Genomic DNA, 55981 nt, shown 5'->3' on the forward strand with positions numbered 1-55981 from the left:
GCTCGTTCTTTTCCAGCACTTTCTGAAAGTCCGGCGTTTCGTGGATTTTCAGACGCACGTACAAACCGACGATGACCAGGAGCGCGCTGGCCAGGAACGGGATGCGCCAGCCGTAGGCAAAGAATTCGGCATCGGTCTGCACCTCGGTGAGCAGCAGGAAAATGCCGCCCGACAGGAAGAAGCCGATCGGCGCGCCCAGTTGCGGGAACATGCCGTACCAGGCGCGCTTGCCAGGCGGCGCGTTTTCGGTGGCCAGCAGCACCGCGCCGCCCCACTCGCCGCCCAGGCCCAGGCCCTGGCCAAAGCGGCACAGCGCCAGCAGGGCCGGAGCCCAGGTGCCGATGGTGGCATACGTGGGCAGCAGGCCGATCACCACCGTCGAGAGCCCCATGGTCAGCAACGCCGCCACCAGCGTGGCCTTGCGGCCCACGCGGTCGCCGAAGTGGCCGAACACTGCCGAGCCGATCGGCCGCGCAAAGAAGGCGATGGCAAACGTCGCCAGCGACTGCAAGGTGGCGGCGGCGGGGTCGGCGGCGGGGAAGAACAGCTTGGGGAACACCAGCACGGCAGCGGTGGCGTAGATATAGAAATCGAAGAATTCGATGGTGGTGCCGATCAGGCTGGCGAACAGCACGGTGGCCGGCTTGTTGGTCTGGGCCGGTTTGGACGGACTCATGCGTAAGGCTCCTGCAAATAAACGGTGCGGCCCATCATACACACGCCATTGGCAGGATGCCAAGCAAAGACAGCGGCAGCAGGTAGTACTGCTTAGAGAAACCTCACGCCTTGGGATCGATCTGTTGCAAACCGTCCGCGATCGCGGCCGCTTCCAGCGGGCGCACCACGCGCGCCACTTCCACGCCATCCTTGAGGAAAATCAGGGTGGGCCACAGCTTGACGCGGAACGAACGGCCCAGCGCACGGCCAGGGCCGTCTTCGACCTTGTAGTGAGTCAACTGCTCATGACCGGCAAATGCCTGCGCCAGCGGCGCCTGGGCGGCCTGGCAGTGGCCGCACCAGTTGGCGCCGAACTCGAGCAGGACTGCGCCCGGCAGGGCATCGATCTCGGCGCGCTGCGGCGCCTCGGCTTGGTAGTGTGTTTTCATTTTTTCCTGAATTTGGCGCAGGGATCGGGACGTTCCTGCGTGCTCAGCGCATAGGTTTGATCATAACGGCCGGCATGGTCGCCCGGCTCCACGTAGCCTTCGGCGCGCACCGTCAGTATAGGCTCGATCAGGTTAAGCCAGCGCGCGACGCCGATATCCTTGCGCACGTGGCCGTTGCCGGCGATCAGCACCACGTCGCGCGGACGCTGGTCGCGGATGATCTTGGCCATCCACAGATCGCGCGCCAGCTGGGCGTTGACCATGCCATCGACCATCATGGCCGGCAACATGCCGCAGTGGCCGGCTTCGATCTCATGCTGCTGGGCGGCGCGCAGGTCGGCCGGGATCGCCTGGTCCAGGCGGTAGTTCCTGATGCTTTGCGGGTCGAACGTGGCTTGTATGCCGTCGCGCACCACGCGCGAAGCGTCGGCGCGCGACAGGTTGCCCGCCACCAGCGGCAAGTGGTACGTGAGCGCCAGCTGGATCACCGGGTAGTACAACTGCCAGTCCCAGCGCGGGCCGTGGACGAGCTGGATCACGCACTGGGCGTCGAGGCAGCCCTTTTGCGCCTGGTCCAGCACATCCTGGTTTTCGCGGTCGAACTGCTCCATCACGATGGCCGGGCGCCAGCCCGCTTCCACGCGCTGGCGCAGCAACTCGTAGCGCAAACGGTGGCCTTGCCGGTTGTCATGCACTTCGCCCAGCAGCAGTACCTGGGGATTCGGACCTTGCGGCGCCGACGTTGCATCCGCTGCAGGAGCGGCAGCGGTGGCAGCGGGCCTGGCCCCGCCCGCGCAGCCGCTCAACAGTGCGAGGGTGGCCAGTGCGCTGGCGCCACACATGAATCGGAGTCTGTACATCATGGGATATCGTCCCCTTGCATGCTAATTGGTTGATTTGATGGATCTAATTTATGGCGCACTGCGCGCAGCGTTTGACAGTGTTGGTGCAGTGCAATAATAAATTTCTGCTGAATAAACTAAAATAGCAATATGTTATGAATTGTGGTTAAATACCAGTTCGGTCAGTTGTCCACCCGATCTGGCGCAAAAATTATACGGATAACGCATTAAATTGTTGTTAAGCCGGGCGCCCAGTACAGTTTCAGGAGTGTCATGTGAAAATTTTATCGTTGTTGAGCACCACCATCTTCGCGTTGGGCCTGTGTGGCGCTGCCGCCGCAGCCACCGCCACGCCTGACGCACTCGCAGCATCGGCCTTCCACGAATGTACGGCAGATGCCCCGTGCGACAAGCTTGCACAGCAAGAAGGCCAACCGGCCGCGCAGGACCGGCAACCGGTGGCCAAGGTCGACGAAGCACCGCTGCCGGTGCCGGAACTGCAAACCTCGCTGATGTTCATGATGGGGTTGCTGGTCCTGGGTGTGACCTCGCGGCGCCGGTCGTCGGAACGTTTCGACCGCTGAGCGTAGCCTGCTTCACCGACATCCCGCCTGGTGCGGGATTTTTTTATTCCGGCGCGGCCGGCGCCACCGGTGTCACGCACGGCATGCGCAGCGTGAAGCTGGCGCCCTGCCCCAGCACGCTGGCCACCGTGATGGTGCCGCCGAACTGCTTGGCCATCAGGTTGAACACGATGTTCAGGCCCAGGCCGGTGCCGCCCTGGCCGCGCCGGGTGGTGACGAACGGGTCGAAGACCTTGTCGATCATGTCCGGGGCGATGCCCTTGCCGTTGTCGCTCACCTGCATCTCGATCCAGTCGCCCTGGCGCGCCACGCCGATCGTGATGCGCCCTTCCTGTTCCGCCTCGAACGCATGTTCCACGCAATTGAGCGTCAGGTTGGTGAGCACCTGGGCCAGCGCGCCGGGATAGCTGTCGAGCATCAGGTCGGGGGGGCAGGCGATGCTGACCGTGATCCGGGTCTTCTTGAGCTTTGGTTGCAGGCTCGACACCACCTCGTTGATATAGTCGCGCAGCTCGAAGCGGCGCCGCGCCTCGCTTACCTGGTCCACCGCGATCTGCTTGAAGCTGTGGATCAGGTGGGCGGCGCGGTAGGCGTTGTTCATGATCAGGCGCGTGCTTTCGGCAGCTGTTTCCAGGTAGCGGGTGATATCCGATTTCTTGACCGTGCCTTCGGCCACCGCCGCGTGGACCTTCTCGGTCGCCTCCATCAGCACCGAGGCGCTGGTAAGCGCGATGCCGACCGGCGTGTTGATCTCGTGGGCCACGCCGGCCACCAGGCCGCCAAGCGACGCCAGCCGCTCGGCCTGGAGCAACGATTCCTGCGCGCGCCGCAGTTCGTCCAGTGCGCGGGTGGTGGCCAGGGCAGCCTGGCGCGCCTCGTCCTCGGCCTCGCGGATGCGCTGGATATTCGATTTGACCTTGCGCTGGATGGCGTTGAAGCCACGGATCACTTCGCCCAATTCGTCGCGACGGTTGTCGGGCAACTCCTCGACCTCGTCGCTGTCGCGGGTGGCCAGGTCGAACAGGCCGTCACGCAGGCGCTTGAGCGGGTGGAACACGATGCGCAGCGACAAGGCCAGCGCCGCCACCAGGATCAGGTCTAGCAGCAACACTTCAATCACCTTGCGCCGCACCTCGGCCGCCAGCGTGGCCTCGATCTGGGCGCGGCTGAAATTGACCACCACCCGGCCCACGATCACCGGCTTGAGCGCGGCGCCGGCGCCGCCGGAATCGCGGTAGGCCAGGTCGGCCACCACCGGCGTACCACCCACGGCGGCATCGGTTTCGATCGGCACCAGGGTGCCGTCCTCGCGCCGCAGCCGGCCGGAGAACAGCCCGACCGACGTGTCGTACACGCGGATCGAGACCAGTTCGGGCGGCATCATCTCGGCAGCGACGATGTTATCGACCTTGGCCTTGTCCAGGTCCCACAGCGCCGAAGGCAAGCTTGTCTGCAGGCGCGCCAGCACGCCCTGGCGCAGCCGCTGGCTGCCGGCCTCGAGTTCCTGGGACAGGCTGTGCTGGGCGTAGGTACCGGAAATGCCGAGCACGAGGGTAACGATCACCACGAACAGCAGCGTCAGGCGGCCTTGAATGCCAAACATCGAATTTAACCTCCCTTGCGCTGGATTTAACGGCAACAAGCCAATGTAAGGTAAGCAATGCATCTTGGCAAGCAAGGCTTGGCCGCCTCCCCGATGCGTGATAACCGCAACACGGACCGGCATTGCAGACTCAGGACGTTCTCAATGGTAATATCGACCGAAACAGGGATCTTCGGGAGACGGCAATGACGGGTAATTATCATCAACTGGCGCTGGCCGATGTGCGGCCGGGCATGGTCCTGTCGGACGTGCTGCTCGACGTGCAGGGCCAGGTCCTGCTGCCGCAGGGCGCGGTGCTGACCGAGGCCATGCTGGCGCTGATGCCGCGCCACGGCATTGAAATGCTGCCGGTGGAAGCCGGCGAAGCGTCGCCCGAGGAAACCGCAGCGACCCGCCAGCACCACGAGGCGCGCATCGCCCACCTGTTCCGCAAGACCGATGCCGAAGCCGGCGACGACTGGGCCACCAGCCTGCTGCAACGCTTCGTGCGCGATTTCCGCCTGGGCCGCCAGGAGCACGACCATGAGTAATACCGTCAGCTACGACGACGTGGTGCGCAACCTCGACGACTTGCCGTCGCTGCCGGCGGTGGTCATGGAGTTGCTCAACAGCATCGACCAGGAAGACGTCGATATTTCCGTGCTGGCCAAAAAAGTGTCGCACGACCAGGCCCTGACCGCCAAGACGCTGCGTCTGGCCAATTCGTCGCTGTACGGCCTGCAAGTGAAGGTGACGACCATCCAGCAAGCCATCACGTACCTGGGCTTCCAGACCACACGCAATCTGATCACGGCTGCCGCCGTCACCGGCTATTTCGCCCAGGGCCATTGCCCCGGCTTCGACGACAAGGCGTTCTGGCGCCATTCGATCGCGACCGCCGCCTGCGCCAGGGTGCTGGCGCGCCACATGCGCTTCAACCAGGATTACGCGTTTACGGCCGGACTGCTGCACGATATCGGCCGGCTGGTGCTGGTGTCATGCTTTCCGAACCAGTATTCGATGACCATTGCTTACCGCGAAGAACACGACTGTTATTTGCTGGCGGCGGAGCGCCAAGTGCTGGGCGTGGACCACGTGCAGGCGGGCGTGGCGCTGGCCGAACACTGGAATTTCTCGGATACCATGCGCCATGCGATTGCCTGGCACCATGCCCCGGAAGTGCCGGGCGCGGGCTTTTTGGCCACCATCATCCACGTGGCGGACGCGATCGTGCACGCGCTTGACCTGGCGCAGGTGCAGGACGACCTGGTGCCGCAAGTGTCGAACGTGGCGTGGACGGCGCTGGGGTTAGACGAGGAAATTTATTTGCAGATATTCCGCGAGACGGAATTGCAATACGAAGAGATTTCGATGGTGTTGCTGAGCTGAAGCTGTCGTACTAAAGGCCGCGGCTCCCTGCCATGCCGGTCAGAAGACCGGCGCGACAGGTGCGGAGCGTGGGGCGCATTAGTGATGTGCTACGTTTCCGGCCGAAGCCTTGTCGTTGCTGCTGCGGTCTTCAGGCTTGGGACGGCCCTGGGCGTCGGACAGGCGGTACTTGGTGCGGCGGTCGCCCATCAGGTCGCGCAGGTCGCGGATGCTCATGCCGGTCACTTCGTGCATGCGGATCAGCAGCGAAGCGCCGACCGGCAGGCGGTGGTGGCGAATTTTGCTGATGACCGGCGGCGCCACTTCCAGCAGACGCGAGAGCGCGGCGTCGTTTTTCAGTTGCATCTTGCCCAGCAGAATGTCGAGCAGGTGGTTGGGGTTGTAGCTTTCCTGCGATGCGAGTGCGTGGTGTGCCATGATGTGTCCTCGTTGGTTGGGTGAACAGATATTGCTGGTCCGAACTTAAGGAAAACTTAGAGTTTTCAATAATTAACAAATGGACTTTTCAGACTTTTCTGTGAATTGCTTTTAAAGCAATATTATTCTATGCGCAAAAGCCGGGCTGTCCGATAGACCGCTCGAAGCAAGATTGTGCGGCATCAATCGCCATGTAGAAAACATGGCAACCATGCTATTCCAACACAGCGGGCGGCTGCGTGGCGCACGCAAGGGCGGCGGCCGGTCGTTTTACGCTAAACTAGCGGCTACGCGCACCGGCGCCTCCTCTTCCATAAAGCCCAACGCCATTGAAAACCAAGACCCCAGTCCAGCCGCACTACTTCGTCCCCGAGCCGCTCGATAACACGCGCCTGGCCCACCTGTGCGGCCCCCTCGACGAAAACCTGCGCCAGATTTCGGCGGCGCTGGACGTCACCATTTTCCGGCGCGGCGAAAAATTCATCGTCAGCGGCTACAACGCCGAGCGCGCGGTGCAAATCCTCGAAAAGTTCTATGCCATCGCCAACAAGGTGGTGCCGATCGAGGAAGTGCAACTGGCGCTGGTCGAGCAACGCGCCGGCCTCCACGCTGCCGCCGCAGCCGCGTCCGCCGCCACCTCGGATGCGTCCGCGCCGGCGAAGGAAGCTGCGCGCGTCGTGGCTGCCGCGCCGTTCGTCGAGCCCGAGATCAACAGCCCGGTGCTGAAAACCCGCCGCGCCGACCTGCGCGGACGCACGCCGCACCAGATCCGCTACCTGCGCAACATCCTCGAGCACGACATCAGCTTCGGCGTGGGTCCGGCCGGCACCGGCAAGACCTACCTGGCCGTGGCCTGCGCGGTCGATGCGCTCGAACGCGACGCCGTCAAGCGCATCATCCTCACCCGCCCGGCCGTGGAAGCGGGCGAACGCCTGGGCTTCCTGCCCGGCGACCTGACCCAAAAAGTCGATCCGTACCTGCGCCCTCTGTACGACGCGCTGTATGACCTGCTCGGCTTCGACCGCACCCAGAAGATGTTCGAGAAGCAGGTGATCGAGATCGCCCCGCTGGCGTACATGCGCGGGCGCACGCTCAACCACGCATTCGTCATCCTCGACGAGGCGCAGAACACCACGGTCGAACAAATGAAGATGTTCCTCACCCGTATCGGCTTCGGCAGCAAGGCCGTGGTGACCGGCGACGTCACCCAAGTCGACTTGCACAAGAGCCAGAAAAGCGGCCTGGTCGATGCAGTCCAGGTGCTCAAGGACGTGCGCGGCGTGGCCTTCAGCCATTTCACCAGCGAAGACGTGGTGCGCCACCCGCTGGTGGGCCGGATTGTCGATGCCTACGAGACCGCGCAAAACCACGAGGCGGAAATCGCCCCCCTGCTCAAAACCACCGCCCTGAAAAATGTCCGAAAAAAATAGTCCGCAGTCGCTGACGCTGTCGGTGCAATATCCCGATCCGCGCCTGAAAACCCTGGTCACCCGTGCCAAGCTCAGGCGCTGGATCGGCGCCGCGCTGTTCGCGCCGGCCGAGCTGACCATCCGCTTTGTCGATGCCGACGAAGGCCGCACCCTGAACCGCGACTATCGCGGCAAGGACTATGCCACCAACGTGCTCACCTTCGCCTACAACGAAGGCGAAGAATTGCCGGACGATGCGCCCACCGTGGCCGACATCATCCTGTGCACCGACGTGCTGGAGCGGGAAGCCGCCGAACAGAACAAGACGGTGGAAGAACACACGGCGCACCTGATCGTGCACGGCGTGCTGCACGCCCAGGGCTATGACCACGAGGACGACGAGGAAGCGACCGAGATGGAAGCGCTCGAAACGGAACTGCTGGGAATGCTCGGTTTTGCCGATCCCTATGCCCAGGAGAAGACCGGTCAACAGTAGGAACTTCCGCGAACATGACTGGTTTTTTTGACAAAAGCCTCTGATCGACACCATTTGGTGTATCCTATACCCCTTCAAAACAATGGCTCACGCCTACTATGCAAGAGCACTCTAGTGGCGTCAAAACTGACGCCAAACCCCATCGGTCGCTGTTTGAACGCCTGACCGCCTTTATCTCCCCCGAGCCCGAGAACCGCGCGGAACTGCTCGAGGTTCTCCATGACGCCCACGAACGCAACCTGATCGACGCCGACGCCTTGTCGATGATCGAAGGCGTGTTCCAGGTGTCCGACCTGTCCGCCCGCGACATCATGGTGCCGCGTTCGCAAATGGACGTGATCGACATTTCCCGCCCGATCGAAGAATGGATGCCGATCGTGCTGGAAACCGCCCACTCGCGCTTTCCCGCCATCGAGGGCGAGCGCGACAAGGTAATCGGCATCCTGCTGGCCAAAGACCTGCTGCGCTACTACGCCGAAGAATCGTTCGACGTGCGCGCCATGCTGCGCCCGGCCGTGTTCATCCCCGAATCGAAACGCCTCAATGTGCTGTTGCGCGACTTCCGCGCCACCCACAACCACATGGCGATCGTGGTCGATGAATACAGCGGCGTTGCTGGCCTGATCACCATCGAAGACGTGCTCGAGCAAATCGTCGGCGACATCGAAGACGAGTACGACTTCGACGAGGAAGAAGACAACATCCTGTCGATCAAGGAAGGTCCGCGCGGCCCGCGCTGGCGCGTCAAGGCGCTGACCGAGATCGAGCAATTCAACGAAGAGCTCGACACTGAACTGCCGGACGACGATGTCGACACCATTGGCGGCCTGGTCGCCAAGCACCTGTCGCGCATGCCGCACAAGGGCGACGTCTTCAATTACCAGGGCTTGCGCTTCGAAGTCCTGCGTGCCGACGCCCGCCAGATCCACGTGCTGCTGGTGGAAAAACTGCCACCGGCCCCAAGCGACGGCGACGTCCTGTAATGCGCTTTCGCCGCGCCGATCCCAACGCCCCACCCAAGCCACAGCGCAGCACCCATGGCCGCATGCTCGTCACGGCCCTGGCCGGCGCGCTGTGCGTGCTGGGCTTTGCGCCGTTCGGCTGGTGGCCGCTGGAAATCCTGGGCCTGGCCACCCTGTTTTACCAGGTGCTGCGCAGCAGCAGCGTCAAAGCTGCCGGCCTGATTGGCTGGGCGTTCGGCTTCGGCTGGACCGCTGCCGGCGTCCACTGGCTCTACGTTTCCCTGCACGACCACGGCGGCATGGCCGCACCGCTGGCGGCGGTTGCTGTCGCCCTGCTGGCCTGGGCCATGGGCTTTTACGTGGCGCTGGCCATGGGCATGGCTGCCTGGCTGCGCAAAAAATGGGCGCTGCCGCTGCCGGCCGCCAACTTGCTGCTGCTGCCGGCCCTGTGGGCGCTATTCGAGTGGCTGCGCGGCTGGCTGTTTACCGGTTTTCCGTGGCTGTCGTCGGGCTATGCCCACAATCACAGCCCCCTTGCAGGTTTCGCGCCCATCGTTGGCGTGTATGGCCTCGGCTGGCTGGCGGCGCTGACCGCTGGCGCCCTGCTGCTGGTATTCCACCGCACCCGCCTGCGCGCGCTGGCCCTGGTGGTGGCGGTGTCGGTGGTTGGCGTGGGCCTGAGCTTTATCGCCTGGACCCACCCGCAAGGCCACCCGATCTCGGTGCGCCTGATCCAGGGCAATGTGCCGCAGGCGGAAAAATTCGACGGTGCGCGCGTGGCGGCCGTGATGCGCCAGTACCAGGACGCGATTACCGCCGCGCCGGCCGACCTGATCGCCACGCCGGAAACGGCCATCGTCATGCTGCCGCAGCAGCTGCCGCCCGACTACCTGCCCGGCCTGGCGCAATTCATGCACCAGACCAATAGCAACCTGATCCTCGGCATCCCGATGGCCGACAGCCGCACCGCGTATTTCAACAGCGTGCTCGGCATCGCCGCCAACCCGGGCGCGGCGCAGGTGGCTGGCGGCTACTACCGCTACGACAAGCACCACCTGGTGCCGTACGGCGAGTTCATCCCGTGGGGCTTTCGCTGGTTCGTCAACCTGATGTCGATCCCGCTTGGCGACCAGACCAGCGGCCCGGACATCCAGCCCGCGTTTGCCATCCGCGACCAACTGGTATTGCCCAATATCTGCTACGAGGACTTGTTTGGCGAGGAAATCGCCGCGCAACTGAATACCCCGGCGCAGGGCCAGCAGCCGGCCACCATGCTGCTCAACGTCTCGAACCTGGCCTGGTTTGGCGACACCATCGCCATCCCCCAGCATTTGCAGATCTCGCAAATGCGCACGCTGGAAACGGGACGTCCGATGCTGCGGGCCACCAATACCGGCGCCACCGCCATTATCGATGGCCGCGGCGTCGTGCGCGAACAGCTGGCGGTAAACACCACCGGCACGCTGGCCGCCAACGTCCAGGGCATGGCGGGCACCACGCCGTACATCGTGCTGGGCAATAAACTGTTCCTGGCGCTGGCGCTGCTGTCATTGGGCGGGGCGTGGCTGTGGGCAAAACGGTCACGGGCGGAGAAAAACGCCGCCGCAGCAGCGTAGGAGCCGATAGTTTGGCGCCAGCCCCCGTAAAACCCGCTAAAATTGCTCCTTTAGTGAAACTGCAACCCGCGCGCCCGCCCACCTGGCGCGCCCTAGACCACACACGATGCTGACATTCCAACAAATTATCCTGACCTTGCAAACCTATTGGGACCAGCAAGGTTGCGCCCTGCTCCAGCCATACGACATGGAAGTCGGCGCCGGCACGTTCCACACCGGCACGTTCCTGCGCGCCATCGGCCCGGAGCCATGGCGCGCCGCCTATGTGCAGCCGTCGCGCCGTCCCAAGGATGGCCGCTACGGCGAAAATCCGAATCGCGGCCAGCACTACTACCAGTACCAGGTGGTGATGAAGCCGGCGCCGGAAAACATCCTCGACCTGTACCTCGGTTCGCTGGCTGCGCTGGGCCTGGACCTGAAGCAGAACGACGTGCGTTTCGTGGAAGACGACTGGGAGTCGCCAACCCTGGGCGCCTGGGGCCTGGGCTGGGAAGTGTGGCTGAACGGCATGGAGGTGACGCAGTTCACGTACTTCCAGCAAGTGGGCGGCCTCGACTGCAAGCCGGTGCTCGGCGAAATCACCTACGGGGTCGAACGCCTGGCGATGTACCTGCAGGGCGTGGAAAACATGTACGACCTGGTGTGGACCACCTGGGAAGAAAACGGCGCGGCCGGCGAACCGGTGACGAAAACGCTGAAATACGGCGACGTGTTCCATCAAAATGAAGTGGAGCAGTCGGCCTACAACTTCGAGCACTCGAACACCGAGCTGCTGTTTGCCCAGTTCAACAACCACGAGTCGGAAGCCAAGCGCCTGATCGAAGCGCAGCTGACCTTGCCAGCCTACGAGCAGATCATGAAGGCGTCGCACAGCTTCAACCTGCTCGACGCCCGCGGCGCCATTTCCGTGACCGAGCGCGCCGCCTACATCGGCCGTGTACGCGCCCTGTCGCGCCTGGTCGCGCAAGCATATTACGAATCGCGCGAACGCCTCGGTTTCCCGCTGGCCCCTGCTGCCGTTGCTGCCACTGCCACTGTGGCCGAATAATCAGAATTGAATAACATGACTCAAACCCTGCTCATCGAACTGCTGACCGAAGAACTGCCACCCAAGGCGCTTGCCAAACTGGGCAAGGCATTTGCCGACGGCATCGTCAACGGCCTGAAATCGCGCGACTACCTGGAAGCCGACAGCGTTGCCACGTCGTACGCCACGCCACGCCGCCTGGCCGTGTCCATCACCCGCGTGCGCGCCACGTCGCCCGATAAATCGATCCGCGAAAAAGTGCTGCCGGTGTCGGTGGCGCTCGATGCGGCCGGCAACCCGACCGCGCCGCTGGCGAAAAAACTGAACGCCCTGGGCTTCCCCAACCTGACCGTGGCCGAACTCGAGCGCGCCCAGGACGGCAAGGCCGAGAGCTTCTTCTACACCTATACCGCCGCCGGCAGCGCGCTGCAAGCAGGCCTGCAAGCGGCTTTGGTGGAGTCGGTCGCCAAGCTGCCGATCCCGAAAGTGATGAGCTACCAGCGCCCGGACGGCGCCACCGTGCAATTCGTGCGCCCGGCGCACCGCCTGGTCGCGCTGCACGGCGCCACCGTGCTGCCCTTGACCCTGCTCGGTTTGACCGCATCGAACGTGACCGAAGGCCACCGCTTCCTGACCGCTCCCGGCCAGCGCGACGTCACCATCAGTGACGCCGACAGCTATGCCGCCACCCTTGCAGCACAAGGAAAGGTTTTGGCCGGCGCGGACCAGCGCAAGGAAAAAATCCGCGCCGAGTTGCTGGCCGCCGCCGGCGCCGACCAGGTGCTGATGCCCGAAGCGCTGCTCGACGAAGTGACCGCCCTGGTCGAATGGCCGGTGGTGTACGCGTGCCATTTCGAGGAAGCGTTCCTGGCCGTGCCGCAGGAATGCCTGATCCTCACCATGCAGACCAACCAGAAATACTTTGCGCTGACCGACGCCGACGGCAAGCTGCGCTCGCGCTTCCTGATCGTCTCCAACATCGCCACCGACACGCCGCAAGCGATTATCGGCGGCAACGAGCGCGTGGTGCGTCCGCGCCTGTCCGACGCCAAGTTCTTCTTCGAGCAGGACAAGAAGAAGACGCTGGAATCGCGCCTGCCGCTGCTCAAGAACGTCGTCTACCACAACAAGCTGGGCACCCAGGCCGAGCGCAGCGAGCGCGTCTCGGGCCTGGCCGGCTTCATCGCCACCCAGATCGGCGGCGACACTGCCATGGCCACCCGCGCCGCCAAGCTGTCGAAAGCCGACCTGCTGACCGACATGGTCGGCGAGTTCCCCGAGCTGCAAGGCATCATGGGCACCTACTACGCCCGCAACGACGGCGAACCGGAAGAAGTGGCGCTGTCCGCGTCCGAACACTACCAGCCGCGCTTTGCTGGCGACACGCTGCCATCGACCGTCACCGGCACCGCCGTGGCGCTGGCCGACAAGCTCGAAACCCTGGTCGGCATCTGGTCGATCGGCCTGCAGCCCACCGGCGACAAGGACCCGTTCGCGCTGCGCCGCCACGCCCTGGGCGTGCTGCGCATGCTGATCGAAAAGCGCCTGATGCTGTCGATCAGCGGCCTGCTCGAAGCGGCGGCCCAGCAGTTCACCGGCGTGGCCGGCTTTACCGATCCGGCGCGCGATGTCTCCGCCTTCATGATGGACCGCCTGCGCGGCATCCTGCGCGAACGCGGCTTCTCGCCAAATGAAATCGAAGCGGTCGTGGCGCAAAACCCGGACCGCCTGGACGACATCGTGCAACGCCTGGAAGCAGTCAAAGCCTTTGCCGCGCTGCCGGAAGCAGCCTCGCTGGCTGCCGCCAACAAGCGCATCACCAACATCCTGAAAAAGAACGAGGCTGCCCTGGCCGCCGCCGGCGAGAGCGCCACCGTGGTCGATACCGCCCTGCTGCAAGACCAGGCCGAAAAAGACCTGGCTGCTGCGGTCACCCGCGTGCAACCGGACATCGACGCGGCGTTCATCCGCGGCGATTTTGAAGATGCCTTGAAAACCCTGGCGCAGTTGCGCGACGCGGTCGATGCCTTCTTCAACGACGTGATGGTGATGGCCGAGGACGTTGCCCTGCGCAACAACCGCCTGGCCTTGCTGTCGTCGCTGCACGGCATGATGAACCGCGTGGCCGACATTTCGAAGCTGGCGGCATAAATGGGCGCTCCTTCCTTGAAACTGATCATTCTCGACCGTGACGGCGTGATCAACCACGACTCGCCTGACTTCATCAAGTCGCCGGCCGAGTGGATCCCGGTGCCCGGCTCGCTCGAAGCGATCGCGCGCCTGAACCAGGCCGGCTACCGGGTGGTCATCGCGTCGAACCAGTCGGGCATCGCCCGCGAACTGTTCGACATGGTCACCCTCAACGCCATCCACCACAAGATGCACAGCCTGGCACAGCAGGTGGGCGCCGACATCGACGCGGTATTCTTCTGCCCCCATTCGGCAGCGGACAACTGCGACTGCCGCAAACCGAAGCCGGGCATGTTTACCGAGATCGCCCAGCGCTACAAGGTCAGCCTCAAAGGCGTGCCGGTCGTGGGCGATTCGCTGCGCGACCTGCAGGCGGGGTATGTCAGCGGCTGCGTGCCGTACCTGGTGTTGACCGGCAAGGGCGAAAAAACCCAGGCCACCGGCGGCCTGCCGCCCGGCACGCAAGTGTTTGCGGACCTGGCGGCCATGGTGGCGCATCTGCTCAGGACCGCCGCCGTGCCTGCACCGGCGCCTGCCATCAATCAATAAAAGTATCTGGAGTCTGCATTGGGTCATCCCGTTTTGTTTTTGCGTTCGCTGCTGTTCACCATCGTGATGATCGTGGCCACCGTGATCTGGTCGCTGGTATGCTTCCTGGCTGCGCCGCTGCCGTATAACAAGCGCTTCTGGGTCACGTCGCGCTGGAACGTATTCATCGTCTGGTGCCTGAAGGTGATCTGCGGCATCCGTTACGAAATCCGCGGCGCCGAAAACTTCCCGGATGCGCCGGCCGTGGTGCTGTCGAAGCACCAGTCGGCATGGGAAACCATCTTCCTGCTGCCCAACTTGCCGCGTCCGCTCGTGTTCGTGTTCAAGAAGGAGATCCTGTACATTCCGTTCTTCGGCTGGGCCATGGCGCTGATGCGCATGATCCCGATCGACCGCAAGCAGGGCAAGAACGCCTTCAAGCACGTGGTGCGGATCGGCAAAAAACGGCTGGCCGACGGCCAGTGGATCATCATGTTCCCTGAAGGCACACGGATTCCCGTGGGCCAGGCCGGCAAGTACAAGAGCGGCGGCACCCGGCTGGCGATTGCGACCGGCGCGGTGGTGGTACCGATCGCCCACAACTCGGGCGAATGCTGGCCCAAAAATTCTTTCATTAAACGGCCAGGGCTTGTTACAGTATCGATTGGCAAGCCTATTTCTTCCGAAGGACAAACGCCGGACGGCATGATGCAACAGGTGGAAAATTGGATAGAATCAGAAATGCGCGTCATTTCGCCCCACGCCTACAACGCTGGCTCGACGACCTGACCACGCAGGCGCAGGCGGAGCCCGTTCCAGCGGTGGCACAGCCCGCCGCAGCCGCTGCTATCGACCAGCCCGACCTGTTCGGACGCGAAGCGGCCCCGCCGCCCCGCTCGGTGTACACGGCGCCGGTCTGGTCGATGCCCCCGCCAGCGGCCAAGCCGCCGCCGGTTTCTCCCTATATCACGCCTGCTACGCCAGTTGCCCCGGTTGCGCCGCCCGCCATCGCGGTACCCGTCAAATCCCGCCCGCCGGCGCCTGTGCCCGAACACAGCTCCAAGCGCCAGCTGCAAGTAGGCGAATTCATCCTCGAATACGAACTGCGCCGCTCAACACGCCGCTCGATCGGTTTCATGATCGACGACGACGGCCTGCGCGTGACCGCGCCCAAGCGCGTGACCATCACCGAGATCGACAACGCCATCCGCACCAAGCAGGGCTGGATCCTGGCCAAGCTCAAGGAACGCCGCGAACGCCGCGCCGCCCGGCTGCAAAAGCCGCCGGTGGAATGGATCGACGGCGCCCAGCTCCCCTACCTCGGCGCCGACATCACGCTGCGCCTGCTGGTCGGCGGCCGCTACCGCAGCAGTTTCGATGCCGCCACGCGCGAGCTGACCATGGTGCTGCTGCCGGGCGCCACCGAACACACGCTCAAGGAGCGCGTCAAGGCGTGGTACCAGCACGAAGCGAAGCAGTTGTTCGTGCAGCGCCTGGATTTGTACGCGGAACGGCTAGGCGTGCATTACAGCTCGTTCGGCCTGTCATCGGCCGGCACCCGCTGGGGCTCGTGCACGGCCGACCGCAAGATCCGCCTGAACTGGAAACTGATCCACTTCTCGCTGCCGCTGATCGATTACGTGGTCGCGCACGAACTGGCGCACACGCTGGAAATGAACCACAGCGCCGCGTTCTGGGACACCGTGGGCCTGATTTATCCGGAATACGACGACGCCCGCAACCTGCTGCGCAAACGGGCGCAGGAACTGCCGGTCCTGTTCAACTAATCCAGTTGCTTAGTCGAAACGAGTGCGGCTTGTCAGGCGAACGTGTAAAAATGACACTTCCTTTTATTTTTCGAGGTCGTCATGGCAAACGCTCCCACACGCAATCCCGGCGATGATGCGCCCGCCGGTACGCCCGGCACTGGTGAAGATGTCTGTCCGATGTGTCACGGCAGTGGCCAGATCGAGCAGGATGGCGATCACGTCGCCTGCGCCAATTGTGGCGGCACCGGCGTCATCATCGAGGGTATTGGGGGCGGTTGAGATTGTTGGGCGTATGCCTCATGAATTAAATTGTTCTGGCCAGAAATGATATGGAGGCAGCAAAATAGGCGCCTTATTATCATTTCTATCAGGAAATCATGTTCGTTCAACGCCTGCGCCAGTTTTTCCCTTCCACTGTCACCCTGCTCGTGTTCGCCTCAGTACTGAGCGGCTGCGCGGCGACGCCGCCGCGCACCGCTGAGGAGGACCGCAATATCAAAAAAGTTGCCATCGTGTCGCTTCTCGAGGAAAAGACCCCGGTGGTGCACTTCGGCCTGACCGTGTTCAATAACGACCACAAGGTCGTCGATCAGAAAGGCGAATTGAATCGCACTGCCTTGCGCGTGGTGGAGCAACGCCTGCAAGCGGCCCGTCCGCAATGGTCGGTCGTGGCGGTCCCGCCCGATACCGCGCTGGCGGAAAAATTGAACGGCGGCACCCCCTGGATCTCCCTCACCCATCGCGTCAAGCCCGAATTGCAGGCGATTGCGGGCGACACCGGTGCCGACCTGGTGTTCGTGGTCCTCGATACCACCAGCGACAACCCCTATGCGCGCGGCATGGGCATCCGCACCAGGACCATGAACAAGGAAAACGTGGGTGCGGCCACCATCCATGCGCGCATCGTGCTGGCGCTGCTGGATAAGAATGGCGAGGAAATCCGGATGTCCGGCGGCCCGGACGGCAGCGTGCCTGCTACGGAAATCGGACTCAACTACGATTTGTCGAGCCTGCAGGACCCCGCCGTGGAGCAGCGTACTGCCGCAGCAATCCGCAAGCAGCTCGACACCACGCTGCAGCAAGCAGCCGGCAAAATGGGTTACTAATCACCCGCCGCCCTGCGCAGCAGCGGCGGCAATAGCGCTAGCGTGCGCGCGGTGGCGCCGCGGTGCTGGCTGGCGAATGCCAGAGCCCTGGCGCCCATGGCGCTGCACGCCTGCGCGTCGTTGAGCAGGCGCGCCGCCTGCTCCATCAGTTCGGGGGCGTCCACCACGCGCACGGCGCCGCCGGCGGCGACCGCCTCCTGCGTGACCAGTTCGAAATTGAAGGTGTGCGGGCCGATCAGTACCGGCTTGCCCAGCGCAGCCGGTTCGATCAGATTCTGGCCGCCCAGCGGCAGCAGGCTGCCGCCCACGAAAGCGACATCGCACACGTCGTAGTAAGCAAACATCTCGCCCATTGAGTCACCGAGCACCACGTCGATATGGGACGCCAGCGGCGCGCCCGTATCGATAGTGCTGCGCCGCTGTACATTCATTCCCTGCCATCCGATCATTTTTTCCACGTCGTCGAAGCGCTGCGGATGGCGCGGCACGATCAGCAACAAGGTCTTGGCCGGCAGCTGCGCGCGGTCGCGGCGGAAGGCTTCCAGGATCAGCGCTTCCTCGCCGTCGCGGGTGCTCGCGCACAGCAGCACCGGCCGTGCGCCGATGGCCGCGCGCAAGGTGGTGCCCACGGCCAGCGCCGCCGGCGGCACCACCACGTCGAACTTGATACTGCCGGTCACCTCCACGCGCGGCACGCCCAGCACGCGCACGCGGGCGGCATCGGCTGCGGTTTGCGCGGCCACCAGCGTGATGCCTTGCGCTGCCGCGCGGATCAGCGCGCCCAGGCGTTGTGCCTTGTCCAGCGACCGTTCCGACAGGCGGGCATTGGCCAGCACCACCGGCACGCCGCGCCGGCCGCACATGGCGATCAGGTTCGGCCACACCTCGGTTTCCATCAGGATGCATACCGACGGCTTGAAATGCCGGATGAAGCCGGACACCATTAAGCCGGTGTCGTACGGCAGGTACGACTGCACCAGCCGCGCGCCATGCCTGGCAAACAGGGTACGGCCGGTCTCGCGGCCGGTGGGCGTCATATGGGTGAGCACGACGCGGCTATCCGGATACGCGGCCAGCAGGGCGTCGACCAGCGGCTCCGAGGCGCGCGTCTCGCCCACCGAGACAGCGTGCACCCACAGTACTGGCGCCGCTGCGGAAGGTGCGGCCTTGCCATACAGCCCCAGGCGCTCGGCCCAGTGCTGGCGATAGCCCGGCTCGCGGCGGCCGCGCAGCCACAGCCGCGCCAGTACCAGCGGCAGGGCCAGCCACCACAGCAGCGTATAAAGCAGGCGCATCTCAGGTCCCTGCCAGCAGGGTGCGGGCAGCGTCCAGCACCTGCTCTACCGTCGGCGGCGTGCCGGTGTCGCCCAGGTTGATGATGCGTTGTGACCAGTTGCCCTCGGTCTTCCAGCGCGGCGAATCGGCGTAGATTTCCACCGTGGGCCGCATGAAAGCGGCAGCGATATGGGTCAGCCCGGTATCGACGCCAATCACCAGGTCGGCGCGGCGCGCCAGCAGCACCGCGTCCGCCATCGACAGCTTGGGCAGCAGCCGGGCATTGGGCAGGCTGGCGGCCAGGTGTTCGGCTTCCGCCTTTTCCTTGGGCGAACCCCACGGCAGCAGGATAGCCATGGGGGCCAGCGCACGGCCCAGGGCCATCCAGTGGTCGGGCGCCCATTTCTTGGCGTCGCGCGCGGTGCCGTGGAAGAACACGGCGTATGTGGGCGGCATCCAGTCGGGACGCGCGGTATCGTCCGCGAGCGGCGCCAGGCCGAAGTCGGCCGGCGTATCCACCGGGTAGCCGAGCGCGGCGCCAGCCACGATGCGCCCCCGCGCCACCGCGTGGGTGCGCGGGTCGGTCGGCACGCTGAGGTTGTGGAAGATGCGCGAGATGCCTTCGTAGCCCGAGCCTTCGCTGCCGTTGGCCATGCCGACCTTGCGCCCGCCCTTGACCACGCGCGCCGCGCCCATGATGACGCCGGTCTTGAGCAGGCCCTGGGTGTCGAACACGTAGTCATACTCTTGTGCGCGCAGGGTGCGGAAAAACGCCTTGATCTCGGCCCGCGTTTCAGGCTTGCCCAGGCTTTTGCGCCAGCGCCGCAGCGCAAACGGAATGATGGTGCGCACGCGCGGGTTGAGCCGCACCAGGCTGACAAAGCCCTCCTCCACCACCCAGTCGATATTGGCGTCCGGGAAGTGGCGGGCGATGTCGGCCACCATGGGCAGGTTGTGCAGCACATCGCCCAGCGACGACACGCGCACCAGCAAAATATTCAACGGCTTGCCGCCGCGCGCTTGCGTCGCCATGGGGCTAGAACGGCAGCTCGGCGTCCGGTTTTGCGGCCAGGATCACGTCGCGGAACTGGCCCTGGATGCGCGCCAGCGCGGCTGGTGTTTCGGCTTCGAACCGCATCACGATCACCGGCGTGGTGTTGGACGAACGCGCCAGTCCGAAGCCGTCTTCGTATTCCACGCGCAGGCCGTCGATGGTGATGATCTGCTTGTTGCCCGGGAACTGCGCGTTGGCGCGCAGGTGGTCCATGACGATGAAGTTCTCGCCTTCGGCCAGGTGCAGGTGCAGCTCGGGCGTGCTGTCGGACTGCGGCAGCGCGTTGAGCAGCGCCGACGGATCGGCCTGCTTGGTGAGAATTTCCAGCATGCGGGCGCCGGCGTACAGGCCGTCATCGAAACCGTACCAGCGGTCCTTGAAGAAGATATGGCCGCTCATTTCGCCGCCCAGTGGCGCGCCGGTTTCCTTGAGCTTGGCTTTTACCAGCGAGTGACCGGTCTTGTACATCAGCGGCACGCCGCCCGACTTCTCGATGTACGGCGCCAGGTGGCGCGTGCACTTGACGTCGTACAGGATCTGCGCACCAGGGTTACGCGACAACACATCTTCCGCGAACAACATCATCTGGCGGTCCGGGTAAATGATCTGGCCATCCTTGGTCACCAGGCCCAGGCGGTCGCCGTCGCCGTCGAAGGCCAGGCCGATTTCAGCGTCGGACTCCTGCAGTGCGCGGATCAGGTCTTGCAGGTTTTCCGGGTGGGCCGGATCGGGATGGTGGTTGGGGAAGGTGCCGTCCACTTCGCAGAACAGTTCGATCACTTCGCAACCCATACCACGGTACAGGTCGCCAGCAAATGCGCCAGCCACGCCGTTGCCGCAATCGACAGCGATCTTGATCGGACGCGCCACCTTGACGTCGCCGATGATGCGCTCGAGGTACTGGGCGCGGATGTCGTGGGTGGAATATTTGCCCGGCACTGGCGCCGAGGAACCGTCGTGATCGACGATGCTCTGGTACAGCGCGGTGATCGATTCACCGTGGATGGCCTCGCCGGCGAGCACCATCTTGAAACCGTTGTAGTCCGGAGGATTGTGGCTGCCGGTGACCATGATGCCGGAGGCCGCGCCCAGCACGTTGGTGCCAAAATACACCATCGGTGTGGCCACCACGCCCAGGTCGATCACGTTGACGCCGGCCGCTTGCAAGCCCTGCGCCAGCGCTGCGATCAGTGCCGGGCCCGACAGTCGACCGTCGCGGCCGATCACCACGGTTTGTTCGCCCTTGGCCAGGGCCGCCTGGCCGAAGGCCTGGCCGATCTGGCGCGCGACGCCCTCGTCGAGGGTTTTATCGATGATGCCGCGAATGTCGTAAGCCTTGAAGATCGTCTTGGATAAGGAAACCATAATGAATGTCAGTCGTGCCCTTGCTGGCGGTGCAAACCGTCAGAGAAGCGGGATTGGAAGGAACCCTGATGGGAAGTTGCGGCAGTGGCTAAAAACTTAACCACTTGATGTCAATGCCAGAATGCTGACATAGTAAGTGCGATGGCGGCGACAGGCAAGCCCCGGCGCCGTCTTGCCGGGACCGGCAGAGGGCGTCAGATTTTCAGGCCGGCGATATCGTTGCCGCCGTCCACCCAGTCCTTGACCCATTTCGGCTGGCGGCCGCGACCGGTCCACTGTTGCGAGGCGTCGGCCGGGTTGCGGTAGCGTGCTGCCACCGGTCCGGTACGGCCGCTGCGCACCGGGGCGGCGCCCAGCAGTTCCTTGAGCGGCAAACCGACGCTGCGCGCGATGGCGTGGATTTGCTCCAGCGCCTCCGAACGGTCCTGGCTGGCGCGCTGCTTCAGTTCGTCTTTTAACTGCTCCTGCAAATCACGTAATTGTGCAGAAGTTAATTTACTCAAGTCCATATTGATCCTTTAAGTGATGACTATATATTTTCACTGCCAAAATATATTACCCCAACATGGAAAAATTACGGTTTCTTATGCCTGATCATCCAGCGCGGCGCTTTAAAACGCACGATGCGCACATAAATCCAGATGTAACTGGCCATAAATACCAGGCAACACGCAATTAATACCGTGGTGTTATTCCAGAACAGCGTGGCCGGTATCACCGCCGACAGCGAAAACAGCCACAGATAAGGCGAGGTCAGCGAATTGCGGCGCACCAGTGCCCGCGCTTCCTTGCGCCCTACCGCCCACTGCACCACGCGCCGAAAAATCAGGCTGTGCAAATGTATGCCATCGGGAATTGCCGGTGACTTTCCACGTACAAACATTCTGCGATACACCGAGAACAGCGTTTCAAATGCCGGATAGATGAGTAACAGTGCCGCATACCAGGTCGACACCTCGGGATTGCGCATGACCAGCAACAGGGCCAGCTCGCCCAGCATGAAACCGATGAAATAGGCGCCGCCGTCGCCGAGAAAGATCAGCCCCACCGGGTAGTTCCAGATCAGGAAGCCGGCCGTGGCGCCGGCCACCATCAGTGCGGCCACCAGCACGAAGGTGTCGTTCACTTGCAGCGCGACATAGCCAAGCGACAGCAACATGCAAATGCACACCACGCTCGCCAGTCCATTGAAACCGTCGATGATATTGATGGCGTTGGCGATGCCCGAGACCGCCAGCACCGTGAGCGGCAGGGTGAACCACCAGTACCCCAGCGTCAGCACGGCAAATGGCCAGTCGATGCGGTCGATGCGGGCGTCGAGCAGGAAAAAGCCGAGCGCGGCAGCGGCCATGGTCAGCAGCAGGCGGCGCGCCGGGCTGACCCGGCCCGTGTAGTCTTCAACGATGCCGCCGGCGAACGCTACGGCCGAACACAGCAGCAAAGCCGCCAGCCACGATCCCATGGTGGGCACGCGCCAGATGGAAATGGCGGAGCTGAGCGCCACCGCCAGGAAAATCGACAGTCCGCCGATGCGCGCCACCCGGTGCGCATGCACCTTCTGCACGCCGGCGACGGCATCGAGCGCCGACCCATGCAGGCGTGACTCCTTGATCACCAGCAAGGTCAGGAGTGCGGAAGCGATAAAGCTCAACAAGAAAGAGAACATAGGTGGTCCATATTACCGAAGGCGCCTGCTACGTCGGACGGCTGGGTTGTCAGCACGTCAACTCGATTGTACCGGATAGCCGGCCACAGACACGTATCGGTGGAGATCTATGCGCAAAGCAAGGGAGAGTGGCGATGCGCGGCGCAAAAATGTGCGCCGCGATCTTAGCAGTGGAATATTGGTAAAGCTTGCTTGCTTACCAATCGATACAAACTCGCCAGGTTTGTAACGTGATGTTGCGGTAATGCCAGGTGATCAGCCCATGCAGAGATGCAGGGCCTGCTTCCAGTCGGGCAGGTGGCAGAAACGCGACACCAGGCGCTCCGACGACATCACCGAGTACTGTGGACGGCGGGCCGGAGTCGGGTAATCCGCGCTGCCGATAGGCAGCACGCGGCACGACAGCCCGGCCGCTTCGACGATGGCCTGGGTGAACTCGAACCAGGTGGTCTGGCCTTGTGCACTCAGGTGATAGACGCCGCTGTTCTGGCGCCACCAGTCGGCACCGGCTGGACCGGCCTGGGCCAGCACCAGGGCCGTGGTGTCGGCGATGGTGCGGCTCCAGGTCGGTGCGCCGTGCTGGTCGGCCACGACCTTCAATTCCTCGCGTTCCTTGGCCAGGCGCATCATGGTCAGCAGGAAGTTCTTGCCGCGCATGCCATACACCCAGCTGGTCCGGAAGATCAGGTGGTCGATGCCGGCAGCGGCAATCGCCTGCTCGCCGGCAAGCTTGCTGGCGCCATACACATTGAGCGGGCCGGTGGCATCGTCCTCGCCGCGCGGCGACGGGTCGCTGCCATCGAAAACGTAGTCGGTGGAGTAATGCACCATGGCCGCGCCCAGCAGTTTCGCTTCCTGCGCCATCAGGCCCGGGGCCTCCGCATTGACGCGGTAGGCCAGTTCCGGCTCGCTCTCGGCCTTGTCCACGGCGGTGTAGGCAGCCGGGTTGACGATCAGTTGCGGACGCACGGTGCGGATCACGTCGCGCACCTGGTCCAGGTTGGACAGGTCCATGACGTTGCGATCGACCGCCACGACGTCGCCCAGGCCCTGCAGGCTGCGGGCCAGTTCGTAACCGACCTGGCCGGTGCTACCGGTCAGCAGGATCTTCATGCGAAAACCTCGGCATCGGCCAGCAGCGATGCCACTTGATCCTTGCCGGACAATTGCGGTTCGCCATCGAGCGGCCAGTCGATGCCGATCGCCGGATCGTTCCACAACACCGCGCGCTCGAACTCCGGCGCCCAGTAATCGGTGGTCTTGTACAGGAACGAGGCGACCTCGGAGGTGACCACGAAGCCATGTGCGAAACCGGCCGGCACCCACAACTGGCGCTTGTTCTCGGCCGACAACTCGATGCCGAACCACTTGCCGAAGGTCGGCGAGCTCTTGCGCAGATCGACCGCGACGTCGAACACCGCGCCTTCGGTCACGCGCACCAGCTTGCCCTGGGCTTGCTGGATCTGGTAATGCAGGCCGCGCAACACGCCCTTGGCCGAACGCGAGTGATTGTCTTGCACGAAGACCGGATCGACGCCCGACAATTCCTTGAAACGGCGGGCGTTATAGCTTTCGAAAAAGTAGCCACGATCGTCGCCGAACACGCGTGGCTCCAGCACCAGCAAGCCAGGCAGATGAGTGGTCACAACGTTCATCTCGAGATAACCTTATCTTCCAGAATTTGCAGCAAGTACTGGCCGTAATTGTTTTTCTTGAGCGGCTCGGCCAGCTTGCGTACTTGCTCGGCGGTGATATAGCCCTTGCGGTAGGCGATTTCTTCAGGGCACGCAACTTTCAGGCCCTGGCGCTTTTCGATGGTGGCGATGAATTGCCCCGCTTCCAGCAGCGAGTCGTGGGTGCCGGTGTCGAGCCAGGCCATGCCGCGTCCCATCACTTCTACCTTGAGCTTGTTCTGCTCGAGGTAAACGCGGTTGACATCGGTAATTTCCAGCTCGCCGCGCGGCGACGGCTTGATGCTGGCGGCGATATCGCACACCTTGTTATCGTAGAAGTACAGGCCGGTGACAGCGTAGTTCGACTTGGGCTTGAGCGGCTTTTCCTCGATCGAGATGGCAGTGCGGCCGTCGTCGAACTCCACCACGCCGTAACGCTCGGGGTCTTGCACGTGGTAGGCGAACACGGTGGCGCCTGCTGGCTCCTCGCTGGCGCTGCGCAGCAGTGCGTCGAGGTCGTTGCCATAGTAAATGTTATCGCCGAGGATCAGCGCCGACGGCGCATCGCCGATGAATTCCTTGCCGATGATGAAGGCTTGCGCCAGGCCGTCCGGCGATGGCTGCACCGCATAGCTGAGCTTGATGCCCCACTGGCTGCCGTCGCCGAGCAAGTCCTGGAAACGCGGCGTGTCTTGCGGCGTCGAAATCAGCAGGATTTCGGTAATGCCGGCCAACATCAATACCGTCAGCGGATGATAGATCATCGGCTTGTCGTAGATGGGCAGCAATTGCTTGGAGACGGCCATGGTGACCGGGTACAGGCGGGTGCCGGAACCACCGGCCAGGATAATGCCCTTGCGGTTCAGGGGATTTTTCGCGACGCTCATTGCTGGCCTTCGCGGTTGAAGTAGTTGGTTTCCACCCAGTTGGCATAGCTGCCCGATTGCACATCGGTGACCCAGGCCTGGTTGTCGAGATACCACTGCACGGTCTTGGCGATGCCGGTCTGGAAGGTCTCGGCCGGCTTCCAGCCCAGTTCGCGCTCGAGCTTGCGGGCGTCGATGGCGTAACGACGGTCGTGGCCCGGACGGTCTTTGACATAGGTGATCTGGGCGCGGTAGCTGCTGCCATCGGCCTTCGGTTTTTGCTGGTCGAGCATGTCGCACAGGGTATGCACTACGCCGAGGTTGGCCATTTCGTTCCAGCCGCCCACGTTGTAGGTCTCGCCCAGGCGACCGGCTTCCAGCACGCGGCGGATCGCAGCGCAGTGGTCGCTTACGTACAGCCAGTCACGCACTTGCTGGCCATCGCCGTAAATCGGCAGCGGTTTGCCGGCCTGGGCGTTGGCGATGATCAGCGGGATCAGTTTTTCCGGGAAGTGGTACGGACCGTAGTTGTTCGAGCAGTTGGTAGTCACCACCGGCAGGCCGTACGTATGGAAGTACGAGCGTACCAGGTGGTCCGAGGCCGCTTTCGAAGCCGAATACGGGCTGTTGGGCGCAAACGCAGTGGTTTCGGTGAACGGCGCATCGTCCGGGCCCAGCGTGCCATACACTTCGTCAGTGGAGACGTGCAGGAAGCGGAAGTCCGCTTTCTCTGCTTCCGGCAGCGCCGACCAGTAGGCACGCGCCGCTTCGAGCAGGCTGAAGGTGCCGTTGATGTTGGTATTGATGAATTCGCCAGGTCCCAGGATCGAACGATCGACGTGGCTTTCGGCGGCGAAGTGCACCACCGCGCGTGGCTTGTGTTCCTGGAACAGTGCCAGGACCTGGGCCTGGTCGCAGATGTCGCCGCGCACGAAGATGTGGCGCGCATCCTGCTTCAGGGTGGCAAGATTATTCAGATTGCCGGCGTACGTGAGCTTGTCGAAGTTGACAACTGGCTCATCTGACTGGGCCAGCCAGTCGAGGACAAAATTCGAACCGATGAAGCCGGCACCACCTGTAACAAAAATCATTTAGTATCCTGCAGCAAGCGTTAGTTAATATTAGGCGATATTTTATGTGAAACTTCGGTGCAAATGGGAAAAAAGCCATCCTGGACACCGATTTACCCGCCATTTCAAATTCCCCAAACAACGAATAATGAGTATTTAATATGCAAACCTATGTCATCGGGGATCTGCAAGGCTGCCACGAGCAAGCGCTGTCCATGCTCGACCGCATCCGTGCGCATGCGGCCGAGTGCGGCAATATGGCGCCTGCCATCCTGTTTGCAGGCGACCTGATCAACCGGGGCCCCGACTCGCTGGCGACGCTGCGCCATGTGCGCCAACTGGCGCTGGCCAGCGGCGGGCGCATCGACAGCGTGCTCGGTAACCACGACCTGCACCTGCTGGCGGTGGCCTACGGCATCCGCGCCGAGCACAAGTCCGATACCCTGGCCGAGATTCTCGACGCCCCCGACCGCGACGAACTGATCGACTGGGTACGGCGCCGGCCGCTAGCGATCTCGGTCCACGCCGCTGGCCGCGAACACGTGCTGGTGCACGCCGGCCTGCTGCCGCAATGGAATGCGCAACAGGCGCTGGCCCTGGCCGGCGAAGTGCAGGCAATGCTGCGCGGTCCCGACCACGCCTTTGCAGAATTTTTGGCGCAGATGTACGGCAACGAGCCGGCCCAATGGTCGGATCAGTTGACCGGCGCCGACCGCCTGCGCTGCATCATCAACGCCATGACGCGGCTGCGTTTTTGCGATGCGGCAGGGGTGATGGACTTCAAGATGAAGGAAAGCGGCAAGGCCGATCCGTCGTCCGGCCTGATGCCGTGGTTCGAGGTGCCGGGCCGCCAGAGCGCAAACGCCACGGTGGTATTCGGCCACTGGTCGGCGCTGGGGCTGACCGTGCGCCCCGACCTGATCGGCCTCGACAGCGGCTGCGTGTGGGGCGGGCAGTTGTCGGCCATGTGCCTGGAAGACCGCAGCCTGCTGCAAGTGCAGTGTCCGCAGTTCCAGGAACCGGCCAAAAAGAAGGCTTAGTGGGAGGCGGAAGCCACGCCCAGTGCGCTGGCAACCGCCTGGTGCGCCACTTCGGCCAGTTCGCGCCGGTGCGCGCCGACGGTTACGATAGCCGGCATGATGGCCACGCGCGCGGTCACCGGCGGCCCGTCCAGGATCGCCACGATGCTCTCGGCAAACGTCATCTCGCCGATGAAATCGACCGAGTGGTGCAAGGCGCCGGCGGCGTCCACGTAGCGCAGCGCAAACGGCTGCACCGGCACCCGGGCGTCGATGGCGGCCTCGAACAGATTGGCGTGAAACGGCAGCAATTCGCCCTGTGACGCCGTCGTACCTTCGGGGAAGAACGCCACCCGTTCGCCGCGCTGCAAGGTCGTCACCAGTCCTTCGAAAATCAGGCGCAAGTCGCGCCGGTTACCGCGCGCGATAAAGACGGTGCCGGCCTTCTGCGCCAGCCACCCGGCCAGCGGCCACGACCGGATCTCGGCCTTGGCCACGAAATGGCTGGGGTACAGGCTGTGGATCACGAAAATATCGAGCCACGAGACGTGGTTCGACACCACCATCGCCTGCGACAGCACCGGCGCCGGCGCGGCAGCGCTGACACCGCCGTCCTGCACCACCTTCACATTACACAACGATAGCAACTGGCGCGACCAGCGGCGGATGTGGCCGTTGCGCCGCTCCTGCCCCAGCCACGGGAACACGACGGCGCAAATCGCCATGCCCTGCAGCACGTGCGTGAGCACGCGCGCCAGGCGCAACATGGTGGAAACCTTCATGCCATCAAGAACGCTGGAACGCGACGTGACCCGCCACGATGGTCGTGCGCACCTGCCCGCCCAGGTTGTAGCCGAGGAAAGGCGTATGCTTGCCCTGGCTGGCCAGGGCCGCCGCTTCCACCGTCCAGTGCGCTTCCGGATCGAACACCACCACGTCGGCCACCGCGCCCACCGACAAGGTGCCGGCAGCCAGTCCCGCCACGCGGGCCGGCTCGGACGTGATGCGGGCGATCGCCCGCGCCAGCGGACGCATGCCGCCGGTATTTTGCTGGGCGGCGTAATCGGTGGCCCATTTCAGGCTCAGCGACAGCAGCAGTTCCAGCCCGGTAGCACCTGGCGAAGCTTCGCCGAACGGCAGCAGTTTCTCGTCGTCGTCCACCGGCGTATGGTCCGAGCACAGCGCGTCGATGGTGCCGTCGAGCAGGCCCAGGCGGATCGCATCGCGGTCGCGCTGGCTGCGGAACGGTGGCGTCATGCGCGCGTTGGAGTCGAAGAAGCCGATGTCGGCATCGGTCATGTGCACGTGGTGGGCGCCGACGTCGCACGTGACCGGCAAGCCTTCGGCCTTGGCGCCACGGATCAGCTCGAGACCGGCAGCCGACGAAATACGGCACAGGTGCACGCGCGCGCCGGTAGAGCGCATCAGCTCGAAAATCGTGTGCAGGGCGATGGTTTCGGACATGACCGGCACGCCGGACAGGCCCAGGCGCGAAGCCAGCGGACCGCTGGCAGCAATGCCGCCCCGGCCGATATGCGCATCCTGTGGACGCAGCCACACGGTGAAGCCGAACGTGGCCGCGTATTGCAGTGCGCGCAGCAGCACGTTGGTGTCTTCGATCACTTCCTCGGCCTGCGAAAAGCCGATGCAGCCCGATTCGGTCAGCTCGGCCATTTCGGTCAGCGCCTTGCCTTTCAAGCCCATAGTCAGCGCGCCCAGCGGGTGCACGTGGGCTTGGTTCAGCGAGCGGGCGCGGTGCTTCAGCATTTCCACCAGGCCAGGTTCGTCCAGCACCGGGTCGGTGTCGGGCGGGCACACCAGGCTGGTCACGCCGCCTTGCATGGCGGCCTGCATTTCCGAGTCCAGCGTGGCCTTGTATTCGTAGCCCGGTTCGCGCAGGCGCGCGGCCAGATCGACAAAACCGGGGACAACCACCAGGCCGGCGGCATCGATGGTCTGGTCGGCGGCAAAACCTTGCGGCGCGGTGCCAATGGCGGCAATCTTGCCATCGACAATGTACAGGTCGTGCTGGCCGTCGATGCCGTTGGCCGGGTCGATCACCTGGCCGTTTTTGATAACAATGTTTTTCATACCTGCGCTCATCCCTGCGTACCTGCCACGATGCTCATCACCGCCATGCGGACGGCGATCCCGAAAGTTACTTGCGGCAAAATCACCGCTTGCGCGCCATCGGCCACGGCCGAATCGATTTCCACGCCACGGTTCATCGGACCGGGGTGCATCACGATGGCGTCGGGCTTGGCCAGCGCCAGGCGCTCGGGTGTCAGACCGTAGCTCTTGAAGTATTCCTGCGCCGACGGCAGCAGCGCACCGCTCATGCGCTCGTTTTGCAGGCGCAGCATGATGATCACATCGACGTCCTTCAAGCCTTCATCCATGTTGGTGAAGGTGCGTACGCCCATTTGCTCGAGGCCGCCCGGCAGCAGGGTGTGCGGGCCGATCGCGCGCACTTCCGGCACGCCCAGCGTGGTCAGGGCGTGGATATCGGAGCGCGCTACCCGGCTGTGCAGGATGTCGCCCACGATGGCCACGCGCAAATTCGTAAAATCTTTCTTGTAGTGGCGGATCGTGTACATGTCCAGCAGCCCCTGAGTGGGGTGGGCGTGGCGGCCGTCACCGGCGTTGACCACGTGCACGTGCGACTGCTTGGTTTCCATCAGGTGCTTGGCGATCAGGTACGGCGCGCCCGACTGCGCGTGGCGCACCACGAACATGTCGGCGTGCATGGCCGACAGGTTGTCGATGGTGTCGAGCAGCGATTCGCCCTTACTGGCCGACGAGGCCTGGATGTTCAGGTTGATCACGTCGGCCGACAGGCGCTTGGCGGCGATCTCGAACGTGGTGCGGGTGCGGGTGGAGTTCTCGAAGAACAGGTTGAACACCGATTTGCCGCGCATCAGCGGTACTTTTTTCACATCGCGGTCGGAAATGCCGACGAACGACGAGGCGGTATCGAGGATGTGATTGAGGATGGACTTGGGCAGTCCCTCGATCGACAGCAGGTGCTGCAGTTCGCCGTGTTTGTTCAGTTGCGGATTGAGCATGGTGAATGGGCGTAGAGTTAAGCGTAGGGTTATACGTGATCGATGGTTAACGTGAATTGTCCGCCGTCGGCGCGCTTGAGCACCAGCGCCTGCCCTTTCTGCACGGTGACATGGGCGGCCACGAAATCGGCCGCGACCGGCAGTTGCCGTTCGCCGCGATCGACCAGGGCGGCAAGCATGATGCGCGCCGGGCGGCCGTAGTCGAACAGCTCGTTGATCGCGGCGCGCGTGGTGCGGCCCGTGTACAGCACGTCATCGACCAGCAGGATGTTGGCGGCGGCCACATCGAAAGTGATGTTGGTGGGCTTGACCTCGGCCGGCAGGCCTTTCTTGGCGTAGTCGTCGCGGTAGAACGAGACGTCGAGCACGCCGCAGCGCGCGGACAGGCCCAGGTCGGCCGCCAGGCGTTCGGCGATCCAGGCGCCGCCGGAGTGGATGCCGACGATGGCGACATCGGACACGCCGGCCAGGCCGGCTTTGACGTCGGCCAGCAGCGTCGCATACAACGCTTCGGCATCGAGTTGGTTGGGGTTGATTGTAGGCATGGTCAGTTGGCGTCGAAATATTGTTGCAGGATGATGGCAGCCGCGCGGTCGTCGATGACCTCGCCACGCCTGGCGCTGATCACGGCGGAGGTATAGCGCTCGTCCACCAGCTCCACCGGCAGGTTGAAGCGGCCGTGCAGCTGGTTGGCGAACTTGCGTGCGCGCGCCGTCATGTCGTGGGGCGTGCCGTCCGGGTGCATCGGCAGGCCGACGACCAGCAGCGTGGGCTGCCACTCGTCGAGCAGGGTTTGAATTGCGGCAAAGCGGGTGGCGTTGTCGATGGCGGCAATGACCTTGACGGGCGTGGCCTGGCGGATCAGGGTATTGCCCATGGCCACGCCGATGCGTTTGACGCCGAAATCGAAGGCAAAAATGGTGTCAGCGTTCACAGGACCAACTTCTTACGCATGGCCGGCCTCGGACGCGAGCATCAGCGGGTCGATGCCCAGCAAACGTATCGCCGCCGTATAGCGTTGCTCGATCGGCACGCCGAACAGGATCTCGGGATCGGCGCCGACCGTGAGCCAGCCGTTGCGGCCGATCTCGTCTTCGAGCTGGCCCGGGCTCCAGCCCGAGTAGCCGATCGACACCAGCATGCGCGGCGGACCGTCGCCGGACGCCACCGCCTCGAGCACATCGATCGACGTGGTGAACGCCACCTCGCTGGTGACGGTGAGCGACGACGAATAGCGTTGGCCCGGCGTGTGCAGCACAAAACCGCGGTCGTCCTGCACCGGGCCGCCGAACATGACGGGCTGATCGACCGCGCTGTCCTGGTCGCCCTCGAGCTTGAGGTCGATGCGTTCGAACAGCACTTGCATGGTCATGTCGGTGGGCTTGTTGATCACCACGCCCAGCACGCCGTTTTCATTGTGTTCGCAGACATACACCACGGTGCCGCCGAAGACCGGATCTTGCATGGAAGGCATGGCGATCAGGAAATGATTGGCCAGGTTCAGTTGCGGGACCGGGCTGTCGCCCTCGGTGGCGGTGGCGGTGGCGCTCAATGGGGCCAACGGGTCTTCCTGTAACAAGCCGGGGACAGGAAGCGTTTTGCCGATTTTGCTCTTCTTCATACGCATTGCTCTCTGTGTGCGGGGCCGCGCAGGGCGGTCGGTGCTAGTATTCGCATCTAGCAAGTCACCGCGTAGTTTACACTGAAATCGCAGCGCACCCACGATTGCGTTGCCCCACAAGATAGACACAGACTCAATGAAACACGATTCAACCCTGGTATGGCTGCGCCGCGATCTGCGCGTTTTCGATCATGTTGCCCTGCATCAGGCACTGCAAGACAGCCACAAAGTCTACTGCGCGTTCATCTATGACAGCACCATCCTGGACGCTTTGCCGCGCCAGGACCGGCGCGTGGACTTCATACACGCCAGCGTGGCCGAGGTCGATGCCGAACTGCGCCAGATGGGCGGTTGCCTGCTGGCACGCCACGGCGATCCGCTGACGGCAATCCCGGCACTGGCCGCCGAACTGAAAGTCGATGCCGTGTATTGCAACCACGACTACGAACCGCAGGCCATCGCCCGCGATGCCGCTGTTGCCAAAGCGCTGCAAGGCGACGGCCGCGCGTTCGCCAGCTTCAAGGACCAGGTGGTGTTCGAGAAAAGCGAAGTACTGTCGCAAACGGGCGGCGTGTTCTCCGTCTTCACCCCGTACAAAAATGCCTGGCTCAAGAAGCTCGACGCTGATCCGAGCGTGATCGCGCCTTACCACATCGAACCGCACGCCGCGCGCCTGGCGCCGCCGCCCTCCCCGGCACCCAAGTTACCAACCTTGAAGGAACTGGGCTTCGAACCGAGCAACCTGGCCGAACTGAAGATTCCCACCGGTATGTCCGGCGCCGCCCAATTGTTCGAGGATTTCCTGCCGCGCATCGCGCAGTACAAGACCGCGCGTGACTTCCCTGCCGTGAAAGGCCCGTCGTACCTGTCGCTGCATTTCCGTTTCGGCACGCTGTCGGTGCGCCACCTGGTGCGCACGGTGGTGGACCTGATGGCGCGTGGCGGCGGTGGCGAAGGCGCACCGGTGTGGCTGGCAGAACTGATCTGGCGCGAGTTCTACGCCATGATCCTGTTCCATAACCCGCACGTGGTGGGCGGCTCGTTCAAGCCCGCCTACGACGCCATCGAATGGGAAACCGGTGAAGAAGCCGACGAACTGTTCGCCGCCTGGTGCGAAGCGCGCACCGGCTACCCGCTGGTGGACGCAGCCATGCTGCAACTGAACCAGACGGGCTACATGCACAACCGCCTGCGCATGGTCACCGCCTGCTTCCTGATCAAGGACCTCGGCATCGACTGGCGCCGGGGCGAGGCATATTTTGCGCTGCACCTGAACGACTTCGACCTGGCGTCGAACAACGGCGGCTGGCAGTGGGCGTCGTCGTCGGGCTGCGATGCGCAACCGTACTTCCGCATCTTCAACCCGATCACGCAGTCGGAAAAATTCGACGGCGCCGGCAAATTCATCCGCCGCTACCTGCCGCAACTGAAACACCTGAGCGACAAGGAAATCCACGCGCCGTGGCTGCACGCGCGCATGGAACCGCTCAAGTACCCGGGCCCGATCGTCATGCACGACGAGGCGCGCAAGCGCACGCTTGAGCGCTACGAAGTCGTCAAGAAGGTCAAACCGCTGGAAGATTGAGCAGTTTTTCCATCGTCTCAAGCAGCTCCGGCTCCTGGAACGGTTTGCCGAAGAAGGCATTCACGCCCAGGTCCAGCGCGTAGTTGCGGTGCTTGTCGGCGCTGCGCGACGTGATCATGATGATCGGGATGCCGGCAGTGCGTTCATCGCCACGCACCTGGCGCGTGAGGTCGAAGCCGTCCATGCGCGGCATTTCGATATCGACCAGCAGCAAGTCAGGCTGGTGCTCGCGCAGCTGTTCCAGCGCATCGACGCCATCCTTGGCCAGCAATACCCGGTAGCCTTCGCGCTCGAGCAGACGCCCGGTCACGCGGCGCACCGTCATCGAATCATCGACCACCATCACCGTGGCCGCGTGCGCACGCGTCGCCGTGCCGGCATCGGCAGCGGTGTCGCCGTGGACCGCCTGCGCATACTGCGCGCGCGCCTCCGGGCTTTGCGCCAGGTGGTGCAGCAGCGCCACCGGGTTGAGGATCAACACGATGTCGCCCGAGCCCAGCACGGTGGCGCCGGCGATGCCGGCCATGCGCGCGAGCTGCGGGCCGATATTCTTGACCACCACCTCGCGGTTGCCCAGTACCTCGTCCACCTGTAATGCCAGCCGCTCGGTGCCATTTTTGAGCATCATCACCGGCGCCGACTGGTTGACCTGCGGCTGCATGTCAACGTCGCCCAGCAGTGCGGGCAGGTAGTGCAGCGCGGCCTGGCGGCCGTGCAGCGCCACGTGGCCGTTCAGGTGGCCAACCCGGTGGGCGGCGGCCAGCGCCTCGCCATTCATCTGCTGCACCTGCTCGACCAGGATGGCCGGCAGGGCGTAGCTGCGGCCACCGGCAGCCACCAGCACAACCTGGGTGACCGCCAGCGTGAGCGGCAGGCGAATCACGAAACGCGTGCCCTGCCCCGGCGTCGATTCCAGGTCGATCCGGCCGCCCAGGGCCTGCGCCTCGGACTGCACGATGTCCATGCCCACGCCCCGGCCCGACAATTCGGTCAGCGCTTCGGCGGTGGTGAAGCCGGGCTCGAAAATCAGGTCGGCCACCTGCGCCTCGGTGACGTCTGCGCCCTCTGCCAGCAAGCCGCTGGCCACGCCCTTGGCGCGGATGCGTTCGAGGTCCAGGCCGGCGCCGTCGTCGGAAAATTCGATGACGACCTCGTTGCCCTGCTGCGTCACTTCCATCAGCAGCTCGCCGGTTTCGCTCTTGCCGGCGGCCGTGCGCGCGGCGCGCGGTTCCACGCCGTGGGCAATCGCGTTGCGCAGCAGGTGTTCGAACGGCGCGGCCATGCGTTCGAGCACGCCGCGGTCGATTTCCACGCCGCCGCCGCGCAGGTCGAGGTTGACGCGCTTGTCCACTTCCTTGGCGCTCTGGCGCGCCACCCGGAACAGGCGCTCGGCAATGCTGGCAAACGGCACCATGCGCACCCGCATCAGGTCGCGCTGGAGGTCGCGCGTGAGGCGCGCCTGCACCACCAGGTCGTCGCCGGCGTGGTTGACGCTGTGCGACAGGTGCTCTTGCAGGCTGGCCGCGTCGTTGACGCTTTCGGCCATCATGCGCGTGAGTTCCTGCAGGCGCGTAAAGCGGTCGAATTCGAGTGGGTCGAAATCGCGCTCGTTGACGTCGGCCATGCGCGACATGCTCGAGGCGATCTGCGACTCGGCCTGCATTTCGATTTCGCGCAGCTGCCGGCGCAAACGGGACAGGTTGTCGGACACGTCGCCCAGCGTGGCGCGCATGGCGCCCACTTCGTTTTCCAGCCGCGAGCGGGCAATCGACACTTCGCCGGCCTGGTTGACCAGGCGGTCGAGGATATCGGCGCGCACCCGCACCAGCGGCGATTTATTGGCCGGCTGGTCGTCGGCGAACGGCGCGGACGGCGCCTCGGCACATGGCGCGGCGCCAGGATCGGCCGCCGCATTGGCCTCCACGGCAGCGGCCATGCCGCCCTGCTGCAACTGCTCGAACAGCAGCAGCGCGTGGTCGTAATGGGCCAGCAGTTCGTCGAACGCCAGCGGCGTGGCCGAACCATCGTGGACCATGTTTTCGATATGGGTTTCGATCTCGTGCACGTGCTGGCCCAGGCGCATGGCGCCGGCCATGCGCGCGCTGCCCTTGACCGTATGCAGCAGGCGCAGCAAACCTTGCGCGTGGCTGGCATCAAGCGGTGCGCCCTGCCAGGCGCGCAAGGCCTCGCCGACCTGCGGCAGCAGGTCGGCGCCTTCTTCGAGAAACACGGCCAGCAGTTCGGCGTCCAGTTCATCGTTGAAAATGGCCGGCGGGGCGTCGCGCTGCGCCGGGGCGGCCAGTGGCAGTTCGGTGATGCCGGTGTCGGCGTGGAATGGTGCCGGGACTGCTACCGGGTCTGGTGCTGGGTCCGAGACCGGTGCAGATACTGGTTCAGGGGTGGCTTCGGCCGGTGCGGGCAGTGGCTGCGTAGTCATTTCGGCGGCCGGTGCGGCGATGTGCAGCGGCGGCTCGGCAAAGGTTTCGTCGAAGGCGGCGTTGAACAGGTCGTCGATATCGTCATCGACGCGCGGCTCGACCCTGCGCCAGCCCTTTTTCGGCGCGGGCGCCGGCGCTTCGGATGCCGGCACGGTCCCGCTCAGCTGGTCATACACCTGGCGGAACATGGCGTCCAGCGGCGATTCGTTGTGCGCCGCCGCGCCAGGCGCCTGTGCGCCGGCCACCAGCTGGTCCAGTTGCGCGTCCAGTGCGGCATTAGCGGCCGGCGCGACCGTTTGCAACTGCGCGCGCAGCGCCGCCAGCGCGGCGATCAATTCCGGCTGGGCGGACGGGATGGCGCCGCGACCCACGGTATCGACCATTTGCCGCAGGCGCTGCGCGGTGAAATCGAACAGGTCGTGTTGCGCCGGGTCGAGGAAAGGCGCGGGCGCTTGCAGCGCGGCCAAAGTGTCTTCCAGCGCCAGCGCCAGTTCGCGCAGCACGGGCACCCCCACGGTGCCGGTAATACCGGCCAGCGTGTGCGCGGCCCGCAGCGACTGCGGCTCGGCGGCGCGTTGCGGGATCTGGCGCCAGGCGCCGAAGTCTTGCGTCAGCTGGTCCACCAGTTGCCCGGCTTCCGCCAGGAAGATGGCGAGCAGCGGGGCCGGGATAGCGGGTTCACCAGCGGGCAGGTTGTCCACACTGGTCGCGCTGGCCGGGACGTCAGAAGCGCCGGAGGCGTCGGCGTTAGCGGAGGCCTCGGCGGCGCCGGTAAAGTCAGCGCCAGCGAAGACATCGGTGTGGTCGGCGGAATCAGCGAAAGTGGAGGCATCGGTGGTGACAGCGGAGTCGGCAACGCCATCGAGCACGCGCCTGGCGTCGGCAGCCAAAGCCTGGGCGCGGGCGGTCAGCGGCGCTTGCGCGCCTTCACTGGCCAGCAGGTCGGTCCAGGCGCGCAGTGCGCGGGCGGCGCGTTCCAGCAAGGCGGTCAGCGCGGCGTCCACCGGCCGTTCTTCGGCCAGCCAGGTATTCATCACGCGCTCGATGGCGTGGGCGCCGTCGGCGAAGTCGTCCAGCGCCACGGTGCGGGCGCTGCCCTTCAGGGTGTTGAACGAGCGGCGCAGCATGATCAGGAACTGTTCGTTGCCAGGTCCATCGAGGGCCAGCGTGGTATCGGCGAAGTCCAGCGTCTCACGCGCCTCCGAGAGGAACAGTTCCAGCAGGTGCGGGGTGTTGGCGGCCGTCTCCACGGCGGGCACGGTTTCCGGCGGCGGTGCGGCGGGGGGCGGCGCCGGCACTGCGTCGTCGAGTACCGGGATCGATTCCGCGCCTGCCATCTTGGAAAACGGCACCGCGCGGAAGCTGCCCTGCCGCGCATCGTAGGCGAAGCGCTGGCGCGCCCCCGCTGCGTTGTGCGCCAGCAGCTCGGCAAAGAAACCGAGCGCGCTGAGGTTGTGCACCACGTCGTCGAGCGTTTTCGCTTCCTGCGCCGGATCGGCGCCGTCCTGCGCCAGGGCCGCGACCTGCGACTGAACCTGCAGGGCGGCTTGCGCGGCGGCCGGCTGCTCCAGCTCCGTCAATGTCGCCTGCAAACCATCGAGCGCCGGCGCCAGGCCGGTCAGCGCCGCGCGCTGCTGCGGGTCGGCGTAAAACCGGTCCAGCGCGTGTTCCACCGCGCGCAGCGCCGCCTTGATCTCGGCGGTACTGCGCTCCGGCGCGGCGTCCTGCCAGCTGCGCGTCTGCGCAGGCGCCAGCGCATCGCGCTGGCCGTAGCGGCGGCTGTCGTAGTCGGGCGGCGCCAGGCCGTCCAGCGCGAACGCCGTGTGCAGCGCGCGCGCCGTGGGCGAACTGCTGTCCGGTCCAGCCACGGCGATGAAGAACAACGCGTCGCGCAGCATGGCGTCCGGCTGCGCGGCATTGCCCTGGGAGAGGCGCCGCAATTGCAGGTTGATCATGCCGAACAGCTGCTTGACCTGCACGCTGCCGGCGATATCGCCGCCGGCCACCAGTTCGGCAAAGGCCTGCAGCGCCAGCCAGAACGCGCGCGGCTTTGCCTCCTGCTGGACAGCGGCCACCGCCGCCACCGCATCGGTCAGGGCGGCGGCGTGTTCGCGCTGCTGCGCCGGATCCGTGCTCTTCAGGTAGGGCAGCAGCGCGCGCTCGAAGCGCTGGCGGCAGGCGGCGTAGTCGGGGGCGGCGTCAGGCGCCGCATCGGCAGCGGCGGGCAATTCCACCGCGCGCGCCAGGTCGGGGAAAAACAGGTCGGCCGGATGGATGCGCTCCGCGCCGACGATTTCTTGCACCGCGCGGTAGTACGGGTACAGCCTGGCCGGCTGCGATGGCGCGCCTGCCAGCAGCTCTTCCAGGTATTCGACCAGCGCCTGGTACAGCTGGGTGACCGCTTCCACGTGGTCGGTGGTGCATTTGACGGCGCCCGACTTGAAGCGCTCGAGCGCGGTCTCGGCCAGTGCCGTGACCTGCCCCACGCCTTCCACATCGACCATCTGCAAGGCGCCATGGGCCTGGTGCAAATGGGTCTTGGCGTGCTGCAGCTGGGTGGCCTGGTCTTCGGCGGCGCGCCCGCCCGCTTCCTGCAAGGCAGTACGCGAACGGGCCAGCGCTTCGCGGATTTCCTCCATCACCCACGACAGCGGACCGGTGTCGATCGGGGGTGCGGTGGTGATTGCGTGAGCAGTGTCAGTAGTCGTCATGCTGGTACCGGCCTTTCAATGTTGTGCCGCTCAGGAGGCGATGCGGAACCGCGCCACCGAGTTTTTCAGTTCTTGCGCCAGCACCGACAGTTTATGGATCGACTGCGCGGTGTGCTGGGTGCCGTCCTGGGTCTGTTCGGTCACGGTCAGGATCAGCTGGATGTTGCGCGCCACACCGCTGGCCGACGTGGCCTGCTCGCCGGTGGCCTGGGCGATGCCGGAAATCAGTTCCGCCAGGTGGTGCGACACATTCGAAATATCGTTCAGGGCCGCGCCGGCGGCGTCGGACAGGCGCGTGCCCTCCACCACCCCGCGCGTGGATTTTTCCATGGCTGCCACCGCGTCATGGGTGTCGGTCTGGATGGTGCGCACCAGCGCGCCGATCTGCTTGGCAGCGGCGGCCGACCGCTCCGCCAGACGCTGCACTTCTTCCGCCACCACCGTGAAGCCGCGCCCCGCTTCGCCGGCGGACGCCGCCTGGATGGCGGCGTTCAGCGCCAGCACATTGGTCTGCTCGGTGATGTCGGAAATGAGTTCGGTGATTTCGCCGATCTCCTGCGACGATTCACCGAGGCGCTTGATGCGCTTGGACGTATCCTGGATCTGGTCGCGGATCTCGTGCATGCCGAAGATGGCGTTGGCCACGGCGGTCGAGCCCAGGTTGGCCGCGGCCACCGATTGCCGCGCCACGTCGGCCGATTCGCTGGCGGAGCGCGAGACGTCGGTGATCTGGTCGGCCATGCGCACCACGGTGCTGCTCACGTCCTGGATTTCGCGCGACTGCTGCTGCGAGGCGCGCAGCAGATCGTTGGAAATGCTGTGCGCGTGCAGCGAGGCGCGCGTGACCTGTTCTGCAGTGGCGGTCACCCGGCCCACCAGCACCCGCAGCTCCTCCACCGTGTAGTTGACGGTGTCGGCAATCGCCCCGGTGACGTTCTCCGACACGGTAGCGCGCACGGTCAGGTCGCCATCGGCCACTTTTTGCAGCTCGTTCATCAGGCGCAGGATGGCGGCCTGGTTCTGGGCGTTGGTTTCGCGGGCCGCTTCCTCCTTGCGCTGCGACTCCACGCGCAGGGCGTCGGCCTCGCGGCGGCGGCGGTCGGCGCCGCGCGTGCGGTTGTTGGAATCGACCAGCAGCACGCGGCCGATGGCCACCGCCATCACCAGCGTGAGCATGCCGCAGGCCACCATCAGCCAGAAGGTCAGACCGAGCGAATCCTGCTCGGCGCGGTAGGACTGCTGCAGCGTGTAGAGGCGCTGGCGCAGCGCCTCGTTCTCGTTGAAGATCAGCCGTTCGGCGTTCTTGGCGGCGCTGAATTTATCGAGCTTGTCGAGGATGGCCGCCACCAGCTTCTGGTAGTCCTCGAACTGCGCCTTGAGCGCGACGATTTTCTCGCGCAGTTCCGGCTCGCGCGCGGCGCTCAAACCCTGCGCGGCGCTGCCGCTCAGGAAGCCTTCGAGCGTGGTGCGGAACACCGTGGTGTCGCGCCCCAGCTGGAATGCGGTTTCGGAACTGATGCCGCCGGCGGTGAGGAATTCGCTGGCGCTGCGGCTCATGCGCTGGGTCAGCATGGTGAGCTTGCCCAGCGCGGCGATCTCGCGCGCCGAACCGCCACCGGCCACGCGCAGGGCGCTGATCTCCTCCGTGCGGGCCAGCAGGTCGGGCGACATGGCATTGAGCTTGTGCAGGGTCTGATCGACGCCGCTGAGATCGGTCTTGAGGGTGAGGATGGTGGCGGCGGCCAGGTCGGTGGCGCCCCACTGCTTGCGCACCGATTCCACGGCTGCGGCCAGGTCGGCTCCGGGTGCGCGCAACTGACGGCCCTGCACCTTGCCGCCGCGCGTCATCAGCGTGATGTCATTATTGAGTTCGCGCCGGCTTTCCTCGAGCTGGCGAAACGCTTCGTCGCTGCCCTGCACCGCGTTGGGCGCGGCCTTGCCGATGCGCTGCGAGTGCATCAGCGCGTCGCTGGCAACCTGGGTTTGCGCCGACCGGTTGGCGCTGTAGATGGTGTTGAGGGCGACGCAGGCAGCCGAGACGCTCAGGCTGATGCCAAGCGCGGTGGACAGGATGCTCAACTGGCGCTGGGTGGGCAGGCGGCCGATCAGCGGCAGCCGTTTCAGGCCGGGCCGCGCTTCGTGCTGACCATCGGCTGCCGCCGTGGCGGCGCCGAGACGGTCGAGCGCATCGCGCAGGCGCACCGGTCCGCCCTGCTGCGCGCGCGCGGCGGCGATATGGTCGAAGGTCTCCTGGTCCAAACCCGTTCCTTCCCTTTAAAAGCCCACCAGCGCAAAGCGCGGCTCGCGCACCAGTTGCGCCAGGTCCAGCAGCGTCCAGCGCCGGTCCTCGCCGTCGTCGAACTGGTGAGCAGCCCAGGCGGGTGCACCGGCACCGGGCACGGCGACCGCCTGCATCTCGGACGATGTGCGCAGGCCCAGCACGCGATCGGCCAGCAGCGCGCAGTTGAAGCCCAGTTTAGGCGAAAAGGTAATCAGGCGGCGCTCGGCCGGCGTTCCGGCACTGGTACCGGCAACAGCGCCGGGCTGGCCCTGGTAGCGCGCCAGGTCGATCACGCCGGTCAGGTCGCCGCGGATATTGGCCAGGCCGAGGTACCACGGGCGGGCCAGCGGCACCGGCGACACCGGTTGCGGCGTGACGATCTCGCCGATCTGGGTGAGGTCCAGCAGGTAATGCCGGCCGGCGATCACCACGCCCAGCTCGCGCACGCCGGCGGCGGCGCCGCTCTTGGCCGCCTGCATGCGCTCGAGCAGTTGCACCTGGTACTGGCGCAGGCTGCTGCGGCGCTCGCCGGCTGGCGGACCGTCGGTGGGATCGAGGGGTGCGGGCGTGGCGGCGTCCATCGCTCAGCCGAGGGCGGCGATCTTGTCGAGCAGGTCGCCCGGCGTGACCGGCTTGACCAGGTAGTCGCGCGCGCCCTGGCGCATGCCCCAGATGCGGTCGGTCTCCTGGTCCTTGCTCGAGCAGATAATCACCGGCACTTCCCTGAGCACGGGGTCGCGCGCGATCGAGCGCGTGACCTGGAAGCCGTTCGCGCCCGGCATCACCACGTCCATCAGGATCAGGTCGGGCTTCTCGGCGCGCAGCTTGACGAGCGCTTCCTCGCCGCTTTCGGCGACATCGACGGTGTAGCCGTTGCGGACCAGGATGTCGGACAGGTAGTAACGCTCGGTGGGCGAGTCGTCGACGATCAGTATGCGTTGTATGGCCATGGTTCCCCCTGCGGGTATCTTAGTCTGGTGAGCTGGTGGCATGCGCGCGAACCGCTGCAAGCATGCCTTCCCGGGTGAATGGTTTGGCCAGGCACGCGGCGGAACCGGCCATGGCGCCGCGCGCGCGGTCGAACAGGCCGTCTTTCGAAGACAGCATGAGCACCGGCGTGGCGTGGAATGCCGCGCTGTTCTTGATCAGCGTGCAGGTCTGGTAGCCGTCGAGGCGCGGCATGACGATGTCGCAGAACACCAGCGCCGGGCGATGGTCGGCCAGCTTGGCCAGGGCGTCGAAACCGTCGTCGGCCAGCACCACGCGGTAGCCGGCGCCGGACAGGAAAATCTCGGCCGAGCGGCGGATCGTGCTGCTGTCGTCGATGACCATGATCGTCAGGGCGTTATTCATCACTGCACCTTAGCACATGCCGCAACTGCATGGATCGGGCGGCAGATCAGAGCGCGACCATCTCGAAATCGTCCTTGCGGGCGCCGCATTCCGGGCAGCTCCAGTTCATCGGCACATCGGCCCAGCGGGTGCCGGGGGCGATGCCTTCGTCGGGCAGGCCGGCCTGTTCGTCGTAGATCCAGCCGCAGATCAGGCACATCCAGGTCTGGAAGTCCTGCGTTGTTTCATTGCTACTCACGTTCTGCCACCCTTCAATCAAGTAAAATGCCGAATCAGGTATCTTAATCTACCAGCCGTGCAAAACCAAACTTCTCCTCTCATATTAAGCTTCGGCGTTGCCGATCCCGCCGGCGCCACCGGTGTCCAGGCCGACCTGGCCGCGTTTGCCGCGCTCTCGTGCACCGGCCTGGCCGCCACCACCGCGTTGCTGATCGGCGACACCGCCCGCATCGAGGACACCCAGGAAATCGATCCCGACTGGGTGGCCGACCAAGCCCGCGTGGTCCTCGAGGACATGACCATGGCCGCCTTCAAGGTCGGCGCGCTGACCAACGTGGAGCAAGTGGCGGCAATCGCCGAGATCCTGTCCGACTACCCCGATGCGCCGCTGATTCTCGATCCGTTCAGCTCGCGCCTGCCCGACCTGCCCGACGACGAAGCCGAGGAACTGCTTACCGCCGTGCGCCAGTTGCTGGTGCCGCAGGCCACGCTGCTGATGCTGTCGGTGGTGGAACTGGGCCGGCTGGCCGAAACCTGGCGCGACGCCGGCGATGGCCTCGACAACATGCTGCAGTCCGACGTCGAATACCTGATCGCGCTGGGCTGCGAATACGTGCTGGTCACCGGCACACAGGCCGGCGCCATGCAGGCCAAGGTGGGCAGCCGCGCAGTACCGAATACGCTGGCCAACACCCTGTACCACTCCGACGGCATGGTCAGCCACGACGCCTGGCAGCACCTGCCCGGCCCCTTCATCGGCGCCGGCGGCACGCTGTCGGCCGCGATCACCGCCTTCATGGCGCGCGGCGTGGACGCCCCGGAAGCGGTGAAAGCGGCGCAGGAGTACACTGTGGGCGCCCTGGCGCATGCACAGCGCTATGGCATGGGCAAGTTCGTGCCCAACCGCTTCTTCCACTTGCTGACGACGGCCGCCGACATGCAGTAAGCATGGCCGTTTTATTCACCGGACACCGAGATAACCACATGACCACGATTTCCAACAACGACACGCTGTTCGCCCGCGCCCAGAAGACCACGCCCGGCGGCGTCAACTCGCCGGTACGCGCCTTCCGCTCGGTGGGTGGCACGCCGCGCTTCATCACCCGCGCCGAAGGCCCGTATTTCTGGGACGCCGACGACAAGCGCTATATCGACTACATCGGCTCGTGGGGCCCCGCCATCGTCGGCCACGCCCACCCGCAAGTGGTCAAGGCGGTGCAGGAGGCGGCCACGCGCGGCCTGTCGTTCGGCGCACCGACCCAGGGCGAAGTGGAAATGGCCGAGGAAATCTGCCGCCTGGTGCCGTCGCTGGAACAGGTGCGCCTGGTCTCGTCGGGCACCGAGGCGACCATGAGCGCGCTGCGCCTGGCGCGCGGCGCCACCGGCCGCGACAAGATCGTCAAGTTCGAAGGCTGCTACCACGGCCACGCTGATTCTCTGCTGGTCAAGGCTGGCAGCGGCCTGCTCACCTTCGGCAACCCGACGTCGGCTGGCGTGCCCGAAGACTTCGTCAAGCACACGCTGGTGCTTGACTATAACAACGTGGCGCAGCTCGAAGAAGCCTTCGCCAACTTCGGCGACGAAATCGCCTGCGTGATCATCGAGCCGGTCGCCGGCAATATGAACCTGATCAAGGCCAACGCCGACTTCCTGCAGGCCACGCGCGACCTGTGCACCAGGCACGGTGCACTCCTGATCTTCGACGAAGTGATGTGCGGCTTCCGCGTGGCCCTGGGCGGCGCCCAGGAACTGTACGGCATCAAGCCCGATCTCACCGCGCTGGGCAAGGTGATCGGCGGCGGCCTGCCGGTGGCGGCGTTCGGCGGCAGCGCGCAACTGATGTCCAACATGGCGCCCCTGGGCGCGGTGTACCAGGCCGGCACCCTGTCGGGCAACCCGGTGGCGGTGGCGGCCGGCATGACCACCTTGAAGCTGATCCAGGAACCGGGCTTTTACGAGCGCCTGGGCGCCACGGCCGAGCGCCTGGCTGCCGGCCTGACGGCAGCGGCAAAAGATGCCGGCGTGGTGTTCTGCGCCGATGCGGTCGGTGGCATGTTCGGCCTGTACTTCAGCGCCACGCCGCCGAACAACTACGCCGAGATGATGGCCGGCGACCGCGAACGCTTCAACGTGTTCTTCCACGCGATGCTTGACGAAGGCGTGTACTTCGCGCCGGCGGCGTTCGAGGCGGGGTTCGTGTCGGCGCAGCATAGCGACGCCGTGATCGACGAGACCATTGCGGCGGCTGCGCGCGTGTTCAAGAAGCTCGCCGGGGCATAAAAAGCCGGGGATGGTCACGGCGACTGGATCACCCCCGTATTGAAGTCATACTCGAACAAATCCCCGTACCGTCCCCACTCGATGGCCACGCGCAGCGCGCGTTCAGCTTCCTCTTCGCTGAGCGTGAACCGCAGCAGCTTGAGGAACAGGTCTTCCGGCAAATCCCCCGACCGGTCCTGCGCCAGCCCGTGGCAGATGTACGCGATCAGCGGCACGTGTTCGAGCAACTGCTTGCCGAACACCGCCTGGCGCGCGCCGCTGTCCTCGGTCGCCATGATGGCGGCATAGCGCGCACCGAGCTCCGTCAGCAGGATGTCGCCATCGAGCAGGTGGGCAAAACCCAGCAGCAGCAAGGCATTGGTCACTTCCAGCAGCTCGGCGTCGGTAAGATCGGTTTCCTCGGCCAGTTGCGGCAGGTCGGCGCGGCCAGCAAACGGTTCTTCGGCCAGCAGTTCCAGTATCCCTTCCATGTGGGCGATGTCGGCCTGCGGCAGGCGGTCGCCCAGTTGCAGCTTCACCTCCTTCTCGCTGATCGGGCCACGGCGGCCGGCGCCGGCTGTCATCAGCTCATAGACCTTGTCGATCAGGTGCCGCACTTCGGCCCCTTCCGCCTTGCGCGGCTGCGCCAGCGCAATCGGCAGTTCGGCGCGCACCCGGCCCGGATCGCTGGCGAAAATCAGCACGCGGTCGGCCATCATCACCGCTTCCTCGATATTGTGCGACACCACCAGGATGGCCTTGGTGGGGATGCGGCCCGACTGCCACAGTTCCAGAATTTCCTCGCGCAAGCGTTCGCCGGTGAGAACGTCGAGCGCGGAAAACGCTTCGTCCATCAGCAGCACTTCCGGTTCCATCACCAGCGCCCGGGCAATGCCCACGCGCTGGCGCATGCCGCCCGACAGTTCGCGCGGCAGCGCACCCTCGAAACCGGACAGGCCGATCAGGTCGATCACGTCCGAGGCCCGGCGCGCCCGCTCGGCGGCCGGCATGCCCTGCGCCTCGAGGCCCAGTTCCACGTTCTTTTGCACCGTGAGCCACGGGAACAGCGCAAACGACTGGAACACCATGCGGATGCCGCGCGCGGTGCCGTACAAGGGCATGCCGCGATACAGTACCTGGCCGGCGTCAGCCTGGATCAGCCCCGCCATCAGGCGCAGCATGGTCGATTTGCCGGAGCCGGACTGGCCCAGCAGCGCGACAATTTCCCCTTCGTGCAGGGTGAAATCGACGCCTTCGAGCACTGCGCGCGCAGCGCCGTCGGCCGCGCGAAAATGCTTGGCGACGCCTTTGAGTTCAACAATCGGTGTGTTCATGGTGCGCTCCTAGAAATGCAGCCGGCTCTCGGCCATGATGTACAGGCGGCGCCAGACGAAGTGGTTAAAGCCCATCACGAAGATGCACATCACGCCGATACCCAGCGCAATGCGCGGAAAATCACCGGTGGCGGTCATCTCGGCGATGTAGCTGCCCAGGCCATGGGCCTTGACGGTGGTCGAACCCCAGCTCACGTATTCGGCCACGATGCTGGCGTTCCACGAGCCGCCGGACGCCGTGATCGCGCCGGTGACAAAGCTGGGAAAAATCGCCGGCAGCAGGTAGCGCCGCCACTTGAGCCAGCCCGTCAATCCGAAATTCTGCGCCGCGTGGCGCAACTCGGTCGGAATGGTCGATGCACCGGCGATCACGTTGAACAGCAAATACCACTGGGTGCCGAGGATCATCAGTGGCGACAACCAGATATCCGGGTTCAGCTGGTAGCGCATGATCACGATCACCGCCACCGGGAACACCAGGTTGGCGGGGAAGGCGGCCAGGAACTGCGCCACCGCCTGGGTGCGCGACGCCCAGCGCGGGTTCATGCCGATCCACACGCCCACCGGCACCCAGATCAGCGCGGCCAGCGCCAGCAGGCCGATCACGCGCAGCATGGTGTAGCAGCCCAGCAGCAGCACGTGCCCCACTTCGCGCCAGCCTACTTCGGTGCTGATAAAGTGACCGAGTGTCCACAAGGCGTAGAACACCACGGCGACGATCACCGCGTCCCACACGCGCTGCGGCACCAGCGACGGATGGTCGCGGCGGGCGCGGATCGAGGTGCCGTCGTGACCGAGGCGGAACAGCGCGATGGAGCGCGACAGCAGCCGGCCACACCACGCCACGAATTCCTGCGTACGGTCGGTGCGGCGCAGCCAGGTGAGCAGCCACGAGTTTTGCGCGGTGTCGCCGCCGGTTTCCTCGAAGCGGAACTTGTCGGCCCACGCCAGCAGGGGACGGAAAAACAGCTGGTCGTACAGCAGCACGGCGATCAGCATGGCAAAGATGGCCCAGCCGATGGCGCCCAGGTTGCTCTGCTCGATGGCCAGCGCGATGTACGAGCCGATGCCGGGCAGCTTGATGTCCTGGTTCGATACCGAAATCGCCTCCGACGCCACCACGAAAAACCAGCCGCCCGACATCGACATCATCATGTTCCACAGCAGGCCTGGCATGGCGAACGGCAGTTCCAGGCGCCAGAAGCGCTGCCAGCCAGACAGCTGGAACACCTGCGCTGCCTCCGACAGTTCGGCCGGCACGTTGCGGAAGCCCTGGTAGGCCGAGAACGCCATATTCCACGCCTGCGACGTGAAGATGGCAAAAATCGCCGCGCACTCCACGCCCAGCAGGTTGCCGGGAAACAGCGCGATGAAGGCGGTCACCGTGATCGACAAAAAGCCGAGGATCGGGATCGACTGCAGGATGTCGAGCAGCGGCACCAGCACTTTTTCGGCGAGCCGGTACTTGGTGGTGAGCGCGGCAAACACGCAGGCGAACACCACCGACGCACCGAGCGCGATAAACATGCGCAAGGTGGTGCGCAGCAGGTAGTAAGGCAGGTTGGTCGGGTCGAGCGAGAGCGGCAGCGCCTGGCCCAGTTGATAGGGCCGCGCCATCTGCTGGCCGCCATAGGCCAGCAGCACGAACACGGCCAGCACGATGGGCAGCAGCGCCCAGTCCCAGCGGTTGCCGCCGGCTTCCACTACCTGCCGGGGAAAAAATTGCCGTTTCTTGTACATGGTCGTGGCTCGCGGACACTGAGATTGGCCGCCATTCTAAGCGCATCTTGCCCCAGATTTTATTACCGTTATGAAAGTTCTTTCAGTTCCTCTGTGCGCTACATCACATAATTGACGAATATGATGATCCATCTCAAATTCAGCTCATACATAGCCTCATTACCGGACATTTCATTGCTATAGAAAAACAATGGCGTCATTTTCGTCAATTTCGATTGTTTCCAATAGGAAATTGAGGTACACTGGTTTCATTGACTCCACCATTCGAGAGAAGCCTGATGCCCCACAGTAAAGACTCCGTCCTGACCACCCGCGCGACCGCAGAGTTGCTGGGCGTGGCCGTCAGCACGGCGCAACTGTGGATCGAAAATGGCGCAATTCCGTCGTGGAAGACGCCCGGGGGGCACCGCCGCGTGCGCCTTTCCGCCGTCAAGCGCCTGATGCAGGAGCGCGGCCTGGTGGCGCCGACCGCATCGGCACCAGCGCCGGCGGTGGCCAGCAGCACCGAATTCCTGCCGTCGGCCACGGCCGCCTACCCGGTGCCGCACGACGAGGCGCAGCGACTGCTGGCGCTCGACGCCGCGCGCATCGTCGATACGCCGCCCGAGTCGGTATTCGACCGCCTGACCTGGCTGGCCAGCCAGGCGACCGAGTCGCCGATGGCATTGATCAGCTTGTTGACGGCGGAGCGCCAGTGGTTCAAGTCGCGCCTCGGCGTCGATGCGCCGGAGACGTCGCGCGACTGGGCGTTTTGCAGCCACGCGATTTTGCAGGACGGCTTGTTCGTGGTGGAAGACGCGGCGCGCGACCCGCGTTTCCAGGATAACCCGCTGGTGACCGGCGCGCCGCACATCCGTTTTTATGCGGCCTTCCCGCTGCTCGATGCGGACAGGATGCCACTCGGTACTTTATGCGTGCTCGACAGCGAACCGCGCCGCCTGCGTGACCGCGAAGTGCGGTCGCTGCGCGAGCTGGCCGCCCTTGCATCGGAAGAAGTCCAGCGCCGCGTGCGGCGCTAGCAACACCGTCAGACCGCATTCCACGGCGCACCGTCCCCGCCCCCACAGCCGGCGCGCCGCAGTATCCGCAGTACCTTGTCGTTCCGTCTGTCCCGGCACCGCCCAATTCTTGCGACTGCCACAAAAAAACAACACCAGTAACCAGTCGCCGCTTGCGGTGGTCTCCGTTACCCGTGCCTGCCTGTCGCTGCACTTGTGGAAACGTCCAACGTTTCCAGGAAGATTAATATGAACGCGTTCAAAAAACTCAAAATCGGTACCCAGTTGTCACTGGGCTTTGGCATGGTCACGGCCCTGCTGCTGTTGCTGGCGGCAGTCTCCATATTCGGCGTCGCCGCGATCAACGACGCCTTCAAGCGCCAGGACAAGATCAGCACCGAGCGCCTCGACCCGCTGGTGGACGCGCGCGAAGCACTGGCGCAAACCGGCCTGGCCGCGCGCAATGCCTTCATCTTTACCGACAAGGCGCAAGCAGCCAGGGAGCTGGCCATCCTCGACGAGCAGAAAGCCCTTTACCTCAAGGCCCTCGAAAAGCTGACCCCGGCCTATGCCGGCAACGCCCAGTTCGAAAAAGTACGCACCGGTCTGCTGACCATGGCGCAGGAACTGAACAAGCCGCGCAAGTTCCGCGACGCCGACGAGATGGAGGCCTATGGCCAGTTCCTGGTCAACGAGTGCAGCCCGCTGCGGCGCCAGATCGTGGCCGACATGGCCGTGCTGCTGACGGCCGCCGAGAAGGAAGCGGCAGAAGCGAGCGCCTTGTCGGAACAGCGCGCCGAGAGCGCCCGCTTCTGGACCATCGCGCTGGCCGTGGCCGCCTTTATCCTCAGCATCGTGGTCACCCGCGTGATCAAGCACGTGCTGATCCGCCAGCTCGGCGGCGAGCCGGCCTACGCCACCGAGATCGCCGGCAAGATCGCCCATGGCGACCTGGCAGTGACGGTCAACGTCAGGCCCGGCGACCAGGACAGCCTGCTGTATGAAATCAAGAGCATGCGCGACAGCCTGGCGTCCATCGTCGGCAAGGTGCGCGAAGGCACCCACGCCATCGACGCTGCCTCGAGCGAAATTGCCGCCGGCAACGAAGACATGTCGAACCGTACCGCGCACCAGGCCACGTCGCTGGAAAAAGTGGCCACCGCCATGGAAGAGCTGACCTCGACCGTGCGCCAGAACGCCAGCAATGCCCAGCAAGCCAACACCCTGGCGCAGACTGCTTCATCAGTGTCGGAACAGGGCGGCGTGGTGATGCAGCAGGTGACCGACACGATGGAATCGATCAACGAGTCGTCGAAGAAAATCGTCGACATCATTTCCGTCATCGACGGCATCGCTTTCCAGACCAATATCCTGGCGCTGAACGCGGCGGTGGAAGCGGCCCGGGCCGGCGAGCAGGGGCGCGGCTTTGCCGTCGTGGCAACCGAGGTGCGCAACCTGGCCCAGCGGTCGGCTTCGGCCGCCAAAGAGATCAAGGCCCTGATCGACGATTCCGTCACCAAGGTGGGCAGCGGCACCGAGCTGGTGTCCAAGGCCGGCATCACCATGCAGGAGGTGGTTACCAGCGTCAAGCGCGTGACGGAAATCATGAGCGAGATCAGCGTGGCCAGCGCCGAGCAGAGCATCGGTATCGAGCAGGTGAACGGCGCCATCGGCGAGATGGACGGCATGACCCAGCAAAATTCGGCGCTGGTGGAAGAAGCCTCGGCGGCCGCCCATGCACTCGATCAGCAGGCGTCGGCGTTGACCGAGGTGGTGGGGGTGTTCAAGCTGGACAGCGACACCGCCACGGTGCGCTCTCTAACGCAACGCCCCAGCGCACCGCAGCGCAGCGCCAAGCCGCGCCTGGCGCGCGGCTAGGTTCCGGTTACTTCAGCCAGCCCCGCCGGCGGAAGTACCAGAACGGCGCGATCGCGCTGGTGACCATCAGCGCAAGCGCGAACGGGTAGCCGGCCTGCCATTCCAGTTCCGGCAGCCACTTGAAGTTCATGCCGTAGATCGAGGCGATCAGGGTCGGTGGCAGGAACGCCACGCTGGCCACCGAGAAGATCTTGATGATCTTGTTCTGGTTGATGTTGATGAAGCCGACCGTGGCGTCCATCAGGAAGTTGATCTTGTCGAACAGGAACGACGTGTGGCCGTCCAGCGATTCGATGTCGCGCAAAATCTGGCGTGCTTCCTCGAACTGGTCGGCGTTGAGCAGGCGTCCGCGCATCAGGAAACTGACGGCGCGGCGCGTATCCATCATGTTGCGGCGGATGCGGCCGTTCAAGTCTTCCTCGCGCGCGATCGAGTTCAGCGCGGCAGCCGCATCGTCATCGGTGAAGTGCTTTTGCAGCACGCGGCCGCTCACTTCTTCCAGGCTCAGATAAATGCCTTCGAGCGCATCGGCCGAATATTCGGCGTCGGTCGCGTACAGGTCCAGCAGCACGTCCATGTAATCGCCGATCGAGCCGGGCCGCGAACGGGCGCGCATGCGCACCAGGCGGAACACCGGCAAATCGTCAGTATGGACCGAGAACAGCATCTTGCGCGCCAGGATGAATGCGACCGTGATCACGCGCGACGGACCGTCGTCTTCTTCCAGCAGGAAGTCGGTGCGCAGGTGCAGGTCGCCGTTTTCCGCCTCGTAGTAACGGGCCGATGCTTCGATATCCTTGACTTCGTCTTCGCCCGGCAGGGTCACGCCATAAATGGTCTTGACCCACAGCCGCTCGTCATCCGTCGGGTCGGTCAGGTCGACCCACACCGGCTCGGCGTTGACCAGGTCTTCGCGCGTGTCGATCGGTACCTGGTTGAGCCGGCCATTCTGGAGAACGAAAACATTAATCATGGGTGCGGAGCCTTCTGGAAACAGCGCAAGTGTACTCGGAAAGGCCTTGGCGTAGCCAGCTTGCCCTATGGTTTTTCGGCCATTTTACCAGCAGGGTGTTACGGCAACTCTGCCGAATTCATCCTGGCCAGGATGGTGGCCGTGCGGCGGTTCAAATAATTGGTATCGCGGTGCGCGTCGTAGTAGCGCGGGTTGGGCAGCATCACCGCCAGCCGGGCCGCCTGGCCGGCGCTGAGGTTGGCTGCACTGGTGCGGTAATAGTGGCGCGAGGCCGCTTCCGCGCCAAAGGTGCCGGTACCGAACTCCACCACGTTCAAATAAATTTCAAAGATGCGGCGCTTGTCCATCAGGGTTTCCAGCATGTACGTGATCACCAGTTCCTGGCCCTTGCGCACGTAGCTGCGCGAGCCGGACAGGAACAAATTCTTGGCCAGCTGCTGGGTGATGGTGGAGCCGCCCGCCACCACCTTGCGCTTCTTGTTGTTTTTCTCGTAGGCTTTTTGCAAGGCCTCCCAATCGACACCCTCGTGCTCGGAAAAATTGGCGTCTTCCGAGGCGATAATGGCGCGCTTGAGGTTGTTCGAGATGCGGTTGTACGGCACCCAGGTCTGGCGGATTTCGGCCTTCGGATTTTTATCCTGCAACGCCGATTCCTGCTCGCGCATGAAGCTGGTCATGCTCGGGTTGTGATCGACCCACCACCAGATTTGCAGGAAGAAATACAACTGCACCACCAGTACCAGCACCACCGGCACGATGAACACCCACTTGACCCAGCCGAACCGGCCGCGTGCCGCAGCAGGCCTCGGCGATTTTTTGGCCGCCTTCATAGCTGCGCACGCAGCGACTGCAACACCGGCGCGGTGTCGGGATGGACGCCGCGCCACACGGCAAACGCCTCGGCCGCCTGCTCCACCAGCATGCCCAGGCCGTCGCGCACGGCCGCGCCATGGCTGGCGGCAAATTGCAGGAACACGGTGGGCTCCTTGCCATACATCATGTCCAGCGCCAGTGCGCCCGGGGCAAACACGGTGGCGGGCACCGGTGGCAATTCCGCAGTGAGGCTCGCTGCCGTGGCGTTGATCACCAGGTCGAATGCGCCGTCGATCTCCAGATAGCCACAGGCCGATACCACGCCGTCTCCGCCCAGTGCGGCAAACTGGTCGGCCAGCGCCTGGGCCGTGGCCACGGTGCGGTTGGCGATGACCAGCTGCGCCGGACGGTGTTCGAGGATCGGCAACACTACGCCGCGCGCGGCGCCACCGGCGCCCAGCAGCAGCACCCGGCGGCCACCGATCTGCATGCCGGCGTTACCGACGATATCGGCCACCAGGCCGGCGCCGTCGGTGTTGTCGCCGATGATGCCGTCTTCGGTAAAGTGCAAGGTGTTGACAGCGCCGGCGGCCTGGGCGCGGATGGTCAGGGCATTCGCCACTTTGACGGCTTCGAGCTTGAACGGCACGGTAACGTTGGCGCCCTTGCCGCCTTCGGCGATAAAGGCGTGCACGGCGGCGGCAAAGCCGTCCACCGGCGCCAGCCGTTTTTCGTACTGCACGGCGTGGCCGGTCTGGGCCGCGTAGGCGGCGTGGATGTCGGGGGATTTGCTATGGGCAATCGGGTTGCCGAACACGCAGTAGCGGTCCGCTGGTGCCGGAGTGGCTGTCATTATTATTTTGCTCCACCGAGCATGTCGGCTTCCAGTTTATCGTCGCGGGTGAATCTGAAGGTGGTCACGATGACCCACAGGTCGTCGCGGTCGCTCGAGCGCATATTGGCCGGGAACTTGCCGAACGGCGCGGCGCGCCGGACGATATCGATTGCCGCCTGGTCCAGCGCCGGGTTCTTCGAGCTGGTAGTCACTTCAATGCCACCCTCCTTGGTGTAGATGGTGCCATCCTGAAATACCGGGATCGACAGCACCAGCTGGCCGTACAGCTTGCGGCCGTTTTTCTGCGGGAAGTTCAGCGTGCCCACGTCCTCGATGCGCTTTTGCAGGGTCTTGTAATACATGGCGTAGCCCACGCCGCGGGTGCTGGGACTGAGGAAGGTCTTGCGCGGGCGCTTGTTCTGGTCTTCGATGGTTTCGCTGATCTCGGCGGCGCGGCGGGCAATCGCCTTGCTCGATTCGAGCAGGTCGGAGCCGCTGGCCAGCGGATCGGGCTTGGTGTCTTCGGTCACCTTCGGTACCGCGAACGGGTCCTTGCGCCTGACCTGGTTGAGCAGGTTGCGCTGCTGCTCTTCCAGCGCGGCGATGCGGCGCTGGGTGGCGACGATGCTGTCGCCGGTTTCCATCTTGCGCATGTCGGGCAGCGGCGACTTGGAGCGGCCCTTGTCCACCGTGCCGCCGCCGTCGAGGTTGGCCTGCGCCAGCGCCTCGGCCTTGAGCGGAGCGTTCTTGTGCTTGGCGTTGACCAGGATGACTTCCAGGCCCGGATCGGTGGGTTTGACCGGGTTGGGCGGCGGCGCAACAAAGCGCACGGCCAGCAACGCGGCATGCGCCAGCAGCGAGATGCCGATGGCGGTGTAGAGGAAGCGATTTTGTTGGAATGACTTCACGCGATGCCGGGGTGGATTAGTTTGGGCAATTTTACGTTAAACAATCGACGATGAGCTAACCGCAAATCCGTCATTCCGCATCGGCGGACCGCCGCGCAGCGGGGAACCCATGGAACCTGTGGACAGTGACAGCGGTTGCTTATACCGGCGGCCCATGGATCCCCGCGTGTGCGAGGATGACGAAGCAGAAGGCGATGGTGCTTACGGCGTTGCTGGCTGTACGGTGTTGGCATCGGAGCTGTCCGTGGTTTCCGCTTCCGCTTCCACCGCCGCCTCGGGCGCATCGACCGCCTCTTCCGGCACATCGAGCTCCTCGTCGTCGAAGTCTGCTTCGGCGCCGGTCGGTGCGGTCGCGGCCGGCACCTCCAGCAGGCGCGCTTCGATCGTCAGTTCCACCTCGTCCCAGCGCAGGATGTCGAGCTTGACCTCGGCGCCGCGCGCCACCGACGGCATGCCCGGCAGGCGGATGATGAGCGGCAGATCGACCAGGCGCAGCACCTCGTCCTTGAGCACCACGGCCTGCACCTGGCGCGCATTTTCCTGGCCCAGCCAGCGCAGGCACCAGTAGCGTTCCATGTTCGACTGGTGGTCGCCATAAGCGGCGTACGCGGCGTCGAACTGCGAGACGATGGCGAACAGCGCCGAATCCTTGTGCTTGAACTTGGCCACCAGCGGCGCGGTCACGCCCTTTTCGGCGCAGGCCAGGATTTGCCACTGGTTGACCAGGTCGGTATAGCGGCGCAGCGGCGACGTGCTCCATGCGTACTGGTCCACGCCCAGGCCCTGGTGCGGCGCCGCGTGGGTGAGCATGCGTACCTGCATCTTGGCGGCCCAGCCGCCCACGCCCTGTCCCTGGCTGCGGTAGATGCCGGGCACGCCGCAGTCGTGCATCAGCTTGCCCCAGGTGCTGTTGGCAAAAATCATCAGTTCGGCGACGATCTTGTCGAGCGGTGCGCCGCGCTTGCGGCGGCTGACCGTCACCACGTCGTCTTCCACGTAGAAGTTGAAATCCACCCGGTTGTTCTGTTCGGGTTTCAAACCGAAGCCTTCACGCTTGACCATGCGCGCCGCTTCCAGCACTTGCGCCCACTGCCAGATCAGGCCCAGCGCTTCCTTGTGCGGGTAGTCGCCGGCGCCGCTGGCCAGGGTTTCTTCGTTGACCAGGTCGTCGAGGTCGTTGTGGCGCAGGTTGTTGGCGATCGGCACCATCTCGGCGCGGGTATCGGTGGCCAGCACCGACCAGTCGGCCGGATTCAGCGTGGCGTACAGCGACAGTGCCGGGCAGGTTTTACCTTCGGCCAGCGTGAACGCTTCGACCACGCTGTCAGGCAGCATGGTGATCTTGTCGCCCGGCATATACACGGTGGACATGCGCGCACGCGCCATCTTGTCCACGGCGTCGTCCGGCTTGATGGCCAGGCCCGGCGCAGCAATGTGGATACCGATGCGGATAGTGCCATCGTCCAGGCGGGTGACCGAGAACGCATCGTCGATCTCGGTGGTGGTGACGTCATCGATCGAGAACGCCTGCACGTCGGCCACCGGCAAACTGGTCGGCGGCACCGGGACGGCCACGTCCGGGAAACCGGCGCCGCGCGGGAAGTTCTCGAAAAGGAACTTGGCCATGTGGAAGTCCTTGGGCGACGCCAGGCCGCCCACGTCCAGCATCAGGCGCTGCGGATTCGTGTGCAGTTCGTTGCAGGCCGCTTCCAGCGCCTTGTATTCGATACCGTTCTTTTCCGGCTTGAACAGCAGTTGCAGCACGATAGGCTGCATCGCTTCGGGCAGCTTGCCGGCTTTCAGCTCTTCCACGTACTGGGCCTGGATAATCGCTTGCTGTTTCTTTTTCTCGATGCCGGCCTGGGCCGCGCGCAGCGACTGTTCCGGCGCTGCCTTGTAGCGGCCACGGCCTTTTTTATAGAAATAGATCGGCGCCGAATGCAGGGAGAGGATCAGGCC

The 55981-nt window shown here is 64.5% G+C and carries 53 protein-coding genes (2 of these 53 running past the window's edge); 20 read left to right on the top strand and 33 right to left on the bottom strand.

The window, feature by feature from the left end:
• The 3 genes from ASF04_RS01950 to ASF04_RS01960 all read right to left on the bottom strand — a co-directional run.
• On the bottom strand, positions 1–676 hold the 5' portion of the coding sequence (locus ASF04_RS01950; RefSeq protein ID WP_056137669.1) for an MFS transporter. It extends 608 nt beyond the left edge of the window; only the first 676 of its 1284 coding nucleotides appear in the window; its start codon is at positions 674–676; its stop codon lies off the left edge, out of view.
• A 103-nt stretch (positions 677–779) separates the two neighbouring features.
• Positions 780–1106: a thioredoxin family protein gene (locus tag ASF04_RS01955; RefSeq protein WP_056137670.1), complete on the bottom strand. Its 327-nt coding sequence runs from the start codon at positions 1104–1106 to the stop codon at positions 780–782.
• The gene (locus ASF04_RS01960; protein WP_229204883.1) at positions 1103–1969 is read right to left on the bottom strand and encodes a ChaN family lipoprotein; all 867 of its coding nucleotides are present in this window, start codon (positions 1967–1969) and stop codon (positions 1103–1105) included. Before ASF04_RS01960 ends, ASF04_RS01955 begins: the two co-directional genes overlap by 4 nt.
• 254 nt (positions 1970–2223) lie before the next feature.
• On the opposite strand from ASF04_RS01960, the gene ASF04_RS01965 reads away from it, so the two are divergent.
• Complete coding sequence (locus tag ASF04_RS01965; protein WP_056137672.1) at positions 2224–2532, top strand: hypothetical protein; 309 nt, start codon at positions 2224–2226, stop codon at positions 2530–2532.
• A gap of 43 nt (positions 2533–2575) precedes the next feature.
• Here the strand turns inward: ASF04_RS01965 and ASF04_RS01970 are convergent, their stop codons facing one another.
• Positions 2576–4135, bottom strand: a complete 1560-nt coding sequence (locus tag ASF04_RS01970) for a sensor histidine kinase (protein WP_056137673.1) — start codon at positions 4133–4135, stop codon at positions 2576–2578.
• A gap of 185 nt (positions 4136–4320) precedes the next feature.
• On the opposite strand from ASF04_RS01970, the gene ASF04_RS01975 reads away from it, so the two are divergent.
• Together ASF04_RS01975 and ASF04_RS01980 are read left to right on the top strand one after the other, a co-directional pair.
• Complete coding sequence (locus ASF04_RS01975; RefSeq protein ID WP_056137674.1) at positions 4321–4665, top strand: hypothetical protein; 345 nt, start codon at positions 4321–4323, stop codon at positions 4663–4665.
• Positions 4658–5503, top strand: coding sequence for an HDOD domain-containing protein (locus ASF04_RS01980; protein ID WP_056137675.1), 846 nt, complete (start codon positions 4658–4660; stop codon positions 5501–5503). The genes ASF04_RS01975 and ASF04_RS01980 overlap by 8 nt, the downstream gene beginning before the upstream one ends.
• A 78-nt stretch (positions 5504–5581) precedes the next feature.
• On the opposite strand, the gene ASF04_RS01985 is transcribed toward ASF04_RS01980, so the two are convergent.
• On the bottom strand, positions 5582–5920 hold the full coding sequence (locus ASF04_RS01985) for a hypothetical protein (protein ID WP_019921364.1): 339 nt from the start codon (positions 5918–5920) through the stop codon (positions 5582–5584).
• A 329-nt stretch (positions 5921–6249) separates the two neighbouring features.
• Between ASF04_RS01985 and ASF04_RS01990 the strand changes: the two genes are divergently transcribed.
• The 11 genes from ASF04_RS01990 (at position 6250) to ASF04_RS02035 (ending at position 17023) form a co-directional block, all read left to right on the top strand.
• Positions 6250–7350, top strand: coding sequence for a PhoH family protein (locus ASF04_RS01990; protein ID WP_056137676.1), 1101 nt, complete (start codon positions 6250–6252; stop codon positions 7348–7350).
• The gene (gene ybeY, locus ASF04_RS01995) at positions 7334–7825 is read left to right on the top strand and encodes an rRNA maturation RNase YbeY (RefSeq protein ID WP_056137677.1); all 492 of its coding nucleotides are present in this window, start codon (positions 7334–7336) and stop codon (positions 7823–7825) included. The genes ASF04_RS01990 and ybeY overlap by 17 nt, the downstream gene beginning before the upstream one ends.
• A 98-nt stretch (positions 7826–7923) precedes the next feature.
• Entirely contained in the window at positions 7924–8808 is an 885-nt protein-coding gene (locus ASF04_RS02000; protein WP_056137678.1) for an HlyC/CorC family transporter, read from the top strand.
• Positions 8808–10403 carry an apolipoprotein N-acyltransferase gene (lnt, locus tag ASF04_RS02005; RefSeq protein WP_056137679.1) on the top strand — a complete coding sequence of 532 codons (1596 nt, stop codon included), beginning with the start codon at positions 8808–8810 and terminating at the stop codon, positions 10401–10403. Before ASF04_RS02000 ends, lnt begins: the two co-directional genes overlap by 1 nt.
• Before the next feature lie 106 nt (positions 10404–10509).
• On the top strand, positions 10510–11451 hold the full coding sequence (gene glyQ, locus ASF04_RS02010) for a glycine--tRNA ligase subunit alpha (protein WP_056137680.1): 942 nt from the start codon (positions 10510–10512) through the stop codon (positions 11449–11451).
• Positions 11452–11466: 15 nt separating this feature from the next.
• On the top strand, positions 11467–13581 hold the full coding sequence (glyS, locus tag ASF04_RS02015; protein ID WP_056137681.1) for a glycine--tRNA ligase subunit beta: 2115 nt from the start codon (positions 11467–11469) through the stop codon (positions 13579–13581).
• Positions 13582–14169: a D-glycero-beta-D-manno-heptose 1,7-bisphosphate 7-phosphatase gene (gene gmhB / locus ASF04_RS02020; RefSeq protein WP_056137682.1), complete on the top strand. Its 588-nt coding sequence runs from the start codon at positions 13582–13584 to the stop codon at positions 14167–14169. It begins immediately after the preceding gene.
• Between the two features lie 66 nt (positions 14170–14235).
• On the top strand, positions 14236–14937 hold the full coding sequence (locus tag ASF04_RS02025) for a lysophospholipid acyltransferase family protein (RefSeq protein ID WP_373922119.1): 702 nt from the start codon (positions 14236–14238) through the stop codon (positions 14935–14937).
• Complete coding sequence (locus ASF04_RS02030; protein WP_373922115.1) at positions 14874–15935, top strand: M48 family metallopeptidase; 1062 nt, start codon at positions 14874–14876, stop codon at positions 15933–15935. The genes ASF04_RS02025 and ASF04_RS02030 overlap by 64 nt, the downstream gene beginning before the upstream one ends.
• Before the next feature lie 81 nt (positions 15936–16016).
• Positions 16017–16196: a hypothetical protein gene (locus tag ASF04_RS26445; RefSeq protein WP_082488493.1), complete on the top strand. Its 180-nt coding sequence runs from the start codon at positions 16017–16019 to the stop codon at positions 16194–16196.
• A 98-nt stretch (positions 16197–16294) separates the two neighbouring features.
• Positions 16295–17023 carry a hypothetical protein gene (locus ASF04_RS02035; protein ID WP_056137685.1) on the top strand — a complete coding sequence of 243 codons (729 nt, stop codon included), beginning with the start codon at positions 16295–16297 and terminating at the stop codon, positions 17021–17023.
• Here the strand turns inward: ASF04_RS02035 and waaA are convergent.
• The 9 genes from waaA to rfbB all read right to left on the bottom strand — a co-directional run bounded on the left by waaA (position 17020) and on the right by rfbB (position 26013).
• Positions 17020–18318: a lipid IV(A) 3-deoxy-D-manno-octulosonic acid transferase gene (gene waaA, locus ASF04_RS02040; RefSeq protein WP_056137687.1), complete on the bottom strand. Its 1299-nt coding sequence runs from the start codon at positions 18316–18318 to the stop codon at positions 17020–17022. The genes ASF04_RS02035 and waaA overlap by 4 nt on opposite strands.
• Before the next feature lies 1 nt (position 18319).
• On the bottom strand, positions 18320–19330 hold the full coding sequence (gene waaC / locus ASF04_RS02045; protein WP_056137688.1) for a lipopolysaccharide heptosyltransferase I: 1011 nt from the start codon (positions 19328–19330) through the stop codon (positions 18320–18322).
• A gap of 4 nt (positions 19331–19334) precedes the next feature.
• The gene (locus tag ASF04_RS02050; RefSeq protein ID WP_056137690.1) at positions 19335–20717 is read right to left on the bottom strand and encodes a phosphomannomutase/phosphoglucomutase; all 1383 of its coding nucleotides are present in this window, start codon (positions 20715–20717) and stop codon (positions 19335–19337) included.
• A 194-nt stretch (positions 20718–20911) separates the two neighbouring features.
• Positions 20912–21226 carry an H-NS family nucleoid-associated regulatory protein gene (locus ASF04_RS02055; protein ID WP_056137692.1) on the bottom strand — a complete coding sequence of 105 codons (315 nt, stop codon included), beginning with the start codon at positions 21224–21226 and terminating at the stop codon, positions 20912–20914.
• Positions 21227–21291: 65 nt separating this feature from the next.
• Positions 21292–22383 (bottom strand): glycosyltransferase, encoded by a 1092-nt coding sequence (locus ASF04_RS02060; protein WP_056137694.1) that lies wholly within the window; start codon positions 22381–22383, stop codon positions 21292–21294.
• Between the two features lie 255 nt (positions 22384–22638).
• Positions 22639–23496 (bottom strand): dTDP-4-dehydrorhamnose reductase, encoded by an 858-nt coding sequence (gene rfbD, locus ASF04_RS02065; protein WP_056137696.1) that lies wholly within the window; start codon positions 23494–23496, stop codon positions 22639–22641.
• On the bottom strand, positions 23493–24038 hold the full coding sequence (gene rfbC / locus ASF04_RS02070) for a dTDP-4-dehydrorhamnose 3,5-epimerase (RefSeq protein ID WP_056137697.1): 546 nt from the start codon (positions 24036–24038) through the stop codon (positions 23493–23495). Before rfbC ends, rfbD begins: the two co-directional genes overlap by 4 nt.
• The gene (gene rfbA, locus ASF04_RS02075) at positions 24035–24943 is read right to left on the bottom strand and encodes a glucose-1-phosphate thymidylyltransferase RfbA (protein ID WP_056137700.1); all 909 of its coding nucleotides are present in this window, start codon (positions 24941–24943) and stop codon (positions 24035–24037) included. Before rfbA ends, rfbC begins: the two co-directional genes overlap by 4 nt.
• Positions 24940–26013 carry a dTDP-glucose 4,6-dehydratase gene (gene rfbB / locus ASF04_RS02080; protein ID WP_056137701.1) on the bottom strand — a complete coding sequence of 358 codons (1074 nt, stop codon included), beginning with the start codon at positions 26011–26013 and terminating at the stop codon, positions 24940–24942. The genes rfbA and rfbB overlap by 4 nt, the downstream gene beginning before the upstream one ends.
• Positions 26014–26153: 140 nt before the next feature.
• Between rfbB and ASF04_RS02085 the strand changes: the two genes are divergently transcribed.
• Positions 26154–27032, top strand: a complete 879-nt coding sequence (locus tag ASF04_RS02085; protein ID WP_056137705.1) for a symmetrical bis(5'-nucleosyl)-tetraphosphatase — start codon at positions 26154–26156, stop codon at positions 27030–27032.
• Here the strand turns inward: ASF04_RS02085 and ASF04_RS02090 are convergent.
• From ASF04_RS02090 to ASF04_RS02115, 6 genes are read right to left on the bottom strand one after another with little or no spacing between them, the layout of a single operon-like run.
• Positions 27029–27793 carry a 1-acyl-sn-glycerol-3-phosphate acyltransferase gene (locus tag ASF04_RS02090; RefSeq protein WP_056137707.1) on the bottom strand — a complete coding sequence of 255 codons (765 nt, stop codon included), beginning with the start codon at positions 27791–27793 and terminating at the stop codon, positions 27029–27031. The genes ASF04_RS02085 and ASF04_RS02090 overlap by 4 nt on opposite strands.
• Positions 27794–27797: 4 nt before the next feature.
• Positions 27798–29102 (bottom strand): dihydroorotase, encoded by a 1305-nt coding sequence (locus tag ASF04_RS02095; RefSeq protein ID WP_056137709.1) that lies wholly within the window; start codon positions 29100–29102, stop codon positions 27798–27800.
• Between the two features lie 8 nt (positions 29103–29110).
• On the bottom strand, positions 29111–30076 hold the full coding sequence (locus ASF04_RS02100; RefSeq protein ID WP_019921341.1) for an aspartate carbamoyltransferase catalytic subunit: 966 nt from the start codon (positions 30074–30076) through the stop codon (positions 29111–29113).
• A 29-nt stretch (positions 30077–30105) separates the two neighbouring features.
• Positions 30106–30621, bottom strand: coding sequence for a bifunctional pyr operon transcriptional regulator/uracil phosphoribosyltransferase PyrR (gene pyrR, locus ASF04_RS02105; RefSeq protein ID WP_056137711.1), 516 nt, complete (start codon positions 30619–30621; stop codon positions 30106–30108).
• Positions 30622–30623: 2 nt separating this feature from the next.
• Complete coding sequence (ruvX, locus tag ASF04_RS02110) at positions 30624–31010, bottom strand: Holliday junction resolvase RuvX (protein WP_056137713.1); 387 nt, start codon at positions 31008–31010, stop codon at positions 30624–30626.
• 12 nt (positions 31011–31022) lie between these two features.
• The gene (locus ASF04_RS02115; RefSeq protein ID WP_056137715.1) at positions 31023–31697 is read right to left on the bottom strand and encodes a YqgE/AlgH family protein; all 675 of its coding nucleotides are present in this window, start codon (positions 31695–31697) and stop codon (positions 31023–31025) included.
• 136 nt (positions 31698–31833) lie between these two features.
• Between ASF04_RS02115 and ASF04_RS02120 the strand changes: the two genes are divergently transcribed.
• Positions 31834–33282, top strand: coding sequence for a deoxyribodipyrimidine photo-lyase (locus ASF04_RS02120; protein WP_056137717.1), 1449 nt, complete (start codon positions 31834–31836; stop codon positions 33280–33282).
• On the opposite strand, the gene ASF04_RS02125 is transcribed toward ASF04_RS02120, so the two are convergent.
• The 6 genes from ASF04_RS02125 to ASF04_RS02150 are packed head-to-tail and all read right to left on the bottom strand — an operon-like array spanning position 33263 to position 42264.
• Entirely contained in the window at positions 33263–38431 is a 5169-nt protein-coding gene (locus tag ASF04_RS02125) for an Hpt domain-containing protein (protein ID WP_056137719.1), read from the bottom strand. The two genes, ASF04_RS02120 and ASF04_RS02125, sit on opposite strands and share 20 nt — an antisense overlap.
• 30 nt (positions 38432–38461) lie before the next feature.
• Entirely contained in the window at positions 38462–40690 is a 2229-nt protein-coding gene (locus ASF04_RS02130) for a methyl-accepting chemotaxis protein (protein ID WP_056137721.1), read from the bottom strand.
• 15 nt (positions 40691–40705) lie between these two features.
• A complete protein-coding gene (locus tag ASF04_RS02135) occupies positions 40706–41293 on the bottom strand; it encodes a chemotaxis protein CheW (protein ID WP_056137724.1) in 588 nt (195 codons plus the stop codon).
• A 3-nt stretch (positions 41294–41296) separates the two neighbouring features.
• Positions 41297–41662: a response regulator transcription factor gene (locus tag ASF04_RS02140; protein ID WP_056137725.1), complete on the bottom strand. Its 366-nt coding sequence runs from the start codon at positions 41660–41662 to the stop codon at positions 41297–41299.
• 19 nt (positions 41663–41681) lie between these two features.
• A complete protein-coding gene (locus ASF04_RS02145) occupies positions 41682–42065 on the bottom strand; it encodes a PleD family two-component system response regulator (RefSeq protein WP_019921332.1) in 384 nt (127 codons plus the stop codon).
• 46 nt (positions 42066–42111) lie between these two features.
• The gene (locus ASF04_RS02150) at positions 42112–42264 is read right to left on the bottom strand and encodes a rubredoxin (RefSeq protein ID WP_019921331.1); all 153 of its coding nucleotides are present in this window, start codon (positions 42262–42264) and stop codon (positions 42112–42114) included.
• Between the two features lie 96 nt (positions 42265–42360).
• Here ASF04_RS02150 and ASF04_RS02155 point away from each other — a divergent pair, with 96 nt between their 5' ends.
• Positions 42361–43230: a bifunctional hydroxymethylpyrimidine kinase/phosphomethylpyrimidine kinase gene (locus ASF04_RS02155; RefSeq protein WP_056137728.1), complete on the top strand. Its 870-nt coding sequence runs from the start codon at positions 42361–42363 to the stop codon at positions 43228–43230.
• 38 nt (positions 43231–43268) lie between these two features.
• Entirely contained in the window at positions 43269–44564 is a 1296-nt protein-coding gene (gene hemL / locus ASF04_RS02160; protein ID WP_056138396.1) for a glutamate-1-semialdehyde 2,1-aminomutase, read from the top strand.
• 14 nt (positions 44565–44578) lie between these two features.
• Here the strand turns inward: hemL and ASF04_RS02165 are convergent, their stop codons facing one another.
• Both ASF04_RS02165 and ASF04_RS02170 read right to left on the bottom strand, forming a co-directional pair.
• Entirely contained in the window at positions 44579–45877 is a 1299-nt protein-coding gene (locus tag ASF04_RS02165; RefSeq protein WP_056137730.1) for a nitrate/sulfonate/bicarbonate ABC transporter ATP-binding protein, read from the bottom strand.
• A gap of 9 nt (positions 45878–45886) precedes the next feature.
• The gene (locus tag ASF04_RS02170) at positions 45887–47617 is read right to left on the bottom strand and encodes an ABC transporter permease subunit (protein WP_056137732.1); all 1731 of its coding nucleotides are present in this window, start codon (positions 47615–47617) and stop codon (positions 45887–45889) included.
• A gap of 278 nt (positions 47618–47895) precedes the next feature.
• On the opposite strand from ASF04_RS02170, the gene ASF04_RS02175 reads away from it, so the two are divergent.
• On the top strand, positions 47896–48636 hold the full coding sequence (locus ASF04_RS02175; RefSeq protein WP_056137733.1) for a GAF domain-containing protein: 741 nt from the start codon (positions 47896–47898) through the stop codon (positions 48634–48636).
• Positions 48637–48864: 228 nt separating this feature from the next.
• Entirely contained in the window at positions 48865–50493 is a 1629-nt protein-coding gene (locus ASF04_RS02180; protein WP_056137734.1) for a methyl-accepting chemotaxis protein, read from the top strand.
• Positions 50494–50500: 7 nt separating this feature from the next.
• Here ASF04_RS02180 and corA read toward each other — a convergent pair whose 3' ends face one another.
• The 5 genes from corA to ASF04_RS02205 form a co-directional block, all read right to left on the bottom strand.
• Positions 50501–51466, bottom strand: coding sequence for a magnesium/cobalt transporter CorA (gene corA, locus ASF04_RS02185; protein WP_019921324.1), 966 nt, complete (start codon positions 51464–51466; stop codon positions 50501–50503).
• Positions 51467–51564: 98 nt separating this feature from the next.
• On the bottom strand, positions 51565–52296 hold the full coding sequence (mtgA, locus tag ASF04_RS02190) for a monofunctional biosynthetic peptidoglycan transglycosylase (RefSeq protein ID WP_056137736.1): 732 nt from the start codon (positions 52294–52296) through the stop codon (positions 51565–51567).
• Entirely contained in the window at positions 52293–53132 is an 840-nt protein-coding gene (aroE, locus tag ASF04_RS02195) for a shikimate dehydrogenase (RefSeq protein WP_056137738.1), read from the bottom strand. Before aroE ends, mtgA begins: the two co-directional genes overlap by 4 nt.
• A 2-nt stretch (positions 53133–53134) precedes the next feature.
• Complete coding sequence (locus ASF04_RS02200; RefSeq protein ID WP_056137740.1) at positions 53135–54022, bottom strand: energy transducer TonB; 888 nt, start codon at positions 54020–54022, stop codon at positions 53135–53137.
• A gap of 201 nt (positions 54023–54223) precedes the next feature.
• Positions 54224–55981: the 3' portion of a ribonuclease catalytic domain-containing protein gene (locus tag ASF04_RS02205; protein WP_056137742.1), read on the bottom strand. It continues 294 nt past the right edge of the window; 1758 of the gene's 2052 nt are visible here — the last part of the coding sequence; the start codon falls outside the window, past its right edge — the gene reads right to left on this strand; the stop codon is at positions 54224–54226.

Source organism: Duganella sp. Leaf61 (assembly GCF_001421905.1).
Classification (GTDB): Bacteria; Pseudomonadota; Gammaproteobacteria; order Burkholderiales; family Burkholderiaceae_D; genus Rugamonas; species Rugamonas zoogloeoides.

Coding starts and splice junctions, on each gene's coding strand:
- ASF04_RS01955 (WP_056137670.1), bottom strand. CDS start 1,106: ATGAAAACACACTACCAAGCCGAGGCGCCGCAGCGCGCCGAGATCGAT.
- ASF04_RS01960 (WP_229204883.1), bottom strand. CDS start 1,969: ATGATGTACAGACTCCGATTCATGTGTGGCGCCAGCGCACTGGCCACC.
- ASF04_RS01970 (WP_056137673.1), bottom strand. CDS start 4,135: ATGTTTGGCATTCAAGGCCGCCTGACGCTGCTGTTCGTGGTGATCGTT.
- ASF04_RS01975 (WP_056137674.1), top strand. CDS start 4,321: ATGACGGGTAATTATCATCAACTGGCGCTGGCCGATGTGCGGCCGGGC.
- ASF04_RS01980 (WP_056137675.1), top strand. CDS start 4,658: ATGAGTAATACCGTCAGCTACGACGACGTGGTGCGCAACCTCGACGAC.
- ASF04_RS01985 (WP_019921364.1), bottom strand. CDS start 5,920: ATGGCACACCACGCACTCGCATCGCAGGAAAGCTACAACCCCAACCAC.
- ybeY (WP_056137677.1), top strand. CDS start 7,334: ATGTCCGAAAAAAATAGTCCGCAGTCGCTGACGCTGTCGGTGCAATAT.
- ASF04_RS02000 (WP_056137678.1), top strand. CDS start 7,924: ATGCAAGAGCACTCTAGTGGCGTCAAAACTGACGCCAAACCCCATCGG.
- lnt (WP_056137679.1), top strand. CDS start 8,808: ATGCGCTTTCGCCGCGCCGATCCCAACGCCCCACCCAAGCCACAGCGC.
- glyQ (WP_056137680.1), top strand. CDS start 10,510: ATGCTGACATTCCAACAAATTATCCTGACCTTGCAAACCTATTGGGAC.
- glyS (WP_056137681.1), top strand. CDS start 11,467: ATGACTCAAACCCTGCTCATCGAACTGCTGACCGAAGAACTGCCACCC.
- gmhB (WP_056137682.1), top strand. CDS start 13,582: ATGGGCGCTCCTTCCTTGAAACTGATCATTCTCGACCGTGACGGCGTG.
- ASF04_RS02025 (WP_373922119.1), top strand. CDS start 14,236: ATGATCGTGGCCACCGTGATCTGGTCGCTGGTATGCTTCCTGGCTGCG.
- ASF04_RS26445 (WP_082488493.1), top strand. CDS start 16,017: ATGGCAAACGCTCCCACACGCAATCCCGGCGATGATGCGCCCGCCGGT.
- ASF04_RS02035 (WP_056137685.1), top strand. CDS start 16,295: ATGTTCGTTCAACGCCTGCGCCAGTTTTTCCCTTCCACTGTCACCCTG.
- waaA (WP_056137687.1), bottom strand. CDS start 18,318: ATGCGCCTGCTTTATACGCTGCTGTGGTGGCTGGCCCTGCCGCTGGTA.
- waaC (WP_056137688.1), bottom strand. CDS start 19,330: ATGGCGACGCAAGCGCGCGGCGGCAAGCCGTTGAATATTTTGCTGGTG.
- ASF04_RS02050 (WP_056137690.1), bottom strand. CDS start 20,717: ATGGTTTCCTTATCCAAGACGATCTTCAAGGCTTACGACATTCGCGGC.
- ASF04_RS02055 (WP_056137692.1), bottom strand. CDS start 21,226: ATGGACTTGAGTAAATTAACTTCTGCACAATTACGTGATTTGCAGGAG.
- ASF04_RS02060 (WP_056137694.1), bottom strand. CDS start 22,383: ATGTTCTCTTTCTTGTTGAGCTTTATCGCTTCCGCACTCCTGACCTTG.
- rfbD (WP_056137696.1), bottom strand. CDS start 23,496: ATGAAGATCCTGCTGACCGGTAGCACCGGCCAGGTCGGTTACGAACTG.
- rfbC (WP_056137697.1), bottom strand. CDS start 24,038: ATGAACGTTGTGACCACTCATCTGCCTGGCTTGCTGGTGCTGGAGCCA.
- rfbA (WP_056137700.1), bottom strand. CDS start 24,943: ATGAGCGTCGCGAAAAATCCCCTGAACCGCAAGGGCATTATCCTGGCC.
- rfbB (WP_056137701.1), bottom strand. CDS start 26,013: ATGATTTTTGTTACAGGTGGTGCCGGCTTCATCGGTTCGAATTTTGTC.
- ASF04_RS02085 (WP_056137705.1), top strand. CDS start 26,154: ATGCAAACCTATGTCATCGGGGATCTGCAAGGCTGCCACGAGCAAGCG.
- ASF04_RS02090 (WP_056137707.1), bottom strand. CDS start 27,793: ATGAAGGTTTCCACCATGTTGCGCCTGGCGCGCGTGCTCACGCACGTG.
- ASF04_RS02095 (WP_056137709.1), bottom strand. CDS start 29,102: ATGAAAAACATTGTTATCAAAAACGGCCAGGTGATCGACCCGGCCAAC.
- ASF04_RS02100 (WP_019921341.1), bottom strand. CDS start 30,076: ATGCTCAATCCGCAACTGAACAAACACGGCGAACTGCAGCACCTGCTG.
- pyrR (WP_056137711.1), bottom strand. CDS start 30,621: ATGCCTACAATCAACCCCAACCAACTCGATGCCGAAGCGTTGTATGCG.
- ASF04_RS02115 (WP_056137715.1), bottom strand. CDS start 31,697: ATGAAGAAGAGCAAAATCGGCAAAACGCTTCCTGTCCCCGGCTTGTTA.
- ASF04_RS02120 (WP_056137717.1), top strand. CDS start 31,834: ATGAAACACGATTCAACCCTGGTATGGCTGCGCCGCGATCTGCGCGTT.
- ASF04_RS02125 (WP_056137719.1), bottom strand. CDS start 38,431: ATGACGACTACTGACACTGCTCACGCAATCACCACCGCACCCCCGATC.
- ASF04_RS02135 (WP_056137724.1), bottom strand. CDS start 41,293: ATGGACGCCGCCACGCCCGCACCCCTCGATCCCACCGACGGTCCGCCA.
- ASF04_RS02140 (WP_056137725.1), bottom strand. CDS start 41,662: ATGGCCATACAACGCATACTGATCGTCGACGACTCGCCCACCGAGCGT.
- ASF04_RS02145 (WP_019921332.1), bottom strand. CDS start 42,065: ATGAATAACGCCCTGACGATCATGGTCATCGACGACAGCAGCACGATC.
- ASF04_RS02150 (WP_019921331.1), bottom strand. CDS start 42,264: ATGTGCCTGATCTGCGGCTGGATCTACGACGAACAGGCCGGCCTGCCC.
- hemL (WP_056138396.1), top strand. CDS start 43,269: ATGACCACGATTTCCAACAACGACACGCTGTTCGCCCGCGCCCAGAAG.
- ASF04_RS02165 (WP_056137730.1), bottom strand. CDS start 45,877: ATGAACACACCGATTGTTGAACTCAAAGGCGTCGCCAAGCATTTTCGC.
- ASF04_RS02170 (WP_056137732.1), bottom strand. CDS start 47,617: ATGTACAAGAAACGGCAATTTTTTCCCCGGCAGGTAGTGGAAGCCGGC.
- ASF04_RS02175 (WP_056137733.1), top strand. CDS start 47,896: ATGCCCCACAGTAAAGACTCCGTCCTGACCACCCGCGCGACCGCAGAG.
- ASF04_RS02180 (WP_056137734.1), top strand. CDS start 48,865: ATGAACGCGTTCAAAAAACTCAAAATCGGTACCCAGTTGTCACTGGGC.
- corA (WP_019921324.1), bottom strand. CDS start 51,466: ATGATTAATGTTTTCGTTCTCCAGAATGGCCGGCTCAACCAGGTACCG.
- mtgA (WP_056137736.1), bottom strand. CDS start 52,296: ATGAAGGCGGCCAAAAAATCGCCGAGGCCTGCTGCGGCACGCGGCCGG.
- aroE (WP_056137738.1), bottom strand. CDS start 53,132: ATGACAGCCACTCCGGCACCAGCGGACCGCTACTGCGTGTTCGGCAAC.